At 44.4% G+C, this 47,412-nt stretch carries 42 protein-coding genes; 17 read left to right on the forward strand and 25 right to left on the reverse strand.

The window, feature by feature from the left end:
* From B9T16_RS04560 to rfbF, 4 genes are all read right to left on the reverse strand, one after another.
* Window positions 1-1,225: class I SAM-dependent methyltransferase (locus B9T16_RS04560; RefSeq protein ID WP_410244202.1), on the reverse strand; the 1,225-nt coding region annotated here is incomplete at its 3' end.
* Window positions 1,226-1,308: 83 nt separating this feature from the next.
* Window positions 1,309-2,541 carry a class I SAM-dependent methyltransferase gene (locus B9T16_RS04565; RefSeq protein ID WP_062946004.1) on the reverse strand — a complete coding sequence of 411 codons (1,233 nt, stop codon included), beginning with the start codon at window positions 2,539-2,541 and terminating at the stop codon, window positions 1,309-1,311.
* Window positions 2,542-2,815: 274 nt separating this feature from the next.
* Window positions 2,816-3,799 (reverse strand): NAD-dependent epimerase/dehydratase family protein, encoded by a 984-nt coding sequence (locus B9T16_RS04570; protein WP_006618543.1) that lies wholly within the window; start codon window positions 3,797-3,799, stop codon window positions 2,816-2,818.
* Window positions 3,777-4,631, reverse strand: coding sequence for a glucose-1-phosphate cytidylyltransferase (rfbF, locus tag B9T16_RS04575; RefSeq protein WP_014277206.1), 855 nt, complete (start codon window positions 4,629-4,631; stop codon window positions 3,777-3,779). The genes B9T16_RS04570 and rfbF overlap by 23 nt, the downstream gene beginning before the upstream one ends.
* A gap of 220 nt (window positions 4,632-4,851) precedes the next feature.
* On the opposite strand from rfbF, the gene pdxA reads away from it, so the two are divergent.
* Window positions 4,852-5,898, forward strand: coding sequence for a 4-hydroxythreonine-4-phosphate dehydrogenase PdxA (gene pdxA / locus B9T16_RS04580; RefSeq protein ID WP_410244203.1), 1,047 nt, complete (start codon window positions 4,852-4,854; stop codon window positions 5,896-5,898).
* Between the two features lie 45 nt (window positions 5,899-5,943).
* Here the strand turns inward: pdxA and B9T16_RS04585 are convergent, their stop codons facing one another.
* Window positions 5,944-6,465: a hypothetical protein gene (locus B9T16_RS04585; RefSeq protein ID WP_006618546.1), complete on the reverse strand. Its 522-nt coding sequence runs from the start codon at window positions 6,463-6,465 to the stop codon at window positions 5,944-5,946.
* A 142-nt stretch (window positions 6,466-6,607) separates the two neighbouring features.
* Here B9T16_RS04585 and rpsD point away from each other — a divergent pair, with 142 nt between their 5' ends.
* Window positions 6,608-7,216, forward strand: coding sequence for a 30S ribosomal protein S4 (gene rpsD / locus B9T16_RS04590; RefSeq protein WP_006618547.1), 609 nt, complete (start codon window positions 6,608-6,610; stop codon window positions 7,214-7,216).
* Between the two features lie 53 nt (window positions 7,217-7,269).
* Here rpsD and moaA read toward each other — a convergent pair whose 3' ends face one another.
* A complete protein-coding gene (gene moaA / locus B9T16_RS04595; protein WP_014277204.1) occupies window positions 7,270-8,259 on the reverse strand; it encodes a GTP 3',8-cyclase MoaA in 990 nt (329 codons plus the stop codon).
* Window positions 8,260-9,035: 776 nt separating this feature from the next.
* On the opposite strand from moaA, the gene B9T16_RS04600 reads away from it, so the two are divergent.
* A complete protein-coding gene (locus tag B9T16_RS04600; RefSeq protein ID WP_410244204.1) occupies window positions 9,036-10,406 on the forward strand; it encodes a PQQ-binding-like beta-propeller repeat protein in 1,371 nt (456 codons plus the stop codon).
* An 875-nt stretch (window positions 10,407-11,281) separates the two neighbouring features.
* A complete protein-coding gene (locus tag B9T16_RS04605; RefSeq protein ID WP_410244205.1) occupies window positions 11,282-12,412 on the forward strand; it encodes a PQQ-binding-like beta-propeller repeat protein in 1,131 nt (376 codons plus the stop codon).
* Between the two features lie 354 nt (window positions 12,413-12,766).
* Here the strand turns inward: B9T16_RS04605 and B9T16_RS04610 are convergent, their stop codons facing one another.
* The 4 genes from B9T16_RS04610 to metG all read right to left on the reverse strand — a co-directional run bounded on the left by B9T16_RS04610 (window position 12,767) and on the right by metG (window position 17,659).
* Window positions 12,767-13,771 (reverse strand): phosphoribulokinase, encoded by a 1,005-nt coding sequence (locus B9T16_RS04610; protein WP_410244206.1) that lies wholly within the window; start codon window positions 13,769-13,771, stop codon window positions 12,767-12,769.
* 348 nt (window positions 13,772-14,119) lie between these two features.
* Complete coding sequence (gene lptC, locus B9T16_RS04615) at window positions 14,120-15,310, reverse strand: LPS export ABC transporter periplasmic protein LptC (protein WP_006616866.1); 1,191 nt, start codon at window positions 15,308-15,310, stop codon at window positions 14,120-14,122.
* Window positions 15,307-15,924 (reverse strand): NYN domain-containing protein, encoded by a 618-nt coding sequence (locus B9T16_RS04620; RefSeq protein ID WP_006616867.1) that lies wholly within the window; start codon window positions 15,922-15,924, stop codon window positions 15,307-15,309. Before B9T16_RS04620 ends, lptC begins: the two co-directional genes overlap by 4 nt.
* 130 nt (window positions 15,925-16,054) lie before the next feature.
* Window positions 16,055-17,659 carry a methionine--tRNA ligase gene (gene metG, locus B9T16_RS04625; protein WP_006616868.1) on the reverse strand — a complete coding sequence of 535 codons (1,605 nt, stop codon included), beginning with the start codon at window positions 17,657-17,659 and terminating at the stop codon, window positions 16,055-16,057.
* Between the two features lie 453 nt (window positions 17,660-18,112).
* On the opposite strand from metG, the gene B9T16_RS04630 reads away from it, so the two are divergent.
* Both B9T16_RS04630 and B9T16_RS04635 read left to right on the forward strand, forming a co-directional pair.
* Window positions 18,113-18,907: an alpha/beta fold hydrolase gene (locus B9T16_RS04630; RefSeq protein WP_006616869.1), complete on the forward strand. Its 795-nt coding sequence runs from the start codon at window positions 18,113-18,115 to the stop codon at window positions 18,905-18,907.
* A 36-nt stretch (window positions 18,908-18,943) separates the two neighbouring features.
* Window positions 18,944-19,873, forward strand: coding sequence for a class I SAM-dependent methyltransferase (locus B9T16_RS04635; RefSeq protein ID WP_006616870.1), 930 nt, complete (start codon window positions 18,944-18,946; stop codon window positions 19,871-19,873).
* On the opposite strand, the gene B9T16_RS04640 is transcribed toward B9T16_RS04635, so the two are convergent.
* The gene (locus B9T16_RS04640) at window positions 19,843-20,019 is read right to left on the reverse strand and encodes a hypothetical protein (RefSeq protein WP_315642883.1); all 177 of its coding nucleotides are present in this window, start codon (window positions 20,017-20,019) and stop codon (window positions 19,843-19,845) included. The two genes, B9T16_RS04635 and B9T16_RS04640, sit on opposite strands and share 31 nt — an antisense overlap.
* Window positions 20,020-20,103: 84 nt before the next feature.
* Here B9T16_RS04640 and B9T16_RS04645 point away from each other — a divergent pair, with 84 nt between their 5' ends.
* Together B9T16_RS04645 and B9T16_RS04650 are read left to right on the forward strand one after the other, a co-directional pair.
* Window positions 20,104-22,275, forward strand: coding sequence for an alkaline phosphatase D family protein (locus B9T16_RS04645; protein ID WP_410244207.1), 2,172 nt, complete (start codon window positions 20,104-20,106; stop codon window positions 22,273-22,275).
* Window positions 22,276-22,437: 162 nt separating this feature from the next.
* Window positions 22,438-22,704: a DUF1816 domain-containing protein gene (locus B9T16_RS04650; RefSeq protein WP_006617462.1), complete on the forward strand. Its 267-nt coding sequence runs from the start codon at window positions 22,438-22,440 to the stop codon at window positions 22,702-22,704.
* 22 nt (window positions 22,705-22,726) lie between these two features.
* Here the strand turns inward: B9T16_RS04650 and B9T16_RS04655 are convergent, their stop codons facing one another.
* The 3 genes from B9T16_RS04655 to B9T16_RS04665 are packed head-to-tail and all read right to left on the reverse strand — an operon-like array spanning window position 22,727 to window position 25,054.
* Window positions 22,727-23,560: an alpha/beta fold hydrolase gene (locus B9T16_RS04655; protein ID WP_006617463.1), complete on the reverse strand. Its 834-nt coding sequence runs from the start codon at window positions 23,558-23,560 to the stop codon at window positions 22,727-22,729.
* Between the two features lie 4 nt (window positions 23,561-23,564).
* Window positions 23,565-24,914 carry a serine hydrolase gene (locus B9T16_RS04660; protein ID WP_006617464.1) on the reverse strand — a complete coding sequence of 450 codons (1,350 nt, stop codon included), beginning with the start codon at window positions 24,912-24,914 and terminating at the stop codon, window positions 23,565-23,567.
* Window positions 24,899-25,054: a hypothetical protein gene (locus B9T16_RS04665; RefSeq protein ID WP_231852024.1), complete on the reverse strand. Its 156-nt coding sequence runs from the start codon at window positions 25,052-25,054 to the stop codon at window positions 24,899-24,901. The genes B9T16_RS04660 and B9T16_RS04665 overlap by 16 nt, the downstream gene beginning before the upstream one ends.
* On the opposite strand from B9T16_RS04665, the gene B9T16_RS04670 reads away from it, so the two are divergent.
* The gene (locus B9T16_RS04670) at window positions 25,048-26,760 is read left to right on the forward strand and encodes a hypothetical protein (RefSeq protein ID WP_235181476.1); all 1,713 of its coding nucleotides are present in this window, start codon (window positions 25,048-25,050) and stop codon (window positions 26,758-26,760) included. The genes B9T16_RS04665 and B9T16_RS04670 overlap by 7 nt on opposite strands.
* A gap of 26 nt (window positions 26,761-26,786) precedes the next feature.
* Here B9T16_RS04670 and B9T16_RS04675 read toward each other — a convergent pair whose 3' ends face one another.
* The gene (locus B9T16_RS04675; protein ID WP_006617467.1) at window positions 26,787-28,943 is read right to left on the reverse strand and encodes a Tex family protein; all 2,157 of its coding nucleotides are present in this window, start codon (window positions 28,941-28,943) and stop codon (window positions 26,787-26,789) included.
* 120 nt (window positions 28,944-29,063) lie between these two features.
* Here B9T16_RS04675 and B9T16_RS04680 point away from each other — a divergent pair, with 120 nt between their 5' ends.
* On the forward strand, window positions 29,064-30,206 hold the full coding sequence (locus B9T16_RS04680) for a SpoIID/LytB domain-containing protein (RefSeq protein ID WP_410244208.1): 1,143 nt from the start codon (window positions 29,064-29,066) through the stop codon (window positions 30,204-30,206).
* 184 nt (window positions 30,207-30,390) lie between these two features.
* Here B9T16_RS04680 and B9T16_RS04685 read toward each other — a convergent pair whose 3' ends face one another.
* The 3 genes from B9T16_RS04685 to B9T16_RS04695 form a co-directional block, all read right to left on the reverse strand.
* Entirely contained in the window at window positions 30,391-30,645 is a 255-nt protein-coding gene (locus B9T16_RS04685) for a hypothetical protein (RefSeq protein WP_410244209.1), read from the reverse strand.
* Between the two features lie 139 nt (window positions 30,646-30,784).
* Window positions 30,785-32,002 (reverse strand): ABC transporter permease, encoded by a 1,218-nt coding sequence (locus tag B9T16_RS04690; RefSeq protein ID WP_006617764.1) that lies wholly within the window; start codon window positions 32,000-32,002, stop codon window positions 30,785-30,787.
* Window positions 32,003-32,038: 36 nt separating this feature from the next.
* The gene (locus B9T16_RS04695; protein WP_006617765.1) at window positions 32,039-33,697 is read right to left on the reverse strand and encodes an efflux RND transporter periplasmic adaptor subunit; all 1,659 of its coding nucleotides are present in this window, start codon (window positions 33,695-33,697) and stop codon (window positions 32,039-32,041) included.
* A gap of 107 nt (window positions 33,698-33,804) precedes the next feature.
* Between B9T16_RS04695 and era the strand changes: the two genes are divergently transcribed.
* Together era and B9T16_RS04705 are read left to right on the forward strand one after the other, a co-directional pair.
* On the forward strand, window positions 33,805-34,737 hold the full coding sequence (gene era, locus B9T16_RS04700) for a GTPase Era (RefSeq protein WP_006617766.1): 933 nt from the start codon (window positions 33,805-33,807) through the stop codon (window positions 34,735-34,737).
* 19 nt (window positions 34,738-34,756) lie between these two features.
* Window positions 34,757-35,155, forward strand: a complete 399-nt coding sequence (locus B9T16_RS04705) for a hypothetical protein (protein ID WP_410244210.1) — start codon at window positions 34,757-34,759, stop codon at window positions 35,153-35,155.
* Here B9T16_RS04705 and B9T16_RS04710 read toward each other — a convergent pair.
* Window positions 35,138-35,737 carry a TetR/AcrR family transcriptional regulator gene (locus B9T16_RS04710; RefSeq protein ID WP_006617768.1) on the reverse strand — a complete coding sequence of 200 codons (600 nt, stop codon included), beginning with the start codon at window positions 35,735-35,737 and terminating at the stop codon, window positions 35,138-35,140. The genes B9T16_RS04705 and B9T16_RS04710 overlap by 18 nt on opposite strands.
* Window positions 35,738-35,865: 128 nt before the next feature.
* On the opposite strand from B9T16_RS04710, the gene B9T16_RS04715 reads away from it, so the two are divergent.
* The 3 genes from B9T16_RS04715 to B9T16_RS04725 are packed head-to-tail and all read left to right on the forward strand — an operon-like array spanning window position 35,866 to window position 39,241.
* Window positions 35,866-37,278 carry an HlyD family efflux transporter periplasmic adaptor subunit gene (locus tag B9T16_RS04715; protein WP_006617769.1) on the forward strand — a complete coding sequence of 471 codons (1,413 nt, stop codon included), beginning with the start codon at window positions 35,866-35,868 and terminating at the stop codon, window positions 37,276-37,278.
* On the forward strand, window positions 37,275-38,462 hold the full coding sequence (devC, locus tag B9T16_RS04720; RefSeq protein WP_006617770.1) for an ABC transporter permease DevC: 1,188 nt from the start codon (window positions 37,275-37,277) through the stop codon (window positions 38,460-38,462). The genes B9T16_RS04715 and devC overlap by 4 nt, the downstream gene beginning before the upstream one ends.
* A gap of 44 nt (window positions 38,463-38,506) precedes the next feature.
* Entirely contained in the window at window positions 38,507-39,241 is a 735-nt protein-coding gene (locus B9T16_RS04725) for a DevA family ABC transporter ATP-binding protein (RefSeq protein ID WP_006617771.1), read from the forward strand.
* Between the two features lie 3 nt (window positions 39,242-39,244).
* Here B9T16_RS04725 and B9T16_RS04730 read toward each other — a convergent pair whose 3' ends face one another.
* The 6 genes from B9T16_RS04730 to B9T16_RS04755 form a co-directional block, all read right to left on the reverse strand.
* Window positions 39,245-39,733, reverse strand: a complete 489-nt coding sequence (locus B9T16_RS04730) for a hypothetical protein (RefSeq protein WP_006617772.1) — start codon at window positions 39,731-39,733, stop codon at window positions 39,245-39,247.
* 61 nt (window positions 39,734-39,794) lie between these two features.
* Entirely contained in the window at window positions 39,795-41,810 is a 2,016-nt protein-coding gene (locus B9T16_RS04735; protein WP_410244211.1) for a tetratricopeptide repeat protein, read from the reverse strand.
* A gap of 57 nt (window positions 41,811-41,867) precedes the next feature.
* Window positions 41,868-42,812, reverse strand: a complete 945-nt coding sequence (locus B9T16_RS04740; protein WP_410244212.1) for a HEAT repeat domain-containing protein — start codon at window positions 42,810-42,812, stop codon at window positions 41,868-41,870.
* A gap of 84 nt (window positions 42,813-42,896) precedes the next feature.
* The gene (locus tag B9T16_RS04745; RefSeq protein WP_006616490.1) at window positions 42,897-43,679 is read right to left on the reverse strand and encodes a calcium-binding protein; all 783 of its coding nucleotides are present in this window, start codon (window positions 43,677-43,679) and stop codon (window positions 42,897-42,899) included.
* A 121-nt stretch (window positions 43,680-43,800) separates the two neighbouring features.
* Window positions 43,801-44,643 (reverse strand): glycosyltransferase family 2 protein, encoded by an 843-nt coding sequence (locus B9T16_RS04750; RefSeq protein WP_410244213.1) that lies wholly within the window; start codon window positions 44,641-44,643, stop codon window positions 43,801-43,803.
* Between the two features lie 214 nt (window positions 44,644-44,857).
* On the reverse strand, window positions 44,858-45,910 hold the full coding sequence (locus B9T16_RS04755; RefSeq protein WP_035736827.1) for a glycoside hydrolase family 10 protein: 1,053 nt from the start codon (window positions 45,908-45,910) through the stop codon (window positions 44,858-44,860).
* A gap of 399 nt (window positions 45,911-46,309) precedes the next feature.
* Here B9T16_RS04755 and B9T16_RS04760 point away from each other — a divergent pair, with 399 nt between their 5' ends.
* Window positions 46,310-46,579 carry a hypothetical protein gene (locus B9T16_RS04760; protein ID WP_006616493.1) on the forward strand — a complete coding sequence of 90 codons (270 nt, stop codon included), beginning with the start codon at window positions 46,310-46,312 and terminating at the stop codon, window positions 46,577-46,579.
* A 194-nt stretch (window positions 46,580-46,773) separates the two neighbouring features.
* On the forward strand, window positions 46,774-47,412 hold a 639-nt coding region (locus B9T16_RS04765), incomplete at its 3' end, for a pentapeptide repeat-containing protein (RefSeq protein ID WP_410244214.1).

Below are 47,412 nucleotides of genomic sequence, written 5' to 3' on the forward strand. Positions count from 1 at the left end.
TCAAAGGAATCAGCTCTGTTGAYACCCCCATCTCATCCAGCATTTTCTGGATTTCTGCACAGTAAATCGGGTTCATCACAATAATCTCATCCGGCTGATATTCCTTCAAAAATTCCGGCGACATAATTTCATGACCAACACCCGGAATAAACTGTCCGTGTCGGTGAGGATTAATATCTACAATATACTGCACCTGATTCTCAGTTTTTAAAGTCGTCAGAAACGCCACACATTTAGAACCAGAACCCCAAACTACAACCCGCTTTCCGGCTTCCTGGGCGGTCTTTAGATGTTCTTTCCAATGATTAATTTTGCCTTGAACATGAGTCGCAAAATATTTCATATCCTGTTTAACTTCCTCTGGGCTTTCCTCAAAAGGATGAATTTTACCGGACAAATCCGAGACAGGTTCCCCCTCAATTAACAGATATTGGTCACCATAGGCTAAATATACATCCGTCACCTCAAACCCAGAAGCCCGGAATAAACGAGCCAAAGTTCCTGGCGTAAAATAAGAACAATGTTCATAGTAGATGTCCTCAAAAGCCAAATCCTTCAAAACTCGACCCATATCGGGAATTTCAAAAAAGACAGAAGTTGGGCGGTTCCCAATTGAACGCCGCACCGTCCCCACAAATTCAGCCGTTGGGTAGATATGTTCTAAAGTATGGCGACAGCAGATAAAATCCCCCACATATTCACTGTAGCCCTCTGAATAATAGTCTTGAATAAACCTAATTCGTTCCGTGGCTGGGCTTTGGACTCGTCCCACCACCGCCGAAGGGTCAATACCCACCCCTCGGTTATTCCCTAACTCGCACATTAGCACCAAAAAATCACCCTTGCTACAGCCGATTTCAACTACATCTTTATCCCGGAGATTATACTTATTAATCAGCCGATTCGCTAAATCCAGAGCAAACTGATTAAATGTTGGTGAAAAACTTTGCTGGTCTTCATAATTCGGGGCGTAGGCTGACCATTTGGAATCAAACTCAGTATTCGTAATAAAACCGCAATTTTCACAGTATCCTAACACCACATCCCCGCGCGGAAAATCTAAAGCCTCCTGTCGGGTTGGCATCATTAAGCAACTATGAACTGGGACATCCCGCACCTCGTAGAAAACCCACATTTCCTGATGACCGCAGTTAGGACAAGTATGCTCAACTAACTTAAACTCCGGTTCAGTATTAGCCACATCTGCCACTGATTTACTACTCATATTTATCTCCTAATTTTACTACCAATAAAACTCAATTAAAACTCAATATTGGCGCTGCTTAATCTCCCAGAATTTCCCGATTATCAACCCACAATTTTTGGCTGAGGTATCGGAATGATAAACTTCCCACCCCCGTCTCGGTAAGCCTGTTGCTGCTTGATAATTTCTTCCGCAAAATTCCACGCCAAAATTAAAACATAATCGGGCTGGTCTTCTACTAATCTTGACGGCGGTACAATCGGTAAATGATTGATACTCATAAAACGTCCGTGTTTAAATTGGTTCAAGTCCGCTACATAATCTAACAGAGTTTTATTAATACCAAAATAGCTTAACAACGTCGTCGCTTTCGCCGCCGCACCGTAACCTACTACCCTTTTATTCTGTCGCTTCAACTCCCACAGAATATTTAGTAAATTATCCTTAATAACCTCTATGCGATCGGCAAAATCTTTATAATAGTCCATACGGTCTACCTTTAATTCCCTCTCCTGTTTAAGCAGAGATTTTACCGAGTTTTGAACCGCCTCTTTCCGTTCCACAAACAACCGCAAAGAACCCCCATGAATAGCCGTCCGCTCAATATCATTTAGATACAGAGAATGGCGGCGAAATAGACGCTCAAGCGCCGTTACTGAAAAATAACACAAGTGTTGATGATAGATAGTATCAAATTCACAATGATCTACTAAATCTACCACATAGGGAGCTTCAATTACCGCTACACCATCCGGCTTTAATAGCGTATAAATCCCCTCAACAAAGCCATTTAAATCAGGGACATGAGCCAAAACATTATTGGCTAAAAATACATCCGCTTTTTTGCCCTCAGCCTCTAATTTTTGGGCTAAATCTTTAGTGAAAAAATCATGAATTGTCGTAACTCCTGATTCTCTCGCTTTCGCTACCGGACCCTTAGCCGGGTCAATTCCTAAAACCGGAATCCCTTGTTCCAGAAAGTTTTTCAGCATATATCCATCATTACTCGCCGCCTCAATTACCAGACTATTACTATTCAATTTTCTGGATTTAATAATGTTTTCGGCGCTATCACCAAAATGCTTCAGTAACGAAGGAGAGACTGACGAAAAATAAGGATAATCTCGACCAAACAGAATTTCTGGGGGAACACTAACCGTTATCTGAACCAGTCCACAGTCTGGACAAAATACTAAATCCAGAAGGGCTGTATATTCCGGCTTATCAATATTCTCGCGGGTGATTAATCCATCAGCTAGGGGAGTGTAGCCAAAGGAAATAATTAGTTCTAGGTTTTCTGAACCACAAGAACGACAGACTGGTATGGAGTCAGGCATATTTTAAAGATGTTTGATTGCTACAGGATCAGAATATTTGGAAACTGACTCAATTACGGAGTCAATTTATAGATATGGTCTTGTCTAACCCGGCTACTAATTAACTAAATGGAATCACAAGCCTATAGCTATTATCTCTAGCTGTTGGTTAGATAGTCATAAAGTCGATTTTTCAACTTATTTAACACACTTCAACAGCTATTAATTAAGGGGTTTATGATGCCATTTTTAAATGGTTAATAGATGATTTAACCTTGGCTAAACAGTTGTATATTTAAGCATTGACCGGGCTTTTCCAGCGCAAGCTATTATCTAAACTTCCTTCTCCAATGAGTTTCTGAATGTGAGCAATACGTTTGTAGCGTTCCCCCTCAAACTCTTCGAGAGTCAGTCCGATTTTTTGATACGCTGCATAGAGTTCTGACGCACCACGACGCGCATTCCATTCCGGTTGAAACTCTGGTAAGGCTTCTAAAATCTTGCTACAATTTACCCGATAACAACGCTTATCAGGTCCGCCATCTTCTGCATATTCAATCGTGCAATTGGGCACAATTTCTTCAACTATATTCGCTAGGTCACGGATGCGGTAGTTATCCTCATTACGACCGACATTAAAGGCTTGATTATGCACGACTTCTCGCGGGGCGTGTAAGGTAGCAATGAAAGCTCGGCAAATATCCTCAATATGAACAATGGGTCGCCAAGGAGTCCCATCACTCTTGATATAAACCCGCCCCGTAGTGAAAGCCCAAGCCACTAAGTTGTTTAATACCAAGTCAAACCGTAAACGGGGAGAAACACCATAGGCTGTAGCATTACGCAGAAAAGTAGGACTAAAGTTATCGTCTGCTAGTTTGCTAACATCTTGTTCAACCATTACCTTGGAAATACCGTAGGGAGTGACTGGATTAAAAGGTGATTCCTCCGTTAGCCAGTCGTCTCCTCCTGCGCCATAGTTACTACAAGATGATGAGAAGATATAGCGACTTACTCCGGCTTCTTTGGCTAGTTTGGCTAACTTCACAGAAGCCTGATGATTGATTTCGTAAGTTAACTCAGGATTCAGATTTCCTAGGGGGTCGTTTGACAGTCCCGCTAGGTGCAAAATTGCATCGAAACCCTCAACGTCTGAGGCTTCAATGTCGCGAATATCCTTACATATTTCGGGAATTTCTGTAATCCCTTCCCCAAATGTACACTGTTTGAATATGTCGCTGTCTAGTCCAATAACTTCATGCTTTTTTGCTAACAGCATTGGGACTAATATTGTCCCGATGTAACCCTTGTGTCCCGTCAGTAATAATTTCATCTTCTTCTCTCCAAGTTTTCCAAGGTGCTTGATTGGTTTCCCACAGTGCTTCTAAACGACGTTTATCTCGCAGAGTATCCATACACTGCCAAAAACCGTCATATTGATAAGCCATTAATTGACCATCTTTGGCTAGGTTTTCTAAGGGTTCTTTTTCCCACTGGGTATCATCCCCAGCAATGTAATCATAAATTCCGGGCTCTAGTACAAAGAAAGCACCGTTAATCCATCCTTCACTAATTTGAGGTTTTTCGGAAAATTCAACTACTCGATTTCCGTCTATTTTGGGTAGACCAAAACGCGCAGGGGGTCGCACCACTGTCATGGTGGCTAGTTTGCCGTGACTTTGGTGAAATTCTAATAATTGCTTGAGGTTAATATCCGAAACTCCATCACCCCAAGTTAACATAAATGTCTCATTATTTACATGGGGAATAAGTTGCTTTATCCGCCCGCCAGTATTGGTATATAACCCGGTATCTAGTAGTTCTACTATCCAATCCTGACGGTAGCCCCCATCAATGTTAACTTTGCCTGTGCCTAGGTTAACTGTGAGCTTATTACTGTTTAAAGAACAGTAATCTACCATATATTTTTTGATTACTTCTGATTTGTAACCCAAGGCAATAATAAAGTCCTTAAATCCATGGTATCCATAGTGCATCATGATATGCCAGAGGATAGGACGACCTCCGATTTCGACCATGGGCTTGGGTTTACTTTCTGTTTCTTCGGCAAGGCGGGTTCCCAATCCACCTGCTAGGATTCCAACTTTCATAGATGTTACTCAATAGGGAGTTTGGGTTGATACAATTTAAATCTGTCGAGTCTGGAATGAGCCTGAAAATTAACACATTATTTAGTATAAGCTGTTGACTTAAATCGATATAGGGGCTATTGTAAAACTTAACATCTTGATTGTGAAGATTTGGTAAAATCTCGGCAGTTTATGACAGGCTGAACCTCAATAATAAAATTATGTTAAGTTAAGGGTAGAAATGTTAAGACGTTTGGCGATTACTTTGGGAGATCCGGCAGGAATAGGGCCGGAGGTAGTCTTGAAGGCTTTGGCTAATTCCACTTGGACTGACAAGTGCGAGATCACTGTGGTGGGTAGCCGTTGGGTATTGGAAAATACCTACCAACAACTCAGGAAAACTACTCAAGCGATCGCTAATCCTGATCATCTCAATATTTTAGATATTAATGATGGACCCTCCCCATCCTCCATTCAATTTGGGGTCGGAAATGTCAGCAGTGGGACGGCGAGTTTTGCTTATCTGGAAACAGCGATCGCCTCCACCCTCAAAGGTCAATTTCAGGGAATTGTTACCGGACCTATTGCCAAAAACCACTGGAAAGCCGCCGGACATCACTACCCAGGACAAACCGAACTTTTAGCACTGCGTTCCCAAGTTAACCGCTACGGAATGCTATTTGTAGCCCGATCGCCCCATAGTAACTGGACTTTACGCACCTTACTCGCCACCACCCATATTCCCCTATCACAAGTCCCTCAAACCCTCACCCCTCAACTCCTAGACCAGAAACTAGAGTTACTCATTCTCTCCCKAGACCAGGATTTTGGTATTAAAACCCCCAAAATAGCCGTTGCTGGACTTAATCCCCACAGCGGCGAAAACGGTCAGTTGGGAACCGAAGAACAAGATTGGCTAATTCCCTGGATACAACAAAAACGCGATCGCTATCCCCAAATTCAACTAGACGGACCTATCCCCCCCGATACATTATGGGTCAAACCCGGTCAAGCCTGGTATGGCCAAAACACAGCCGCCCATGATGCTTACCTCGCCCTTTACCACGATCAAGGCTTAATCCCCGTTAAGCTAATGGCATTCGATCGCGCCGTTAATACCACCATTGGTTTACCCTTTATCCGCACCTCCCCCGACCACGGAACCGCCTTTGATATCGTCGGTCAAGGTATTGCTGACCCCTCCAGTTTTCAAGCGGCGATCGCCTTAGCCATAGAATTAGCCCATCAGCCCCGCAACCATCTCCACCCCATTTTATTCAATAGTTAGACGCAATAGCTATAGAACCCCTTAAACTATCGCGCCAACAACTATTTAAAATCTCCTATCCATATCACTAAACTGTTCTGGGGGATTTAGACAAACCCTAAGTAAGTCATTAACAGCAAATTCCGTGCTACCGCTACCCATTCCCACCACACAAGAAGCATAACGTTCCGGTAGAAGAGAGCGACCGCAACCTTCCAACACAGTTAAAGCATTAGCCTCACTATTGCTCCTAGTAATATTAACCACACAATTAGCCAACTCCTGCGGGCGGCGAACACTCATACATCCCAAAACCGCCTCATCCCCAGCGATACCAGCATCACGAGTAATAAGAGTCACGCACTCACCAATACTTGTAGGTCTAATCGCCATACCACAAGCCGTCGCTGTAGCCCGAGGAGACACCCCAGCATCCTCCAATTCTCTCACACATCTAGCATAATCAGCCTCAACCGTCAACCGATAAGACGGGAAACCTTGAGCCGCCGATTTTACCGGAATCATAGCCCATAACAGGCTAACTACTGTCAGGGGAAGACCCCAAGCCAATTTTTGGGAATTCAACATTTGCTTCAATATAGCTAATCAAATTTTCGCTCATCATACCACCGCCTGTTTTTCAAAGCGATCGCCTTTACATCTTGCCCATTTTCGTTTCAAGAACTTATAATAGAAGATTGGTGAAATTTTTATGTTGAGAGGAACTTAGATGTCTCGATATCGAGGACCCCGGCTTCGGGTTGCACGTCGTTTAGGGGATCTTCCCGGACTCACCCGGAAAACAGCCCGACGTGCCTATCCCCCTGGTCAGCACGGTCAAGCTCGCCGCAAACGTTCAGAATATGCAGTTCGTTTAGAAGAAAAGCAAAAACTCCGGTTTAACTATGGTTTGTCTGAACGACAACTGTTGCGTTATGTCCGCAAAGCCCGTCGCGCCTCCGGTTCCACCGGTCAAGTCTTGCTGCAATACCTAGAAATGCGTTTGGATAACACCGTGTTCCGTCTCGGTATGGCTCCCACTATCCCCGCAGCCCGACAGTTAGTTAACCACGGTCATATCACCGTTAACGGTAAAGTTGTAGATATTGCCAGCTATCAGTGCCGTCCGGGCGAAATCATTGGCGTGAGAAATAGAGACAAATCTCGCGAAATGGTCAAAGCTAATCTTCAGTATCCTGGTTTAGCTAACGTCCCTAGCCATTTGGAGTTAGATAAAAATAATCTCACTGCTACAGTAAATGGTGTGATTGAAAGAGAATGGGTCGCTCTTTCCATCAATGAACTACTCGTCGTTGAATACTATTCCCGTATGGCTTAATTATTGGCATTCTCCCGTTAAACAAACTTTCTAACGGGAGAATATCAATTCCATTAACCACCAATTTGCGACATCGTGCGGCTATATCCCTGGGAGCTTCCTGTATCCCTGTCCTTAAAATTGATTTCCGGTTTCATACCTAGCAAATCCCTAACCTGTTTTTGTAGGTCCTCCACCGGAACACCCTCCCGTAAAGCCGTTTTTAGGTCGATCTGACCCGTTTCATTCAGTAAGCAAGGCCTTAACCAACCATCCGCCGATAGGCGCATTCGGTTACAGCGATCGCAAAAACATTCCGACATCTGGCTGATAAATCCTAGGGTTCCCTTAGCACCCGGAATTTGAAATATATCTGCTGGTCCGTTCCCTCGTACCTGGGATTCTGCTAAACCCCAACGCTCCCGAATTTCCTCTCTCAGCTTTTCCGATGCTACCCAACCGCGATCGCCAAATAACTCGCCATTGCCAATAGGCATAAATTCGATAAACCGAACGTGCCAATCCCGGTCTATCGTTAACCCTGCTAAATCTAGGATTTCATCGTCATTTACCCCCGGAATTACCACCACATTCAGCTTCAGTGGGTTGAACCCTACCCGATAAGCCGATTGGATTCCGTCCCAAACCTGTCGCCAGCGATCGCGCCCACGATTACCAATAATTTGATTAAAAATCTCAGGTACTAGAGAGTCTAAGCTAATATTAATCCGCCTTAAACCTGCCTGATAAAGAGATTCTGCCATCGGGGATAGCAAAAAACCATTAGTCGTCATTGATAGATCCTCCGTTTCCGGGAATCCCGCGATTTTTGACACTAATTCCGTTACCCCAGGACGCAGCAACGGTTCACCCCCCGTTAGACGAAACTTAGTGAACCCCACCGGGATAAAAACTTCCCTTAGCAGCTTCAGCAGTTCCCAGTTAGTCAGTAAGTCCATCTCTAGGATATAGTCAATTTCTGCCCCCTCCGGCATACAATACTGGCATCGAAAGTTACACCGATCTATTAGGCTCACTCGAAGATAATCAACAACATTATTCATCTGGTGGTTTTTTTGCTAACTTTGCCCTTGCTCTGTATATTGTTACCCATCAGCTCTGTACTGGGATTTTGTAAAGTTTTGTAAAGTTTTGTGAAAAAATCGGCCTTTTTTTGAGGGGGGGGTTGCCTTTTGCTGGGGTTGCTGCTATACTTCTAATATAATCGGATAGTTGCAATTTTTTTATTTGTGGCAATGTTCCATTATGTAAGAATATGTCAATATTCTACCGCGATCGCCACCCCTTGTCAACCCCCCTTATTAAGTATTTGTAAAGTTTTGTGAAAAAATCGGCTTTTTTTTGAGGGGGGTTGCCTTTTGCTGGAGTTGCTGCTATACTTCTAATATAATGGGATAGTTGCAATTTTTTTATTTGTGGCAATGTTCCATTATGTAAGAATATGTCAATATTCTACCGCGATCGCCTCCCCTTGTCAACCCCCCTAATGTTGAAGCTGACATTAACCAAGAGGGGAATCCCTATCTCAACAGCACCAGTCAATTGCTGCATTAATCTGGTTGCCAACTTAGTAACAGTCAAAAAATCACATAATCTCCAGGAATTAACCCTGTTTGTAAAGCACGAATGCCGTATTAGAATAATAACGTAGCGATCGCTCTTTTAGGATTCATTTATATCTGGCTGTTCATCCAGGCGTGACCGCCAAAGTGTTACATCCTTTTTTAGAACTTTTGCCCGGAAATCGGCGATCGATATTTAGACAGGGTGGCCCAAAATTTCTCCTTAAACCCAATTAAATTACCAACTCTAGTCAGTCATGATATCCTACTGTCAAATTTTAAGCGATCGGCCTCAGCACCGACTATCCGAACCCGAAGTTCAAGCCATCCTCCAAACCATCTTAATCCAGTTAGTACCTCTGCACCGTCAGGGAAAAGCCCATCAAAATATTTCCTTGCAAACCTTGCAACAACAAGGGGAACAGACGATTCTGTTGCCCCCAGAACACCCCAATATCAGCGCTTCTCCAACCCAAGATATTTACGACTTAGGTTTAGTAGCCCTCGAATTGCTCACCGGACAAGTCCCCAGTCCCCGCCGCATTGACCTAACCTGGGACTGGAATCACCACTGTTTAATCAGCGACCAACTCAACGCCATTTTGGAAAAGATGGTCACTCCCAACCCCGACCAGCGTTGGCAGAATGCTAGTCAAGTCTTATCAGCCATGGGCTTAGTAGTTCCCACCCCTCCTCTCCCCCTGAAACCATGGCAGTGGGTACTGGTTGAGGTAGCCACAACATTAGTCGTCCTAGTCGGTGGTTTGGCAATTGGTAGCCAGTTTATTCCCGCCCTCAGACCCCTAGTTCCCAGTCCTATCTGGAGTTGGCAGATTGAACAGGAGAATACTGCCATGTTTCGGGGTAATCCCCAGCGAACCGGAGTCTATCCTCCAGGCGGACCCACAGAATTGACTCGACTGGTGTGGAAGTTTTCCGCAGAAAGTTCCATTCGCTCTTCCCCAGCCGTCTCGGAAGGGGTTATCTATTTTGGCAGTCGGGATAATCACCTCTACGCCCTAGATGCTAAAACTGGAAAGGAACGCTGGCGCTTTCAAACACAAGGTTGGATTGACTCTTCCCCAAGTGTCTCGGAAGGCATCGTCTATTTTGGCAGTGGCGATAATCATCTCTACGCCCTAGATGCTAACACCGGACAGCAACTCTGGCGCTTTCAAACAGAAAGTGATATTCCCTCTTCCCCAGTCATTGAAGCCGGCGTTGTCTATTTTGGCAGTTTCGATAATCACCTCTACGCCCTAGATGCTAACACCGGACAACAACTCTGGCRCTTTCMAACAGAARMTTKGATTKGCTCTTCCCCAGCCGTCTCGGAAGGCATCGTCTATTTTGGCAGTGSCGATAGTCACYTCTACGCCCTAGATGCTAACACCGGACACCAACTCTGGCGCTTTAGAACACAAGCTGTGATTGACTCTTCCCCAGCCGTCTCGGAAGGCATTGTCTATTTTGGCAGTTGGGATAGATATCTCTACGCCCTAGATGCTAACACCGGACACCAACCCTCGCGCTTTCAAACAGAAAATTGGATTCGCTCTTCCCCAGCCGTCTCAAACGGCATCGTCTATTTTGGTAGTGGCGATAATCACCTCTACGCTGTCAAATAACAACTAACCTCCCCTCCCCTCCCCTCTCCTTATTTCCCCCAACTTGAGTTCTCAGACCTGGAATTATATTAACTTTTGTAAAGTTTTGTAAAGTTTTGTGAAAAAATCGGCCTTTTTTTGAGGGGGGGGTTGCCTTTTGCCGGGGTTGCTGCTATACTCCTAATATAATTGGATAGTTGCAATTTTTTTATTTGTGGCAATATTCCATTGTCTAAGAATATGTCAATATCCTACCGCGATCGCCTCCCCTTGTCAACCCCCCCCTGATTAAGTATTTGTAAAGTTTTGTGAAAAAATCGGCCTTTTTTWGAGGGGGGGTTGCCTTTTGCCGGGGTTGCTGCTATACTCCTAATATAATCGGATAGTTGCAATTTTTTTATTTGTAGCAATATCCCATTATTAAACTATATGTCAATATCCTACCGCGATCGCCTCCCCTTGTCAACCCCCCCTGATTAAGTATTTGTAAAGTTTTGTAAAGTTTTGTGAAAAAATCGGCCTTTTTTGAGGGAGGGGGTTGCCTTTTGCCGGGGTTGCTGCTATACTCCTAATATAATCGGATAGTTGCAATTTTTTTATTTGTAGCAATATCCCATTATTAAACTATATGTCAATATCCTACCGCGATCGCCTCCCCTTGTCAACTCCTTGGGAGTCAATCTCAGATATTGACTAAAAAATCAACACCAGAAGAATCTGGGGGGGTGCAATCGCTTTTTTGGGATTCATTTCTATCTGGCTGTTTATCCAGCCATCACCGCCAAAGTGTTACATCCTTTTTTAGAACTCTTACCCGGAAATCGGCGATCGACATTTAGACCGCGTAAAAACCAATATTTTGTTAAACTTAATTAAATCACAAACTCTAGTCAGTCATGATATCCTACTATGAAGTTTTAAATCATCGGAGCCAACGTAGACTATCCGAACCGGAAGTTAAAGCCATCCTGGAAACCGTCTTAATCCAGTTAGTTCCCCTACACAGTCAGGGAAAAGCCCATCAAAAGATTTCCTTGCAGACCTTGCAACAAGAAGGGCAACAGACAATTCTCTTACTCAAACACAACCCCAATGTCAGCGGTTCTCCGACTCAAGATATTTACGACCTAGGTTTAGTAGCCCTGGAATTGCTCACCGGACAAGTCCCCAGTCCCCGCCGCCGCCACCCCGACTGGGACTGGGATAAGCACTGTTTAATTAGTGACCAACTCAACGCCATTTTGGAACAGATGGTCACTCCCAACCCCGACCTGCGTTGGCAGAATGCTAGTCAAGTCTTATCAGCCATGGGTGTAGTAGTTCCCGCAACTCGTCCCCCCCTGAAACTATGGCAGTGGGGACTCGTGGGTGCAGCCACAACATTAGTCCTCGTAGTCGGTGGTTTGGCAATTGGCAGCCAGTTTATCCCTGCCCTCAGAACCCGATCCCCCAGTGCTATCTGGAGTTGGCAGATGCAACGCGACGGTGCAACCATGTTTCGGGGTAATCTAGAGCGAACTGGAGTCTATCCTCCAGGTGGACCCACAGAATTGACTCAACTGGTGTGGAGGTTTAGCACACAAGCTGCGATTTCCTCTTCCCCAGCCGTCTCTGAAGGAATTGTCTATTTTGGCAGTTGGGATAGACACCTTTATGCCCTAGATGCTAACACTGGACAGGAACGCTGGCGCTTCAGAACACAAGCTGTGATTTCCTCTTCCCCAGCCGTCTCTGAAGGAATTGTCTATTTTGGCAGTCACGATAATTACCTTTATGCCCTAGATGCTAACACTGGACAGGAACGCTGGMRRTTTAGAACAGGAGATGGTATTTTCTCTTCCCCAGCCGTCTCAGCCGGGGTTGTCTATTTTGGCAGTCACGATAATCACCTCTACGCCCTAGATGTTAACACTGGACAAGAACGCTGGAAATTTAGAACAGGAGATGGTATTTTCTCTTCCCCAGCCGTTTCAGGCGGGGTTGTCTATTTTGGTAGTGGCGATAATTACCTCTACGCTGTCAAATAACAACTAACCTCCCCTGTCCTTTTTCCCCCAACTTGAGTTATCAAGCTAGGGATTATGTTAACCTTTGTAAAGTTTTGTAAAGTTTTGTGAAAAAATCGGCCTTTTTTTGAGGGGGGGTTGCCTTTTGCCGGGGTTGCTGCTATACTCCTAATATAATGGGATAATTGAAATTTTTTTATTTGTGGCAATATCCCATTGTTTGAGAATATGTCAATATCCTACCGCGATCGCCTCCCCTTGTCAACCCCTGGGGAGTCAATCTCAGGAATTGACTAAAAAATCAACACGAGAGTAAGAACAAGCCCCCAGCCAATAGCCAAGGGCGAGTTGAAATGAAATGTTGAGAGCTTATAGCTAAACAGCCGCTGCCACTTTTTCACCTTTTCCGACCAAGCGTTCATAAGTGGCTCGCATTTTCAGACCGACCAGAACCTGGAACAGTCCAGTGCCATCATTAGAACCCGGGTAATCTTGGTGTTCTCGCAACAGATGAGTTAGTTCACCATAGTATTTTGTAGCAATATTGCTCATGTGACCTTCAACGTAGATCATCTCTTCGAGGTTATCGAACTTCCCATCAACCTCTAGTACAGAGACCTCATTTCCATAGTAAGCATCAGGCCCATAGAACATTTTGATACCGGGATAAGAACAAGTCAGCTTACGACCGCAAGGAGTCCAGTGGATAGTGGAACCCTCATCAAAAAGATAAGCCGGTTCAAAACCTTCTACTCCATCGCGCTGCATCAGGCGCACCCGTAGGACTTTGTGTTCCTTATCATCAGGAATCAATTGGGTAGGTAGAATTTGGATGACCACATCTGCATATTGCTTCTGAGGATCGATATAGGCTTCAAAGTCAGGACGACGAGCATTAATAGAAGCCAAAACATCCTCATAGCGGTGTCCCCGTTCGGCCATATCCCGCTGTATTTTCCAGGAGATTTTGACCTCATCACTAATATCGAGGTAAACGCTAAAGTCTAACAGACCTCTGACACGCTCATCATACAAGGGGTGTAGACCTTCAATAACCACAATGTGATTAGGATCGATACGTTCTGGCGGATCGATCAGACCAGTTTCATGGTTATAGATAGGTTTATTGATAGATTGACCACTTTTGAGCGTTTTAATCTGCTCATACATCAGGTCAAAATTGTTGGCGCGGGGATCGAGAGCGGTAATCCCGGTTTCCTTGCGTTGCTTGCGATCGAGACTATGATAATCATCTAAACAGATGACCGTAACAAAATCTTCTCCAAAGATATCTGTTATACGACGCAAAAAGGTAGATTTTCCGCACCCGGAATCCCCAGCAACACCAATTAAAACTACGCGATCCGGCTGATTTACCATAGGTTCCCTCTAAGCAAAAAACTGTTTACAAGCTCAACCACTCTATTTTGAGCAGGACAACCCAGACCAGTGTCATAATTGAGAATTGGCGACTACCCATGTAGGTATAGCCAATCTCCATCGGTAGACAGCTTACTGACTCCCCACTGACACAATGGCCTGGTTATCTGGTAAGCTAAGTATTTTATACTAACTTTAGATATTGATTTTACCAGAAGGGGATCATCCCTACAAGATCTAATCATTCTCACCCTAGGGCGAGAAAAAATGAAGCCAGAATAGGGGTTATTGACTTCGCAAGTGGTGTGGGGCTATTTTAACATCATTGCCAGCGTGATTGTATTTAGTTTAGGGGAAAATTTCCGTAACTACCCGATCGCCCTGATTTCCGCCAGTGACCACCACAGTTTGAGTAGAAAATTGTCCCGTAGCCACTTCTCCCCGGAGAGTCATCTGGGGGTCAACTTGGCGGTAAATTACATCACCTTCTGCTTTAAAGGCTTGTTGTGGCACATACCAGGTAAGTAGATCAGCATTAATTTGAGCCTGTCGGTTTTCAGCCACCCCCAGAACATTACCAATCAGGTTAAAAATTTGGCTGTCCAAATCTCCCCAACCCTGATCACCCGAAAAAGTCAATTGCTCTTGGCGATCGATAATAGTGATTGGTCCTGGGGAATTAAGAGTTTGTTCTTGGTAGTTCCACTGTAACTGAGCGCTGGAAAGCTGTAATGGCGGGTTAGACAGGGCAATCTGAACATTATCTTTGAAAGTGGCTATAGCCGTAGTTAAATCTAGTTCGGCACTTTTAGCGACGGCGCGATCAATCACCACCATATTTTCTAGGCGATCAATTTCCACCCGACGCTCAGAAATAAATCTTTCTTCTTCCCATCGCCAGATCACGTGATCAGTGCGTAGCTGCACCCCTACTTCCTTAAAGTTGATCACCACTTGGTTCCAAAATTCCACCCGCTTGTCATCATTGAATAATTGCACCTCAGTAGCGATCGCCTGCATTTTTTCATGTTCTCCGGTCACATTGTCACGAACAATCAGAATTTGCTCATTAACAATCCATTCCAACTCTTGACCGCGCAAGACAATACCATTTTCGAGATCAACAGCCACAATATCATCTCGGAGAAACAGTCGCTGACCATCTTGGTGCAGTTCCCCCTGTTTAGCTTCAATTTTATAGCGTAACTCACCCTTGACAAACAATTCCCCCACCGGTTCAGTCACCGTCGCAATTTTCTGATCTTGACTATAACTTGCTTGTTTAGCCTCCACCTGCCACAGCAATTGACCCTCTTCGTCTACTTGTTCGAGTACCACATCTTCCAGAGTCAGGGTGTTCTCAAACTCTTCTGAGGGGGGGCGATCCTCAGAAGTAGTTGGTTCTGAAGGTTGGGGGGATTGACACCCTACCAGTCCCCCGCCAGAAATTACCAACATCAGCAACATAATTTGGCCAATCCCCAAGCCCAACAAGGCAGGGATTGTCTGTTGGCTGTAGTTTGAGTTCTTAAAAATCACGCGCCTTCAACCTTTCCATCAATCAAACTGATGCTTGATAGGGGACGGTAGCTATATCCAGGACTGCGGGGGGTTTTTTGAATTTCGTCTTTGATCGCTTCGAGATCAATATAGCGATCGGCTACATTAATTAGACTGTCGCTAGTCATCGATCGCAAACTAATCACTTCCACCCGCACACCTCTATAGCTGACACAATCGACCGCATAAGCTAAATCGCCATCACCACTAACCAGCACCGCCGTATCATAAGCACCCACTAGAGCGATCATATCTACGGCAATTTCTACATCTAGGTTAGCTTTTTTAGAACCATCTGGCAGTTGTACTAAGTCCTTAGCAACCACCCGATACCCATTGCGACGCATCCACAGCAAAAATCCCTGTTGCTTTTCATTAGTGCGATCGACCCCAGTATAGAAAAACGATCGCAATAATCGCGAACCACTGGTTAGCCGGCACAATAATTTCGTGTAATCAATTTCAATGCCTAATTGTAAAGCGGCATAAAACAGATTCGAGCCATCGATAAATATCGCCACACGCCCTCGATTTTCTAAAATCTGTTCAGGGGTGAATATGTCGTTACTACTGTTGTTGATATGATTCAACATGATTTTTAAACCTCATTTATTATTTATGATGCTGATCAAATAGGTGTATCTCAATTAAACATTGAGTTATCAATAATTAAGGGATTAAATCTGCTCGATCGCCTCTGTCAGTCTCAGGGAGATCAATTTATCAGACTACAGCACTGGGTGATTCCAGCTTTTGAAAAACCGGTTTACCTTCTCCCAGCACTTGCTCGCTTGGTAAAATACCCCAGTGAGCATGGCTATCCAAACCCATGATTTTGGCTGCCCCTTCAGGATCTTGAAAATTCATTGAGTATCCCAGTTGCTGGTAGACAGCCGTGCTAAGATTTGGCACAATTGGCGCTAACAAATAAGCCGCCAAGCGGACTGACTCAAGCACCGAGTAGATCACTTCACTCAGGGCTGATAGTTCCCCTCGTTTATACAGTGACCAGGGTGCTTGTTCGTCTACATATTTGTTACCAGCTTGAACTAGAACCAGAACCGCCTCACACACTTGGCTAAACGCCAGTTTTTCATAGAATTGACTAACGGTGTTACCGAGGGAACTACCAATGGATTTTAGGTGATTGTCTGCAGAGATATTATCTACTGCGATCGCCGGAACTCTACCGTCAAAGTATTTGGCAGCCATTTTCATAGTCCGGTTAAGTAAATTGCCCAGATCATTGGCGAGGTCGGCGTTTAGGGTATTAATAAATCTGGTCTGATTATAATCACCGTCTTGTCCAAATTCTATCTCTTTTAAAAAATAGTAACGGACAGCATCGGTACCATATTGGTTCACCAACTCCACGGGATTAAGGGTATTGCCTAAACTCTTACCCATCTTTTTACCATCTTTAGTTAGAAAACCGTGTCCAAAGATACGACCAGGTAAAGGTAAGTCGGCAGACATTAACATCGCTGGCCAGTAAACAGCATGGAAGCGTAAGATGTCTTTACCAATTAGGTGCAGGTCTATCGGCCACCATTTAGCGATCGCTTCAGAAAGGCTGGGTTCTGAGTCGGGATCAACTAGCGCGGTCACATATCCTAGTAGTGCATCAAACCAAACATATAGGGTTTGACTGGGATCAATGGGAACTGGGAAACCCCAGTCAAGATTCACCCTAGAAATGGAGAAATCCTGTAACCCTTGGTTAACAAAACTGATCACTTCATTCCGGCGACTTTCTGGCCCGATGAAGTCGGGGTGATCATGATAAAGGGCTTCGAGCTGTTTTTGATATTTTGACAGACGGAAAAAATAGTTCTGCTCGTCCCTCCATTCTACTTCTTTATTCACGTGAATGGGGCAATATTTCTCGTCTATTAGTTCCCGTTTTTCTTTGAACTCTTCACAGGATACACAATACCAGCCTTGTTGTTGGCTCAAATATATATCCTCATTTTCCCAAACCCTTTGGAAAAATTCTCTGACGATCGCCTCGTGACGGGGGCTGGTAGTCCGACTAAAACGATCATACTGAATTTCCAGCAGTTTCCACAGACTCTCAAAACTGCTCACTATCCGATCACAGTGAACTTGGGGGGAACATCCCGCCTCCTCTGCTGTCCTTTGAATTTTCTGGCCGTGTTCATCGGTACCAGTAATTAGCAGCACTTCATATCCCTGTAGTCGCTTCCAACGGGCGATCGCATCGGCGGCGATCGTCGTGTAGGCGCTGCCAATATGGGGAACATCATTGACATAATATAGAGGTGTTGTTAAGGAAAACGTCTTTTTAGTTGTTGGTGTCACATCCATGACTGATATACAAGTTTCTCTCTTAAACTGATCTTACTTAGGTTTGATCTGCCTTCGGGGCGGAGTCGAGTGCCCTGGCACCTAGAACCCTCTCCCCAGTCAAAACAGCAACAATTTTGATACGGTTTTGACCATCTCAAACTAAAGCCTATAAATGATAATACTTTTTAAAAAAATGTTAAAAATTCTCAACGAAGTCTTAACTTTTTCGCCAATATCTACAAGGTCAATGGAGATACGAGCGCGATCGATTAACTGGGTCGGCTCCCTTGATTGTCATATTTCCCGCCCACTGTAGTTAGCCACTTATCCCCATCTGTCTAATGGTTTCCCCCGATGGTATAGATGGATCTCAATGACTGTGGCAAGAAGGTAAAGTAATGTTAAGCTAAAATGAGTTAACCGGATCAACTACCTAACATAAACCATTATATTTGCCCAATCTAGCCAACGATGTATTTTTTTAACCCTACACCCGGTCAGTCGCACCTACCTCTATTTTTGTTTTTACCGGGGATGGATGGTACGGGTCGCCTCCTGCGAACCCAACAGCGCCGACTGTCTCAGTTTTTTAACCTGCGCTGTTTGACTATTCCTCCCGAAGATGTGAACGATTGGGATACATTAACCGATCGCACTGTGGATTTAATTCAAAAAGAACTCAGCCTCAACCTCAATCAAGATATTTATCTATGCGGGGAGTCCTTCGGCGGTTGTCTGGCGATGAAGGTGGCTATGAAAATTCGTGATCAACTCAAAGGTCTGATTTTAGTTAACCCGGCTTCTGCTTTCAAGCAACAACCTTGGATAGAATGGGGATCACATTTGACCGACTGGCTACCTAGTTGGTTATATCCCCTGTCTATGATCGGATTCTTGCCGTTTCTGGCTAAATTGCCAGGAATTACTATCGGCGATCGCCAAGCCTTGTTAGAGGCTATGCAATCTGTCCCTCAACGTACTTCCAGTTGGCGCTTGGGACTGCTGCGATCGTTTGATATTCAACCAGACCAACTCCGTCAACTAGATTTACCCGTTTTGGTGATTGCCAGTGGTTCCGATAGATTGCTACCCTCCATTACAGAAGCTCAATTTTTAACCAGGAAGCTACCCAAAGCTAATATGGTTATCCTCCCTAACAGCGGCCATGCTTGTCTGTTAGAAACTGATGTTAACCTTTGTCAGATCATTCGAGATCATGATCTCGGTCAGAATTTAACTAAAACCCAATTGGTGTGCCAAAATTAGGCACGGAAAAATTTTTTAGGCTAATTACCAGGCTATATGACCACAACTTTTAAAAATCCACCCATTGGACCAGCATCGCGACTGGTCAATGGTATTTTATCTATTCAACCCCTAGCTAAGTTCGCCAAACATCAAGCCCGCCAGATGATGATTGATCGGGCTGAAAAAATGGGGGTCCCTTGGCGCTCTCATGCCAATACCCTCCTACAGAGAGACTGGTCGCCGGAATTTCAGCAGGTTAATAAGTCTGATCTGGCTTATCCAGAATATTATTTAAGGTCTTTTCATGCCTATGATAACGGCAATTTAAGCTGGCAGGCTGCTGTAGAGGTGGAAGTGGCGGCGTTGGCGGTTCACGCCAAAATCTGGCCTGATGCTGGGGTGGCGGGAGACGATCGCCTACGACAAAGTTATCATGATGTACTACAGCAGGTATTACCCGAACCCCCCAAAGCTATTCTCGATCTCGGCTGTAGTGTCGGATTAAGTACCAATACCATGCAGCAGATCTATCCTGATGCTACTATGGTAGGCGTGGATTTGTCCCCCTATTTTTTGGCGATCGCTGCCTATAACACTAACCAAAAATCCTCCCATAACCCCCCCACTTGGGTACACGCACCCGCTGAAGCCACAGGTCTACCAGAGCACTCCTTTGATTTGGTTTCCCTTTGTCTGGTCTGTCATGAACTCCCCCAAGAGGCCACCCGAAATATATTTGAGGAAGCCCGCCGCCTATTGCGCCCTAACGGACATCTGGCGGTTATGGATATGAACCCCAAATCAGAGGTATTCGCTAAAATGCCACCCTATATCCTCACCCTCCTAAAAAGTACCGAACCCTATCTCGATCAGTATTTCACCCTAGATTTAGTTGAAACCTTCAAATCAGCAGGTTTCCACACCCCTACCATTGTCTGCAACAGTCCCCGTCATCATACGGCGATCGCCAAAGTCAATGGATAATTGATAATTGACAATTGATAATTATTAATTGTAGGGGCGGGTTCTGCTAATTCCTCCCCCCCCAGGGACAAGATTAATAAACCCGCCCTCATAGGTTCTGCTAATTCCTCCCCCCCCAGGGATAAGATTAATAAACCCGCCCTCATAGGTTCTGCTAATTCCTCCCCCCCAGGGATAAGATTAATAAACCCGCCCCTACGGGATGATTATTTTTTATCGCGTAATTAAGAATGTTGAACGCTGAAGATTTTTACAGCGAATCGTTTTATCTAGCCACTAACCCTGATGTAGCGCAAGCAGTTGATTTGGGAGTTATTAGTAGTGGCTTTGAACATTTTATCGAGTCAGGTCAGTTTCAGGTTAGACAACCGACACCGCTTTATGATGAATTATATTATTTGACGACTAATCCTGATGTGGCGGCGTTGGTCAATGTAGGTGCGATCGCCAGTGGTTTTCAACATTTTATTAATTTCGGTCAGCGGGAAAGACGCAATCCCAGCATTCTATTTAATACGGATTTTTATATAGATGAATACCCCTTTATTCAAGCAGCCATAGAAGCCGGAGATATCACAGCGATCGAGCATTTTGTCAAAGCCGGTCAATTTGAGGATTTTCGCCCTAGTGTATTGTATAACCCTAATTATTATTTAGCCCGAAATCCTGATGTGGCGGCGAGGGTAGAACGTGATGAACTGACCGGGATCGAGCATTATTTGGATATTGGGGCGGCTCAAAATCGTGATTTTAGTGCTTTTCTGGAGGTGAATGGTTCCAATTTTCCGAACCGTGTCGCTAGTGGAGATACTAGGGAAAATAGCACAATTTTAATGGCGCGTAATACTGTGGTGGGTCCCATTACTTTTGAAACAGCCACCGATCCGAATTTTAATAATGTGGTTTCCTCGTTGACTACTAATAATTCTGATCCGACGGTTCCGGTTAAGGTATTTGTGTCCGATTTAACGCCGGGGACACCTTATTTTTATCGGGTTACTAATGCTATGGGGGAAAGCGATCGCGGTATTTTTCGCACTCCCTTATCTTTGGGAAGTCAAGGCGGATTAAGGTTTGGGGCTGCTGGTGATTCTCAGGGGGAATTAATGCCTCATGTCGCCGTCATAAATGCCCCAGAACGTGGTCTAGATTTTTTTGTACAGTTAGGAAATACAATTTCTGCCAGTACCGAGTCTCCTGATTTACCAGGTGTTTCTCAGGCGGAAACTTTGTTAGATTTCCACACCAAACATAATGAGATTTATCGGGAACGTCTGACTTTGAATCCTTGGGGAAATTTGCGAGTCGCAACTTCTATGCTAGGGGTGTGGAATGATGGGGAAATCATCGATAATTTTGCCGGTGGTAGTCTGGGGGCAGATGGTGAGGGTGATTGGTTGAATAACAGCGAGATTTTTGAGACCGCGTTGGCGGGTTTTTTAGATTATCAACCTCGGCGACAGGAAAGTTATGGAGACATTGGCGATCGCCGTACCGCTAACCGAGAACAACTGTCTCGCGTTACTACCTATGGAGATGATGCAGCCGCGTTTTGGTTGGATGTGCGATCGTTCCGGGATGCACCCTTAGAACAGGTCGCAGAAACCTCTTTTCCCGAAGATATTGACGCATTTTTGCGGGATTCTTTTGATGCTAATCGAACCATGTTGGGACGAACTCAGTTGCAACAGTTGCAGTTAAATTTACTGGGCGCACAGGCTGCCGGTTTAACTTGGAAGTTTATATTTTCTCCGGTTCCTATGCAAAATTTGGGGATTCCGGGTGCAAGCGATCGCTGGGAAGGATACGCCGCTGAACGCACTAGACTCCTGAAATTTATTGATGATAATAATATTGATAATGTCGTGTTTGTGTCCGCCGGAGTTGGCGGAACTGTAGTTAATAATTTGACATTTGCTGAGGAGTTTGGCGGGCCGCAAATTCCCGTAGATGCTATGGAAATTACCGTAGGTCCGGTGGGCGTACAGACCGATTTAGGATCGGGTCTAGTGGGGGCTACTTTGGGTCCGGTGGCTGTTAATGGGGCCACTGAATGGCAACTAACCCGACAAGGAAGGGCGACTTATGAGGGGTTACAGACCCGCTGGGAACGCGATCGCCTGGTGGAGAATCTCCTAAATACTCGCCTTGAAGATATGGGTTATAATCCTATTGGTTTGGAGGGTTCGGGAATTGATGCACAGGAAATAGTTCCGGGTTCCTATTTGGCCGCTCATACTTTTGGCTGGACCGAGTTCGTCATTGATCCCAATACTCAACAACTTAGGGTGACCACCTATGGGGTCGAACCTTATACACAGGTCGATGTCCAAAGGGTTCCGGCGCAGGTGATTAATCGTCAGCCCCAAGTGGTCAGCGACTTTGTGGTAAATCCTCAATAATTGGGCTTGAAAAATTTGATACAAGGCACTATAACAAACGGTAAAAATTCATAGGAAATTTATGTTTTGTGGCGATCATGATTAAGTCGGGTCGCTTTTGGGTAAGCGCTAGGAATCTACTCCATGTTAAAACTTCACCCCCCTAGGTCACAGGCAACAACAATGAAAAATTTTGTGGTTAACCAGTTTAATACTTTTGGGTTGGCGTTTTGGGTTGAAATTATGACCGAAATGCCTCGATGTACCTATTACTTTGGGCCGTTTCTTACCGAAAATGAGGCGGAAGAAGCAGAACCGGGTTATATTGAGGATATTCAAGGTGAAGGCGCTACCGGTCTACATGTGGCAGTTAAGCGCTGTCAGCCTGATGTTTTGACCGTGGCGGCGGATCTTGATCAAAATTTTGATAATCCCCTACAGTGGGCATAGTGGCTTAACTGGGGCGGGAAAATTAGCCGATATCAACAATATTAGGATGGTTTTTGATCCAGTTATCGATATCGGTGATCACTTGATCGGGGATCTCCCAAGGGAATAAATGGGCTGTGTTGGGATAGCAGTTAAACTGCGAATTGGGTAAGTTTGCCGCCGTTTTTTGACTGGAGATGGCAGTAATATGTCGATCGCATTCTCCGGCTAATATGAGGCAATGACAGCTAATATTTCCCAACTCAGCTAGACGGTTATATCGGTTTTTTAATGCTTGTCTCAGGGCTATGGTGGCTGGTATGGAGGTTTTTAAATAGGCGGGTGTGGCTTGTTTGGCTATGTATTTATAGGCGGTGGGTGTATGCTGTTGGATTAAGTAGCGAAATAGCGATCGCTTACCGAAAAAATTGATATTCCACTGATTACCTGGCCATATCCAATTAATCATCCCCGCAATTCCGGTTAATAAATTATCTACCCATGAAATCGGAGGATGGTTCCCACGGGGATAGCCAGACGTAGCCACTAAAATTAATCCCGTAAACCTTTCCGGGTTTCTTAATGCTAATTCTAGGGCGAGTATACCTCCCAAAGACCAGCCGATAATTAAACATTTATCTATTTTTAAGCCATCTAAAAGCTGTTCGATATCTTCGAGATGATCGGTCATCTCAAAGGGTTGTTTAACCTGACTTTTCCCATAGCCTCGCAGGTCTGGGGCGATAGTTTGATAGTTTTGGGATAGGTGATCTGTAAACACGGACATACAGCCTCCTGACCCAGGATGACCATGAAGACACAGTATCGGAAATCCTTGACCGCGAATTTCTGAGTTTAAGGAAACAGCTAAACTCATCTGTTTATAACTGACCTCTCATGATAATATGTTCCGCAATACCAGCGATCGCTCTGCGGACTTGGGGAATATTTCCGGCTGAGTTATCGGTAATCGTAATAATATACCTTTCCCCGTCAATACTAGCCGCTAAAGTCGTGCCAATTACCCTAGAGTTTTGACCGGTTTTTTCCCCTAACCACTGGGCTTTTAATCCTTGTAAGGCTTGATAACCAATTTCGCGATCGTACTGATGACTTAAAGCCTCAATTAATAGTTCCGAGTGGGGGTGTTCATAGTTGTAAATTTCTACCATCATTTCCGTGAGTTCATCACTGGTCATGCTATTGCGACCTCTACCAGGTCGAAAAGGCATAATCCGATCGCCCATGAGTTTAAATTGCACCCGCGTTTGTTTATAACCATGTCTTTCTAGTAGTTTATTGATATAATCAGAACCCAAATAGTCGATAAGTTGATTAGTCGCGATATTACTACTATGGTCAATCATTTGAGCCATTAACATTTGGAGAGAGTAGGATTTGCGGGCGCGAATTGACGAAGCATCTTCCGTAAAATTACCCCCCTCGACATAGATTTCTTTGTCAAAACTCACCTGTTCCTCAGCCGCTTTGTGTAATAAGGCGATCGCCACAGGAACTTTAATTAAACTAGCTGGACTCGCCGGAGGTTGATGACCCCGTAAACTAGCACAATGGCGGTTTAAATTACAAACGCTGATGGTCGCATTACGCGATAAACCACTCCTAACTCGAATTTCTTCTAAAATTTCCGATTGAGCATTTCTTAACTGGAATTTGAGGCTATTATAGCGGTCTTGATACTCGATAATTTTCGCGGTAGCTTGTGGGTTTAAAAATGAATCCTGGGGAATTTCCTGTAAATTGGCGATCGCTCTTTGCCAAAAGGTAGCCATTTGTTGTCGCGTTTCCCAAGATATCTGAGAACTTTTGCCGATCGCCACCGCTTGATTGGCTAAACTGATCGCTTGTTTCCAATTATCATTAGCCCGCTGTTCAATCATAATTTGCACGTCCAGGCGGCGCAGTTGTTCGATCATCTGCTGAGAAGGTTCCCGCCTATGGTTAGGAAATAATGACATTAATTGACGGGAATTACCTGCCGATTCTGGGGAGTTTTCTAGGGTGTATAATAACTCGTCCCGGAGGCTCATCAATTCATTGAGGGAAGTAGCCCCATATAATTCTGAGGATGACCCTAACATAGGTAAGGCTTGAGTTAAGCCAATAGTGACGGCAATGGCTACAGCACCAAGCCACCGGGTTTTGGACTTGAGTGGATTTAAACGTTTGGGACTGCCTAAGTAGGCACAATTGGTCAATTGTGCAGCCATTGTTTCTCCTCATCACCAACAGCAAGGATCATAGCAGGAACTGTGGCAATAGGGCGATCGCCTAGGGAAAATTTCCCAGTTTTTTTGTGATCACCCTGGGATATACTGAGGAAACATTCAATCAGCCGGGACAGTGACATCAGAAACACCAAGCCTAGGGGGATCGGATTTACCCCCAGATCAATCTTTTGTATCGACGCTTGGGGACGATTCCTCAAATCGATGGTATCTAGGGCTGGATGTGGGGACGACCGGAATATCAGCCACACTTTTGGATCGCCTGACTGAGGCTGTTTACCCTATATATTGGCTGAGTGATTCTCAGGAAGGCGATCGCATTTTTCGCCTCCCCAGTCGCGTCCACTTGCATCGAAAATCCGGGGAAACAGAAGTTTTACAAGGATTTAAACCTTATCTGAGTTGGGCTATTCCCCATCATTTTGGTGAGGATTATGCGCCCTGTCCCATGCTTCAGGTATCCCCAACCCAAAAGTTATTTTTAGGGACCTTTAAGCAGGCTTTACAGTTGCTATTATCGACTATTTCTCCTCAAGGTGGGGGTGACAATATAGACAGCGAAGATGGTGATTTGACTTTACCGAAAAACTATCAATCTGCTGCTAATGGTTTAACTGATCAGGAGTTCAAAACCGCTTTAGATAGTTTAGCGGGGGTCGTGGTAGGATGCCAGTCTCAGGCTTCCCATGCTTATGGTTTTAATCTGCGGGAAACCATTTTGGCGGCGGGTTTGGTCAACAGTCCCTCTCAAATTTGGATGGTCGAAGATGCGATCGCTACTTGGTTAAATGAATCGGAATCTCCAACAGACGAACCTACCTTAATTATTGATGCTGGCGCTGCTACCACCGAGTTAATGGTAATCGGAATATCTCAGGATCATGATTTAACTTATGCTGACTGTTTTGGTGTTAGTGTCACCTATGGTGGCTATGATGTGAATTTGGATATTATCTGTCAATTTTGCGCCGAAAATATGATTGATTGGGATGGTTCCTATTTAGTCCTACCTACCCCGGGAACATCCCAACGCACTCACCGCGATCGCCTTCAACAAAAGTTGGTTTTATCAGCTTTAATCGATGCGATCGAATCCCAAAAACCCAGTTTACAAGCCGGCAAAAATGTCACTATTTCTCTACAGGATCAGGAGGTCAAAGTTACCAGTAATGAGTTACAGCGTCGCGTGTTAGTTTCTTTTGTTCAGAACCTGAACCGAGAGTTAAATAATCTGATTAGTAAAGTGGGGGTTTCTCCCGTAGGGATTAAAAGGGCAATTTGTCGGGGTGGTAATGGTTCATGGTCCGTCTTGAGTCAATGGCTGCGGCAAAAGTTACCTAATGCGACTATGATATCAATTACTGATCCAGAATCTTGGTGTAATTATGCGATCGCCAAAGGTTTAGCCAGGATTCCTTTATTTCCCGAATTATTGAATTATTCTAGCCAACAATATGGGGATTATTTCTTATTGAGTGAACTGCTGCGGGTCTTTGGCGATTTACCTTTATCTATCCCAGAGGTGATGACTCGTTTAGAAGAAAGAGGCGTAAATACTCGTTGCTGCAAATCTCAGATTTTAGCTATCCTCAAAGGTCAACTACCCCCCGGGTTCATTCCCTCAGAATTAGACACCCCCCTAATTGTTCCCATATCCAAACATCCTGAAATCGATATAATTAACCAAGGTGCGATTTTTTACCAAGATGTTGACTCTAGCTATTTTGTCAACCTCGAAAGGTCGGAAATGTGCCTACAATATCTTGATAAACTCTCACGAGAATATCACCAAGTTTTAACAGAACCCTTGGCGATCGTGCAATTGTAGGGAAGCAGCCGGGGGTAAGTCTGAGTTTAACTGCGTATTCTCATCGATAAACTAATCCGATTTAACTTTTCGTTGACTTCCAAAACCTTCACTTTCACCACCTGTCCGACTCGGACAATTTTTTGAGGGTCTTCCACAAAGCGATCGGCTAATTGGGAAATATGAACTAACCCATCTTGATGGACTCCTACATCTACAAAAGCCCCAAAATTCACCACATTAGTAACAATTCCCTCTAACTCCATTCCCGGTTTCAAGTCCGACACCTCTTTAATATCATCCCGGAAAGTAGCATATTTAAACTCAGCCCGTGGGTCTCGTCCAGGTTTCTCTAATTCAGCGATAATATCCTGGAGAGTAGGTAAGCCGACCGTATCTGTTACATAGCCTTTTAAGTCGATTTTTTTGAGTTTGTCAGCAGTTTTGGTAATCGCATTTAAAGGGATTTCCACATCCGCTAAAATTTGTTCCACTACCGGATAACTTTCTGGGTGAACCGCCGTATTATCTAACGGATTAACACCGCCACGAATCCGCAAAAATCCCGCAGATTGTTGAAACGCTTTCGGCCCTAATTTCGCCACCTTTAAAAGCTGTTTACGATTTTTAAACGCTCCATTTTCATTGCGATATTTCACAATATTTTGGGCGATAGTGGGAGTAATTCCCGACACAAAAGTTAGGAGTTGTTGGGAAGCCGTATTTAATTCAACGCCCACATAGTTTACACAACTTTCTACCGTTTCATCAAGTTTTTTCTTGAGCAATTTTTGGTCAACATCATGTTGATATTGTCCCACACCAATGGATTTTGGGTCAATTTTAACTAATTCTGCTAACGGGTCTTGGAGGCGGCGACCAATACTAATCGCCCCCCGAATTGTCAAATCTAAATCCGCAAATTCTTCCCGCGCCACATCACTCGCCGAATAAATAGAAGCACCAGACTCGTTTACCATTACCGTAATAGGTGGAGATTCTAAAGAGGCGATCGCCTCCTTAATAAACTCTTCCGTTTCCCGTCCAGCCGTACCATTCCCAATAGCAATTAATGCGATTTTGTACTTTTTAATCAAGGCTTGAATCGTTTTGGTCGCTTGTTGACGTTGTGACTGTGACTGGTGGGGAAAAATTGCCTGATATTCGCAAAACTTGCCAGTTTCCGACAATACCGCCACCTTACAACCTGTTCTAAAACCTGGGTCAATGGCTAAAGTAGGCTTCATTCCCGCTGGTGGAGATAGTAATAATTCCCGCAAATTAGCTTCAAATGTCTTAATAGATTCTAGGTCTGCGTAGGATTTGCGATCGCTCCTAATTTCACCAATCAACGAATTTTTCATCAGGCGATTAAAAGCATCTTTAATCATCTCCTGATAAAACTTGCGAATCTCCCGATTTTTACTGCGAATAACTTGGGATTCTAAGTGATGCAGCACCAAAGACTCATCAAAATCCAGATCCACCTTGAGAACCCCCTCAGTTTCTCCCCGGAATAATGCCAACAAGTTATGGGGTTTAATATCCATCACATTTTCCCGAAAATTCCGATACATTTCAAATTTCGTCGAACCTTCTGGGTAATCATCTTTAATCCGCGAAATAAACGCGCCATCATTAATAAAAAAATCGCGCACATCTGCCCTTAAATGCGCCGTCTCTGCCACCTGTTCCGCCAAAATATCCGAGGCTCCAGCCAGGGCATCTGCCACCGTTTTAACCCCCTTTTCTGCGTCGATATATTTAGCCGCTTCTGACTCTAGGGAAACCGTGGGCGCTTGGGGTTGGTTAAGGGAACTAATCAACTCAGCTAGGGGTGCTAATCCTTTTTCCTTAGCCATAGTGGCGCGGGTGCGACGTTTGGGACGATAGGGAAGATATAGATCCTCAAGTTCAGTTTTTAACAAACAGTTTTCAATTTGGGTCTGCAGTTCATCCGTGAGTTTTTCCTGAGAGGCGATCGCCTCCAAAATGCTAGTTTTTCGTTCCTCAAGTTCAGTTAAATAAGCATATCTTTCCGCCAGAGTTCGCAGTTGAATTTCATCAAGGGAACCCGTCCTTTCTTTCCGATAACGTGCAATAAATGGAATAGTCGCCCCTTCCGCAAATAATGCCAATGTATTTTCAACTTGAACCGGTTTTAACGAAAGTTCCTGAACTAGAATTTGAGTAATATTAAGCATAGACTTTCAATCGACTTGATTTTGTGACTTAAGATTGGTATACCAAGTTATTGTAAATGCTACCCTCTGAATATGGGTGTACAGTCAAAGTTAGTATCTCGCACATCTGAGAATTAATATATGAGTTCAGGAATATTTTGGGCTTCACTGTTACTTCGTCCTCTCCAGCGTTATGGGTGGCTATCCCTGCTGCTGTGGGTGCTGATGATGTCCCCAGCCGCCGCCTCCGTATTAATGCGGGTGGCCATAACCACTAACACCAATGATATTAAGGTCGGAAGTTCCACCCCAGCAACAGTCCGCGACGGTAGCGGTAACGTCTTAGGACAAATCCCCAATATGGGCGCAACTGTCGCCAAATCTGCATCAGGTCAGGTATCCCTCAGCCAATGGAAAGCCGGTCAAATTTGGGTGGAACCCTCCCAAAACGGCAAAGTCTGGATCGGTGATAATTGGTATCGGGGACGGGTGTTATTAGTCCAGCGCAATGGTGGGTTAATGGCCATTAATTATGTCGATCTCGATCAGTATCTCTACAGTGTCCTAGGGGCAGAAATGGGGGGGAATTGGCCCATTCAAGCCCTAAAAGCCCAAGCTGTCGCGGCGCGGACCTATGCACTGTATAAGCGCCAAAATAATAGCAGTCAGATTTATGATTTAGGGGATACTCAAACCTACCAGGTCTATCGCGGTGTGTCTGGGGAGTCACCAGCCACTCAGACTGCCGTTAGGGCGACAGCAGGTCAGGTGTTAACTTATAATGGTCGGGTGATTTTGGCTGTTTTCCATTCTTCCTCTGGGGGTCACACCGAAAATGTTGAGGATGTCTGGGAAAATCCCTTACCCTACCTGCGCGGGGTTCCAGATTTTGATAGTGGTTCTCCCGTGTTTGAATGGACAAGGACTTTTTCCACTAATGACCTTAGTAACCGCATTTCAGGAGTTGGTCAAGTTTCGTCTATGACACCCGAAAGAACCTCAGCTTTTGGAAGTGTAATTTCCATGAGAGTGGTCGGAAGTGGCGGAACTCGCACTATTAGCGGTGAGGATATCGCTGGGGCTTTGGGGTTGCGTAGCACCAGATTTAGGGTCGATCGTAACAATGCTTCTGGCAATTTTGTAGTCACTGGTCGCGGTTTTGGTCATGGTGTGGGCTTGAGTCAATGGGGGGCTTATAATTTGGCTAATGCTGGATATAATTATCAGCAAATTCTCGCCCATTATTATCGAAATACAACTCTGGCTAGAATCCAAGTCCAATAATTGATAATTATTAATTGTCGGGGCGGGTTCTGCTGTCAATTCTCCATCCCCACGACCATCTAAATAAACCCGCCCTATCCCTGGTCATTAATTGATAATTGTCGGGGCGGGTTCTGCTGTSAATTCTCCATCCCCAGGACTATCTGAATAAACCCGCCCCAGCCCACCGGATAATTGATAATTATTAATTGTAGGGGCGGGTTCTGCTGTSAATTCTCCATCCCCACGACCATCTAAATAAACCCGCCCTATCCCCGGTAATATTAATTGTCGGGGCGGGTTCTGCTGTCAATTCTCCATCCCCAGGACTATCTGAATAAACCCGCCCCAGCCCACCGGATAATTGATAATTATTAATTGTCGGGGCGGGTTCTGCTGTGAATTCTCCATCCCCACGACCATCTAAATAAACCCGCCCTATCCTATCTATCCCCGGCAATTAATTGATAATGATTAATTGTAGGGGCGGGTTCTGCTGTGAATTCTCCATCCCCAGGACTATCTGAATAAACCCGCCCTATCCCCGGTCATTAATTAGTTAATAAACCCGCCCTATCCGAATCAGCGCCTATCAACTATTAAATACTGCGGAGGGCGACGATTGGATCAAGGGCGGCGGCGCGTCTGGCGGGAACTACGCCGAAAAATAAGCCAATACCACCAGAAACACTGACGGCGACTGCGATCGCACTTGTGGAAATTCCAGCTTCTAAAGGTGTTAGTATTCCCACCAGTAACACACCACCAACACCTAAACCCGTGCCAATTAATCCCCCCGCTACAGATAAGATAATCGCCTCAATAATAAACTGAATAAGAATATCATTTTGGGAAGCGCCTATGGCTTTTCTCAGACCAATTTCCTGGGTTCTTTCTGTGACAGAAACCAACATAATATTCATAATTCCAATTCCCCCGACTAACAAGGAAATCGCCGCCGTCGCTGCTAACATCAACGTTAAAGCCCCAGTAATTTGTCCGAGGATATTCATTAAATCCTGTTGATTCCGAACCGTAAAATCATCTTCATCAGTAATTTTATGTCGTAAACGTAGCAAATTCTCAATTTGAAATTGTGCCGCCCTCATCTGATGTGCTTCTTTAATAGAAACGGAAATAAAGGTAACTTGTAAACCATAGGGAGAATTGCGCCCAGTAATGCGATTAGCAACGGTGGTAATGGGTATAAAAGCATTCATATCCTCATTACTTCCTAAACTGGAACCCTTGGGTTGCATGACTCCAATTACCTGCAATGTAATATCCTTGAGTCGGACTTGTTTACCGATGGGGTCTTCATTGCCAAATAATTGTTCTGCTATTTCTGAACCGAGGGCGACTACCTGTTCATTTCGCTGAATATCCAAATCAGAAATAAACCTTCCTTTGGCAATATCAAAACTACGAACGGTCATATATTCTGGGGTAGTGCCAATTATAGAACCAGAGGCATTCCTACTCTGATAAGATATTAATTCACTAGCTGTTAAAGAAGGTGCTACAGCTTCCACTGAGGGGACTTGTTCAGCGATCGCTATTGCATCTTCTAGGATTAAATTTTGAGGGGGATAAACAGGTCTTCTCTGGGCTTCCGGGCTGCCGGGGACAATAAATAATACATTAGGACCCAGGGAATTAACTTGATTTTCGACAAAGGTTTGCGCCCCTTCTCCAATACCTATCATAGCAATAACTGAGGCATTACCTATAATAATGCCTAACATAGTTAGGCTGCTTCTCATTTTATTAGCCAATAATGTCGCCGAGGACATTTTGATACTTTCTACAATATGCATAATTAGGGATAAGTAGTTAAGGATTGAGATGCTATTTTATTGTATAATATCTTCAAGTTTTTGTCCGGGTGGCAATTCAATAAAAACGCGATCGCCTGTAGTAATTCCTTCCAAAATCTGGATTTCATTACCAATTTGTGAACCGATAGTAACCGGTTTAAATTCTGGTTGACCTTCCTGGTTAGGAATGAGTACACCCGTATTTCCCCGATTAGTAATAATCGCCACAGTCGGAACCACAACAGCTTGATTAAGTTGGCGACCGACAAACCGTAAATTAACATTCATTCCCGACTGCAATACATCCTGTCCCGTGCGAATATCAATCCGGGCTTGAAACAGGGTAACATCTCGTTCTTTAATAGCTTCCGGGGCGATTAAATGCACTTGACCTTCAAAAACCTGATCTGGGTAAGCATCGGCTATAATTTCCACCCTTTGTAATGGTTCAATTTGGACAATATCAGTTTCGGGAATTTTCGCTAAAACTTCCAAATCCTTAGCCAAAGCCACAATAGAAGTAGAGGTAGCAGAAGTCGCATCAGAGGCGGAAGTAGCCGGAGTAACAAAAGCGCCCTCAATCGCATATCTTTGAGTAATAATTCCCGCAAAAGGCGCACGAATATTAGTATCTTCTAACAGCACTTGATAATAGCGCAGTTGACTTTCAGCCTCCCGGACATCAGCTTCAGCAGCCGCAATATCTTCAGGACGAGTGCCATTTTCCAACTCATCTAACTGACTGCGCGCCTCGGTAACATCAGACTCAGCCTGTCTGATAACTTCAGGACGAGTGCCATTTTGTAACTGTCGCAAATTTTGACGTTCCTGTTCAACGGTAGCTTCCAATCGTTCAATTTGCGATCGCCTATTTTCCTGAAGTTGTGCTAGTCGCTGTTTAGCCTCATCCTGTAAAGCCTCCAGGCGGCGTTGATCTCGCCTATAGCCATCCAAAGTATCCTCAGAAACAGCCCCCTGACTTTTCAATTCTTCATAGCGCTGTACCCGTCCCTGGGCCAATTCCAACTCAGCTAAATTGGCTTGTATTCTTGATTGGGCTTGGTCAATTTCATTTTGTAGACTCCCCGACCGGGCATCAAATAGGCGAATTTCCGCCTCTCTAAGCCTCGCAGATGCCACCGCAATTTCTTCTTGGCGTGTTCCAGCCTGCAACTCTGCTAGACGTGCCAGCGTGCGTTCTAGGCGGGCTCTGGCGCTGGCAATGGCTTCGGGACGAGAGCCTTGGCGCAGTTTTGCCAAATTGGCTTGGGCGCGTTCTAACCTGGCTTGGGCTTGTAGGCGTTGGGCTTCGAGTTCGTTACTCTCCATGCGCGCAATAATTTGACCGGCTTCGACACGATCGCCCTGTTCAACGTACAATTGAGCTAAACGCCCTTGAGTTTTCGGACTCAAATTCACCCGGCGCACGGGTTGTACAACTCCACTAGCCCTAACGATTACAGTTAAATCCTTGGCTTCCACTGGTACAGTCAAGGCTTCTACCATTTGTAGTGAGTTAGGCTTGCGATGATAAACTCGGTGCCAGACCATGGGAACGGCAAGAATTCCTAAAGCCAGTAGTGCGATCGCCCACCATTTTGGTCTACGTCGGGGCGGTTTTGCTACTGTGGGCTGGAAGTCATGCTTAACGAGGCCGTTAGAGGACTCTGTTTCTGGTTTTGGATCTGTTAACATTATGGTTCCTCTCGATCCACGAACTGACAAACTCGATCAGTATTTGGGATTAAATCTGATCAGTTAGTCATATATCAATTTTATCAAAATTTTAGGTAATTGGAAGGATGGACTCTATATTTCCGGTGAGTATTCCGGTCGCCCCCGAAGGCTACAAATCAGGTTTTGTGGGCATTATCGGCCGCCCCAATGTGGGGAAATCAACTCTGATGAATAAGTTGGTAGGACAAAAAATTGCGATTACTTCTCCTATCGCTCAAACTACTCGTAACCGCTTACGGGGAATTCTTACTACTGACTCGGCTCAAATTATTTTCGTCGATACGCCAGGAATTCATAAGCCACATCATCAGTTGGGTAAGGTTTTGGTAAAGAATGCGAAATTGGCGATCGCTTCCGTAGATGTTTTAGTTTTTGTCGTGGATGCTTCGGTCATGTCCGGGGGTGGCGATCGCTATATCGTCGATTTACTTACCCATACTAAATTTCCCGTGATTTTGGGTTTAAATAAGTGGGACTTACAGCCAGATCAATATGAGGCGATCGACCAGAGTTATCAGCAGTTCGCTGAGGCTCATAAATGGCAAATGGTCAAGTTTTCTGCTGTCACTGGTGCGGGGGTAGAAACATTACAAAATCTGTTAATTAACAGTTTAGATCCCGGTCCCTATTATTACCCTCCTGATTTAGTGACTGACCAACCCGAAAGGTTTATTATGGGTGAGTTAATTCGTGAACAGATTTTGCTACACACCCGCGAGGAAGTACCGCACTCTGTGGCGATCGCTATTGATAAAGTCGAGGAAGATGTTAAGATTACCCGCATTTTAGCCACCATTCATGTCGAACGTCTTTCCCAAAAAGGCATTTTAATTGGTAAAGGCGGACAAATGCTCAAAACTATTGGTAGCGCCGCCCGCCAACAGATTCAAAAGCTAGTAGATGGAAAGGTTTATCTCGAGTTGTTTGTGCGCGTTCAACCTAAGTGGCGACAGTCCCGCAATCAGTTGGCTGAGTTGGGTTATCGGGTCGAAGAATAGGGGGGAAATGGAGGGCAATATGAGCGATATCGGCACTATATTTGGTTTTTTGGGCGGCACTGTTGTGGCTATTCCAGGAGGATATAAAGTCCTGCAATATCCTAAGCCAGATCGCGTTTTTAAAAGACTGTCAGACGCGAAATGGTTTTTAACTCTCCGCTGGTGTGAACAGTTTACTACTCCGGCTGGGGTCTTGAATTTAGAGGGTCAGCTTTCTTTTTGTAATGCCGCAGTTATGGCTATGGGAGAGGATAAATTTTTACCCCCAGAACACCGACAGCCTATCTTTAACTGCTGTTTATCTTTACCTCTCGGAGAAACCACTATTTATGCTAATCCTCCCCTTCCCGAAATTCAGATCATGGCTATAGAAATTGATCAGCGTTTTGGAAGAGTCGCCTTAGTCCGTTATTACTAATTTTACCAGGCCTTCAATATAGCGATCGCGTTCCATGGGCATAATTTCTCCACCGTGCATAATTTCCTGGATTAGTAAGTAGTGTAATAATGCTCCCATAATCACCCTAGCAGTCACTTCCGCATCAGCTAACTTGAGTTTTGGGTAAGATTCTAAACTCTTAGTTAGCCTATTAATTCCTACTTTAACAACGTTACTAATGAAGGCTTGAGCTAGTTCTGGAAACCTTCCCGATTCCCCAATAATTAAGCGCAAAAAACACAGCAACTCGGGGTCATTTAAGATTTGACTTAAAATTGCAGTCGCCCATGTTTTTAAAAATATAGCCGGGTCTTCTGGTTCCTCAATTACAAAGTCCAAAATTCGTTTTTCCCCTAAATATTCAGTTAAGGCACTAAACAAACTTTCCTTATCCCCAAAGTGATTATATAGGGTGGCTTTTGATACTCCAGCCGTTTTAGCTACCCGATCCATGCTGGTAGCTGCAAAGCCGTGGGCCAGAAATTCCTCGATCGCCCCCTGAAGAATTTGTTCTGCTTTGGGGGCCATCCCTGTCTCTGGGTGAGATTGTCTCTTGGCCATCTAATTCTCTCCTCGTGCCGTGGCAGTCCTTGTGAATTTTTGTGATCTACTTGTCATTATACCAAACAGTTTAGTATACTTAATTAGTGAACTAAACAGTCTAGTTTAATTATGGGGAGAGATATGTTATGTTACAGTCCCACAGCACCAGCGATTTCACCTCAACTGGTTTCCTAGGTCGCCGGATCAGCACCTGGGCAATGGTTGCCACTGTAGGGTTAGGAAGTGTTGCTAGCTATATGTTTTGGCAGTCTACCCAAGAAAGCCAGGAAATGCCCTTAGCGGTAGCTAGTCTACCCGTATCAATCAAGGTAACCGCTTTGGGGCGATTGGAACCTGAAGGGGAGGTGATCTCAATTTCGGCTGCCGGTGGGATGGAAAATAACCTAATTCAGCAGTTGCTAGTCCAGGAGGGGGACTGGGTGCAGGAGGGGGATGCGATCGCCATTTTAGATAGTCGCGATCGCCTTCTAGCGGCCATAGAAAAGGCTCAGGAGCAGGTCGGTTTAGCAACAGCCAAACTCGAGCAAATTAAGGCGGGGGCGAAAATTGGGGAACTCGAAGCGGCTAGGGCTACGATCGCCCGCCTAGAGACCGAAAGGCTAACGAATATCGAAGCCGGACAGGCCATGATCGCCCGTTTAGAGGCTGAACGCAGCACCGATATTGTAGCAACAGAAGCCAAAATCGCCCGTTTACAGGCTCAAAAACAGGGGGAATGGCAGGTGGCACGGGCAACAATTAACCGCATTGAGGCTGAATATAACAATGCTGTCAATGATGAACGTCGCTATCAGGAATTGCATCAACAGGGGGCAATTTCCGAGGAGTTATGGAATTTAAAACGGCTGCACAGGATAACGACAGAAGAACAGTTACAGGAGGCACGGTTTAATTTAATTCGCATTGAAAATACTTATAACCCGCAAATTCAAGAAACCCAGGCTCAATTAACCCAAATTCGGTTAGCAAAACAACAGCAGATTGAGGAAGCTCAGGCTAATTTAGATGGTATAGACCGGGGAGGAACACAACAAATTCGGGAAGCCATGGCTACCCTTAATCGTATTGCAGAAGTGCGACCTGTGGATATAGCGGTAGCAGAAGCGGAGGTAAGATCAGCCCAAGCTGCCCTAAGACAAGCCCAGGCAGATTTGGCTTTAGCTGAAATTATTGCCCCCAGAAATGGGCAAGTTTTAAAAATTCATGCTCACCCTGGAGAAAAAATTGATAATTTGGGAATTTTGGAACTGGGAGAAACTCGGCAAATGGTGGCGATCGCTGAAGTTTATGAAAGTGACATTCACCGGGTTAAAATTGGACAATCTGCCCGGATTACTAGCGCGGCTTTAGAGGGAGAATTATCGGGAATTGTAGATCGCGTAGGTTTACAAATTCAACGGCAAGATGTAATTAATGCTGACCCTTCTGCTAATATTGATAGTCGGGTTGTGGAAGTGCGGGTGCGTTTAGATGAAACTGCCAGCCAGAAAGTTGCTGGGTTAACTAATTTACAAGTATTAGTGGTAATGAAACCATGATTAAATTGATGAAGCCTTTACAACAATTAGCTAGACGGACTCCTTTAGGATGGTTACAGTTAACCCATGATAAGGGTAGGATGTTGGTGGCGATCGCTGGTATTGCCTTTGCTGATATTTTGATGTTTATGCAGTTAGGATTTCAGACAGCATTATATAATAGTAATACTCGCCTTCATAGAGCCTTAGAAGCAGATTTAGTGTTAGTTAGTCCCCAGGCTTTGAACTTAACCCGTATGTCTACTTTCACCCGTCGCCGACTTTATCAGGCGATGAATGTGCCGGGGGTCGAGTCAGTGGAACCTGTTTATGTGGCTCTCAAAACTTGGAAAAATCCCCAAACCCAGAAAGAAACCGCGATTTTGCTGTTGGGATTTAATCCAGATAAACCCGCTTTTAATTTTATCATAAATCATCCAAATTTACCAGAGATTAAGTTACCAGATCGGGTTTTATTTGACCGGGAAGCTAGGGGAAACTATCAAGAGGCGATCATATCTATAGACCGGGGAGAAAGGGTGACAACCGAAATTGAACGCCGCACTATTACCATTGCTGGTTTATTTGAACTGGGGGCATCTTTTGCCGCTGATGGTAGTTTAATGACCAGTGATCAAAACTTTTTGCGCCTGATGCCCAAACAACAAGCCAGCAGTATTAATATAGGTTTAATTAAAGTAGAATTAGGGGCGGACATTTTGGAAATTCAAGCTCTGTTAAAAGCTCATTTACCCTCCGATGATGTGCGGGTATTAACTAAGGCTGAATTTATCCAATTTGAAAAGAATTATTGGACAGCTAATACTCCTGTTGGTTTTGTGTTTAATTTAGGAGTAGCAATGGGTTTTGTCGTGGGAACCATTATTGTTTATCAGGTATTGTCAACTGATGTCGCTTCTCATTTGGCTGAATACGCCACTTTTAAAGCTATGGGTTATCGAACTATTTATTTATTGTCAATTGTGTTTGAGGAGGCTTTGATTTTATCCTTATTGGGTTTTGGGCCGGGATTGGGTATTTCTATTGGCTTATATGCCATCACTAGAAATGCTACAAATTTGCCTGTTTATATTACTTTATTTAGGGCGGTTCAAGTATTTATTTTGACAATTATTATGTGTACCATATCAGGGGCTATAGCTACCCGCAAACTTCAGGCGGCTGACCCGGCTGATATTTTTTAGATTCAGATCAGGGGTTGTCAATTAGGGGGGTAAAACCAAGGAAGATGATTATGAATGCGGCGAATATTATCAATGCAAGTTTTTCAGAAACCGGCACAAATTCGGTGATTGTAATTGCCGGATTGAATCATTATTTTGGTGATGGTCATTTAAAAAAGCAGGTTTTGTTTGATATTAATTTGGAGATTAAATCGGGAGAGATTGTGATAATGACCGGGCCTTCTGGGTCAGGAAAAACTACACTTTTGACCTTAGTGGGTGCTTTGCGATCGCCTCATTTTGGCAGTTTAAAAATCTTAAATCAAGAAATTTGTGGGGCTAAGGATAATCAGTTAGTAATGATTCGCCGCCAAATTGGCTATATTTTCCAAGCCCATAACCTTCACCGCAGTTTAACAGCTTGGCAAAATGTGAGGATGGGTTTAGAAATGCACGGCACTTTTTCCAGGGAGGAAATGCGCCACCATGCTGCTGAAATATTAACAGAAGTTGGACTAGGCGATCGCCTTAATTATTACCCAGAAGATCTATCTGGGGGACAAAAGCAACGGGTAGCTATTGCTAGGGCTTTAGTTAGCCATCCCCCTATTGTTTTAGCCGATGAACCCACCGCCGCCCTCGATAGTAAATCGGGACGGGAGGTAGTTAATTTAATGCAAAAATTAGCAAAAGAACAGGGTTGTACTATCTTATTAGTTACCCATGATAACCGTATTTTGGATATTGCCGATCGCATTGTTACCATGGAAGACGGAAAGCTAACCTCTAGTCTCCGTTAGCTGTTATTCCCCGTCATAATTAGTTTCTAAAGCTAATAATTCTGACCGTCGCTGACTCAGTTGAAATTCCAAAGATTCAATTTCAGCCAATAACTCTTGACGGCGTTTTTCTACCGACTGGGTTTGACTATTAAAATAGGCTTCTATTGGCGGCCATAATTCAATCGCCCAGTCGCGGCTGGCGGTTTTCATTTCATTAATTACTTTCACCGTCCCGTCAGGTTCCAAAACAAAGAGGGTATATAAGCGATCGCAATTTCCCCGTTTTCGCCTTCCTTTTTGACAATAAAGATATAATCCTGGAACCTGTAAAGCTGATTGGTCAATTTGACTCACAAAGGGTCCCTCAATGGAATAACCATCAGTCTGACTGCGGTCTATTCCTTCTACCAATTTACACCAATTACCTAATTTAGGATTAAGGCAACTTTCCCAAAATCCTGGGGCGATTAAAAATGCCTCCCTTAAATTAACTAAAATTGACGAACCCATAGAATTATATCACTCGCAAATTTTGACATTTAACTATAATAAACCCTACGGCAAAATTAGACTATTTAACCGGGACACAATTTTGATAAAATTCTTCTAAGCCTTGCAGACCTTGTAGGTCATGATAGAGACGAAATCGATGGTTTTGGATTTTCTGTTTAATGGCGGTTCGGGTTTCTGGGTCTAACCCTAATTTAACGGCAATTTCTATATATTCGCTTTCGGAAGAGGCGATGGTTTCAGTAACTCCTAAGCGCCGTAAAATCCCCGCTGACTGGCGACTTCTCATGATTTCCCCCTGATGAGTAACTAGGGGTAAATTAGCAGCGATCGCATCTAAAGTAGTCGCAAATCCGGTAAACTGAAACGTATCTAAACCCACATCAGCTAAACTCTGTAATTGCAGATATTCGGCATAATTTAAGCGAGGTAAAAATAGACAGTAATCTTCACCCGACAAACCAAATTTGTCAAAAGCAGCATACAGACGCTTTTGGAATTTGGCGGTAACTTCCTGATACCAATGGGAGATAAATACAAATTTAGCTTGATTTACCCCTTGGGCAATTTTACCATAAATATCATCATATTGGGGTAAATATTTAAACAGAGACTGACAGGATAAATAGATGATATCATGGTCGGACATCTGCCAATCTGACCGAGATTTTGCCGAGGGGGGAAATGATGGCTGGTCTAGGTAAATCCCTAAATTAGGTAAACAAATTAAATGTTCGTTGTAGTAAGTTTGGGCGTTAGCAGGTTCCAGCAATTCAGCGGAGATAAAATAATCGATAGTTGGTAATCCTGTAGTGGTTGGATGTCCCCAGGTAGCACAATAAATAGGGGCGAGTTTTAATCCGGCTATTTGTAGGGTTTGGGGACACATTCCCAACTCTAAAAATACCAGAATATCCAGGCGATCGCTATAAATTTGTTGACTGACTTGTTCAATGTTATTATAGATATGATAGAATTTCTCCGAATATTGTTGATATAAATCTGTAATCTGGTCGGCTTCCTGTCCGGTATAATAACAGTAGATCTGGAACTTTTGGCGATCGCTATTTTTCACCCATCCTAAAAAGAGATTCCCCACTGTGTGCCATTGTAAAAAAGAACAGATATAACCAACTCTAATTTTATCAGATTTTCCCCTCAGTCTAGGGGGCGGTGTTTCTCCCCATTCGGGATAGTGGGCGACCATTACCCGATGTAAAAAATCCCCATATTGGCGCTGTAAGTTCTTTTCAGACAAACTACCTTTAAATAACTGTTCATCCCCCTGATATTGCAGGTAAAAATTTGTACCTTCCCCCATAGCCTGGAGGGTAGCATTATCAAAAATCGAGGCTTGGTTAATAATCCCGTTGAGGTCTTGTGCAAACCCTTGTCGAGAGGCGAAAATTTCCGCAGTGTTATTGTAGAGAATCGGAAATAATCGCAATTTGGCAAACTTCAGAGAAATCTGATCAGGAAAATTCTTAACAGCCACAGTCGCCCAACTTATAGCTTCTGCAATTGCGCCGATTTCTGACAATGATAAAATCAAGTTAAGATAGACTTCCACCACTTGAGGAAATTCATCAATCAAACGGCGATAAATGGCTGCTGCATCATTATATTGATTTAGMCGTTGATAACAGTCTCCCAGGTTGAGGTTAACTTCCAGATGAATAGATGATTGATAATCTTGACAATTTGCCAGATACTGATTATAGTAGTCAATAGCTGTTTTATAGTCACAACTATAATAGGCTGACAATCCTAGATAATAATAGCCTTGGGTTTCATTTCCTAGGGCTACCCAAGCCAACCCTAGGGCTGACAGAATTTCCGGGGTGCTGGTGTATTGGAGTGCTTTTTCATAGGTGTTTATAGCCTGTTGTGGTTGATTTTGCAACAACAATAAAGCACCATAGCCCAAGTAAGCATTAGTCAGACCTGGACAAATAGCGATCGCTTTTTGATATTCAGACTCCGCCGCCGCTAACTGTCCTAACTCCAGGAATTGCGACCCTAACTGACAATGAAAAGTCGCCAACTCAACATCAGGAGAAATCATTTTATCCGTCATGATTGGTATTAGTGATGCAGCCCTCTGGAGGGGGACAGATAGCCAACGGTAGAATTGCTAGATTTGCTGGTTAGGCGGATAAGCCGAGACCCCCCCAGGAGACCGACGGAGACCGGAGTTAGGGCGGATAGGTTGGGAACCTCTAGGGGAAGGACTCGGACTCGTGTTAGGGCGGATAGGCTGAGAACCGACCGGAAAGGGCCGATTAGCCTCAACCCTTCGATTGGCGGTCTTTTCCGGGGATTTAGCCACATTCTGATGCAGTTGGCGATCGCTATTTTCCAGGGCGGCGGTCATAGCCGGAATCAGGGCTGATTCAATCTTACCGAGGGCGAAAGCCGCTTTGGTGCGAACTTGCATATCCGCGTCCGTAAGTGCCTTAGTGAGGGCAGGAACCGCCGGAGAACCGATGCGCCGGAGGGCGATAGCCGCGCTAATCCTCACTTCCTCATCACTATCTTTGAGGGCAGCAATTAACTGAGCGATCGCCGGGGCTGCTTCTTTTCCTAGGGTTCCCAAGGCAAAAGTTGCCCCTTCCCTGACCGCCTTATCTTCATGGTTGAGGGCTTCGATAAAATCGGCGATCGCCGTTTTTTGGATCTGATCAGAAGCCGGTCCCAATTGCTGAAGCGCAACGGCCACATCCATTCTCACCGCCGGGTCAGGGTCTTTGAGGTGAGATAGCAAAGCGGCGATCGCATCAGAGTCCTGTAAACCCATTACCCCCAAACCATAGGCGGCGCTGCGACGGATAGCCGGGTCTGGGTCTTCTAAGGCTTCCAGCAAAACCGGAACCACCGTAGACCCCATTTGTTTTAACACTTTCACCGCCGCTAGTCGATGCTGTCGGTTATCGCTACCGAGTTCCTGAATTTTAGTAATTACCTCTGCTGTAGCTGTCGCCTGGGTGGCGGTTGTTCCCATTAATAACAGCATCGCGCCAAAACAAAACCGGACTATTTTCGGGGATCTAAAAACGCTGGGCTTGGCATGGTTATCCATATTAAACACCTGGTTTGAGGATTTTGGGGGTTGACTCCAATCAATTCGAGAGACTTCCCAAGTTAACCGCTATTTTAACCCATTTTAGATGAAAATAAAATCGATATCCAGGAGCAACCGTCGCGGCAGGTTGCCATCGTTAATCAGAACCCCCAGAAAATCCCCATTTTCCAACTCAAGAATAATGTCATTTAAGCCGTTACCATTGACATCATTTTGGCTGGGGCGCAAATCAGGGCGATCGCGTTCTAAACTCAATTCATCAATGCGAGTGCCCACGGGGACAGCAATTTTATCACCAAAAAACGGATTATTGACCACATTAAAACCGCGAATTTCATCAACATCTCGCAGTTGTGAACTCCTATGTATGGGGTCTAAGAAATAAATATCATCACCCTCACCACCCATTAGGGTATTGCGACCCGCGCCGCCGTAGAGAAAATCATTACCCAAATCGCCAAATAAGAGATTATCGCCATCATTTCCCCGGATCGTGTCATTTCCCTGACCGCCATAAATGGTATCATTTCCCGGACCACCTTCTAATAAATCATCCCCTAAATTTCCAAATAGGAGATCATTACCGGGTCCACCATACAAGAAATCATCTCCTTGCCCCCCGAACAGTGTATCATTATTGCTTCCCCCACTAATGGTATCATTGCCTTGGTTGCCATTGACCAGTAAGGGATCGGTGATATGAGAGGCTTGGAGGCTATCATTTCCCGCTAGTAACAAAATCCCGTCAGGAAAGGCTAAAGCCTGACCCGGAGTTGCAAAAATTATATCGTCTCCAGGGGAACCCAACAAAGCAGTAACTCCGAATATACCTAAGTTAGCGCTAGGGGTTAAAAAGCTGGTCATAATCTGGTACTCCTTGTCAAAATCAGATCTGCTGAAAGTTTACCAAGTTGATTGACAGAATCTTGATCTATTTGTTTCCGGGGAGGTGAGAGGGACTTATGATTGATGTCAATTGTCAGGTTTAATGTAGTTTTTGCCTGAGATTTAACGGCAAAAAATCATAGTCTGGATGAGAGGAAACCTTGGCAAAAAAGTTAAGATCTGTATCTGTGCCTTCCTGGATATTTTGATAGGTTTTCTGATGCTGATGTAACCGAAAATAAGATAGGGTTTCATCAATAAATCCCACCTGATATGCTGCCATAATTCGCCACCACAAATCCAAATCAACTAATTGGTTTAAATGGGGGTCAAATCCTCCTAAGCGATCGCATACTTCCCCACGGAGTAAAACCGTAGTTGGTTCCCCAATTTTATTAATGGGATGTTCCAATAATCGCGGATCTGACAATAAATCTCTACCCCATTGCACAGGTTGTAATTGAGACCAACCCGCCGGCAAATTCTGGAAATCCTGATAAACTATCATCAGATAGGGGTCGGTTTCTGACCCTGGATCAAAAAACATTTCTCGCCGGGAAAAAACTAAGGCTATGTCCGGGTATTTTTCAGCCAAATCAACCATTTTTTCGACGCATTGTGGAGCCAAAAAATCATCTTGAAAGAGGAACTTAATATATTTACCCTTAGCCTCGGTAATACAATGATTACAATTCCCGGCAATTCCCCGCTGATTCTGATTAGTAATTACCCGAATTTCCTGGGATGAATTTTGCTGGAAAAAATGAGCGATCGCCACCGTTTCATCCGTGGAATCATCATCAGAAATAATCAACTCAATTCGGGAATAAGTTTGAGATAAAACACTAGCAATAGCCTCCGCCACAAACCTCTCCCCATTGTAAGTAGGAATACACACACTAACTAAGGGAGTGTCTATGGTGACTTCCTGGCTATCATACATAACCCAATCCTAATGATTAATTACCATATATTGACCAATCAGGAGAGCCATCAACCCCCTCTCATAGAGGCGAAGGAATAGCAGCAGCTATCATCCAACAGAGAGGCAGTTAAAGTCACAGCGTTTAATTATGGTTAAATATCCCCATAATAAGCCGTCACAAAAGAGCGTCATCTCTGCTGAAAATAGCCAGTTTTGTTCAATTCAATATCATCTACAACCGGGCGGGAGTAGCATAAGGTCCTCGGCGGAGTGCTTTAGCCAACTCATCATTATTTTCCCGGAGTCCTTCATAAAAGAATAAAACCTCCCCTTTCACGCCGCGATGTCGGTTGTAGTCAATAGACTTTAAGAGTTCATCGGCACTAATGCGGTAGGAGCCCACCTTAATCAAAACTCCGGGGGACAATTTAGGCAATTGCCAATCTCGGAATTGCACATCAACCAACTGATCAACTAACCCCTTATAACTCCAAAAATTGCGGCGGTAAAGTTGCGGGTGAATCATATCTACCAAATCCCGATCAATCCAAGCAATATAATCCTGGAGGTATTCATTTAATCCCCAACTATAAACACTGGGAGACATAGAAACAATCAAATTAGGTTTAATCGCCTTAACCTCTCGTTTAATCCGCGCCAGAAAATCCGTGAGAATATTAGCGCGCCACTGTAGCCATTGAGAGTCCTTATGATGTAGGGGAGGTTGACGGCCAAACTCCTTGACATAGCGCTGCACCGTTTGCTGATCATATCCCCCTTCCGAAGGTAAAGCCGGGAGTCGATCATCCCCTTGAATGCCATCAATATTATATTTACGGACGACCTCCAAAATCAGACTCATAATAAAGTCCTGAACTTCGCTATCAAAGGCATTCATCCACTCAAAGCCATTTTTAACCACCATACCCCCCTGGGAATTAATCGCCGACCAGTTAGGTTTTTGGTTAAGGATGCGGCCCCCATTCTGTTGATAGGAACTAGCAAACCCATACTCAAACCAGGGTATCACCTTGAGTCCGACGCGATGGGCTTCCTCAATCACTTCCGCGAGAGGGTCACGTCCGCGAACATAAAAATCAATCTCAACGCCAAATTTTTGGCTCATCACCTGAGATTTATAGAGAGTGACCCCTTTATTCCAAACCACTGGAAACACGACATTAAAGCCTGTGTCGGCTAAAAAGTCCATTGCTTCAGCAATAGTCGCCCTAGAGTAGAGAACCCTGCTATCAGTAGTAGTTAGCCAAATCCCACGAACTTCCATAGTCCCTCCGGTTGCCAGTAACTTGGTTTTCACATTGAGGATTTTCCGGGAATGAACCCGCTAATCCGTAGACTGTTCCCCATTTCTCAAATTGATTTGAGTGGCAGTCTTGCTCAGTATATCCCTCAGCTATTATCTTTAGTTAGGGGACTATTTTAAAAACATTGCCCCCACAACTGCAGTGGGGATTAGAATCTGGCAGATTGACAACGCTCTATGGGGCTGACTATTGCTCCTATTGGTGTTAAACTGATATCAAGAGAAACGTTGTTAAGGTGAGAATCTGTCCCACCACTGAGCAGCAAGTTGCCTGAAATCGACTAATTCCCCAGATGCGTGCTTCTGTCTTAGGTTAAATGAGAATTTGACCTGGGTATTGGGGTAAGGAATACACACTTTATGGGAGTTGCAAGGGATCCGTCCGCTGGTTATTGGCGATGGGTTAAGGGTTTTCCCGATCATCAGCCAAATGTGTTGTTAGCTAAAATCATCAAATTTTGGATTATTCAGGCGATCGCCTATCCCCAGAACCGCCACCATGGGGATCAGTTTTGGCGAGTAGCTCTTCCCCTGTCATCTAACACTTCCGAACCCTGGCATCTTGATTTACTCCTAGTATCTTTAGCTTCCCTAGAACATTATGGGATGGTCGCTGGTGATACAAGCTGAATTGGGGCAATTAGCTAAAGCCTTCTGAGGCGGTCAGCAGGTAGCCTGTGGGTATCGACTCAGGGGCGAGTAGATCTTTTTGTTGTTAACCATCAGTTCACCCGCAGATTCTATGAGCTTTTTCGATTGGAGTTCATGGAAAATATCCCTTTTCAATTCCTATTCCAATAGAGATAGTCAATTATTCCTTTTGTATGAGCAAGCCTGAAACGGTTACTGTTAATAAACTTTTAACTCGATATGCCCAAGGGGAACGAAACTTTAGCGATATCTCCCTAGTGGCAGCAATTTTCAATGAAGTTACCCTAAATCGGATCAACTTGAGTGGGGCGAATTTGGCAGAAGCCCTAATGGTTCATACCCGCTTGATTGGTGCGAACCTGAGTAGATCTCAGTTGAGTTATGCGGATCTATCAATGGCGGTTTTGATTGATGCGAATTTGACTGGGGCTAGTATGACGGAAACAGTTTTGCATCAAGCTGACCTGAGTGGGGCGAGTTTGAGTGGGGCGAWTTTGTCTCAGGTGAAYYTAACGGGGGTTAACCTCACCGGAGCAAGTTTGATTGGGACTTGTCTGCTGAATGGTTCTCAACTGACTGATGCTATTTTGGTTGGGGCGACTATGACTCGCTCTGTTCTCAGTGGGGCGCACATGACGGGAGCTAATTTAAACCGCTCTATTCTTAGTGAGCTAGATTTGAGTGGGGCGAATTTGACCGGGGCTACTCTGATCCGGGTTCACTTAAATCAAGGAAATTTGAGTGGGGCGAATTTGACCGGGGCTGATTTGAGTGAGTCAGTTATACAAAATAGTAATTTCTGCATTGCCAAT

This window comes from Arthrospira sp. PCC 8006, assembly GCF_046480465.1.
Classification (GTDB): Bacteria; Cyanobacteriota; Cyanobacteriia; order Cyanobacteriales; family Microcoleaceae; genus Limnospira; species Limnospira platensis.

Coding starts and splice junctions, on each gene's coding strand:
- B9T16_RS04565 (WP_062946004.1), bottom strand. CDS start 2,541: ATGCCTGACTCCATACCAGTCTGTCGTTCTTGTGGTTCAGAAAACCTA.
- B9T16_RS04570 (WP_006618543.1), bottom strand. CDS start 3,799: ATGCTGTTAGCAAAAAAGCATGAAGTTATTGGACTAGACAGCGACATA.
- rfbF (WP_014277206.1), bottom strand. CDS start 4,631: ATGAAAGTTGGAATCCTAGCAGGTGGATTGGGAACCCGCCTTGCCGAA.
- B9T16_RS04585 (WP_006618546.1), bottom strand. CDS start 6,465: ATGTTGAATTCCCAAAAATTGGCTTGGGGTCTTCCCCTGACAGTAGTT.
- rpsD (WP_006618547.1), top strand. CDS start 6,608: ATGTCTCGATATCGAGGACCCCGGCTTCGGGTTGCACGTCGTTTAGGG.
- moaA (WP_014277204.1), bottom strand. CDS start 8,259: ATGAATAATGTTGTTGATTATCTTCGAGTGAGCCTAATAGATCGGTGT.
- B9T16_RS04610 (WP_410244206.1), bottom strand. CDS start 13,771: ATGGTAAATCAGCCGGATCGCGTAGTTTTAATTGGTGTTGCTGGGGAT.
- B9T16_RS04620 (WP_006616867.1), bottom strand. CDS start 15,924: ATGTTGAATCATATCAACAACAGTAGTAACGACATATTCACCCCTGAA.
- metG (WP_006616868.1), bottom strand. CDS start 17,659: ATGGATGTGACACCAACAACTAAAAAGACGTTTTCCTTAACAACACCT.
- B9T16_RS04630 (WP_006616869.1), top strand. CDS start 18,113: ATGTATTTTTTTAACCCTACACCCGGTCAGTCGCACCTACCTCTATTT.
- B9T16_RS04635 (WP_006616870.1), top strand. CDS start 18,944: ATGACCACAACTTTTAAAAATCCACCCATTGGACCAGCATCGCGACTG.
- B9T16_RS04640 (WP_315642883.1), bottom strand. CDS start 20,019: ATGAGGGCGGGTTTATTAATCTTATCCCTGGGGGGGGAGGAATTAGCA.
- B9T16_RS04645 (WP_410244207.1), top strand. CDS start 20,104: ATGTTGAACGCTGAAGATTTTTACAGCGAATCGTTTTATCTAGCCACT.
- B9T16_RS04650 (WP_006617462.1), top strand. CDS start 22,438: ATGAAAAATTTTGTGGTTAACCAGTTTAATACTTTTGGGTTGGCGTTT.
- B9T16_RS04655 (WP_006617463.1), bottom strand. CDS start 23,560: ATGAGTTTAGCTGTTTCCTTAAACTCAGAAATTCGCGGTCAAGGATTT.
- B9T16_RS04660 (WP_006617464.1), bottom strand. CDS start 24,914: ATGGCTGCACAATTGACCAATTGTGCCTACTTAGGCAGTCCCAAACGT.
- B9T16_RS04665 (WP_231852024.1), bottom strand. CDS start 25,054: ATGTCACTGTCCCGGCTGATTGAATGTTTCCTCAGTATATCCCAGGGT.
- B9T16_RS04675 (WP_006617467.1), bottom strand. CDS start 28,943: ATGCTTAATATTACTCAAATTCTAGTTCAGGAACTTTCGTTAAAACCG.
- B9T16_RS04680 (WP_410244208.1), top strand. CDS start 29,064: ATGAGTTCAGGAATATTTTGGGCTTCACTGTTACTTCGTCCTCTCCAG.
- B9T16_RS04690 (WP_006617764.1), bottom strand. CDS start 32,002: ATGCATATTGTAGAAAGTATCAAAATGTCCTCGGCGACATTATTGGCT.
- B9T16_RS04695 (WP_006617765.1), bottom strand. CDS start 33,697: ATGTTAACAGATCCAAAACCAGAAACAGAGTCCTCTAACGGCCTCGTT.
- era (WP_006617766.1), top strand. CDS start 33,805: ATGGACTCTATATTTCCGGTGAGTATTCCGGTCGCCCCCGAAGGCTAC.
- B9T16_RS04705 (WP_410244210.1), top strand. CDS start 34,757: ATGAGCGATATCGGCACTATATTTGGTTTTTTGGGCGGCACTGTTGTG.
- B9T16_RS04710 (WP_006617768.1), bottom strand. CDS start 35,737: ATGGCCAAGAGACAATCTCACCCAGAGACAGGGATGGCCCCCAAAGCA.
- B9T16_RS04715 (WP_006617769.1), top strand. CDS start 35,866: ATGTTACAGTCCCACAGCACCAGCGATTTCACCTCAACTGGTTTCCTA.
- devC (WP_006617770.1), top strand. CDS start 37,275: ATGATTAAATTGATGAAGCCTTTACAACAATTAGCTAGACGGACTCCT.
- B9T16_RS04725 (WP_006617771.1), top strand. CDS start 38,507: ATGATTATGAATGCGGCGAATATTATCAATGCAAGTTTTTCAGAAACC.
- B9T16_RS04730 (WP_006617772.1), bottom strand. CDS start 39,733: ATGGGTTCGTCAATTTTAGTTAATTTAAGGGAGGCATTTTTAATCGCC.
- B9T16_RS04740 (WP_410244212.1), bottom strand. CDS start 42,812: ATGGATAACCATGCCAAGCCCAGCGTTTTTAGATCCCCGAAAATAGTC.
- B9T16_RS04745 (WP_006616490.1), bottom strand. CDS start 43,679: ATGACCAGCTTTTTAACCCCTAGCGCTAACTTAGGTATATTCGGAGTT.
- B9T16_RS04750 (WP_410244213.1), bottom strand. CDS start 44,643: ATGTATGATAGCCAGGAAGTCACCATAGACACTCCCTTAGTTAGTGTG.
- B9T16_RS04755 (WP_035736827.1), bottom strand. CDS start 45,910: ATGGAAGTTCGTGGGATTTGGCTAACTACTACTGATAGCAGGGTTCTC.
- B9T16_RS04760 (WP_006616493.1), top strand. CDS start 46,310: ATGGGAGTTGCAAGGGATCCGTCCGCTGGTTATTGGCGATGGGTTAAG.